The organism is Sphingomonas sp. Leaf20 (assembly GCF_001421535.1).
Lineage (GTDB): Bacteria > Pseudomonadota > Alphaproteobacteria > Sphingomonadales > Sphingomonadaceae > Sphingomonas.
In genome coordinates this window covers 1-56336 of sequence record NZ_LMKN01000010.1, presented here as the reverse complement: position 1 = coordinate 56336, position 56336 = coordinate 1, and the positions used below count along the sequence as shown (strand labels likewise).

Below are 56336 nucleotides of genomic sequence, written 5' to 3'. Positions count from 1 at the left end.
AGACGCCTCTTCAATCAAATCGAAACCATTTAATTTACCCGGCATTCGCACGTCGGTTATAAGCAAGTCTATTTCTTTATTGTTTACCAATATTGGTAAAGCATCGTCACCACTAGCCACGACTACTACACGGTACCCAAACTCTTCGAGGTACTCGTTAACTAACATTCTGATTACATTATCATCTTCTACCAGGAGAATGGTGGTGAACCTCGACAGCGATTTCATTGTCTCAAGACACTCCGCACAATCCAACGAGATTAGGGCCTCAGTGCCGTGGTAATGGTTACAAAAGCTCTGGTCCTTGAAGATAACGCTTTGGTGGGCTCGATGACAAGCGAAATGCTTACGGAATTGGGATATTATGTAATTGCTGTTGACACAGTCGAATTGGCTGCACGCGCGCTTGACGAATATTCCATTTCGGTTTTACTTTGTGATGTTGCTCTGCCGGGCAAATGACGGTCGTGGATCTAATTAAACACGGGGCAACGGCACTGCCATCAACTATTATAGTCATGTCTGGCGACCCCGAACCGGTTGGACTCCCCTCTCGCGTTCGGTATCTTGCTAAACCCTTCACGATGACGCAACTGGCCCGAGCTTGCTCCCCTTCTATTGCTAACGATGCCTGATTTTACGGTATGAAAGAGGCAAGCGCCACAAGACAGCGTCTTGCCCACTGCCGCAATATGCTAACGCCAAAGACGCTCCGTTGCCGGTCATGGCTGCGATAGGCCTGGCGCCTCTGGGTCAATCTGCGAGGCTTCGTCGGACGGTTCGAAGCGCAAAGTCCATCGGGGGTAGCCTCCCGGCGCGATCTCAATATCGGGCAGTCCTACCAAGTCGGAGCCGGTCTCAACCCATCCCGCACCGTGGCACCGATCGCATGCAGTGCGCTTGCAGCGAAAACTGACGAGATCAATCTCGGTATTCCACTGACCTCTGCCCTGGCAGACCGGACACATAGCATCCAGGCTGCCTTTACGCGGCTGGAGCGGAACGATGTCGAAGGCGTGGGGGCTTTCCGGACCGTCGCAATAGACGATGTTGCTGGCGTGAGGCATGCCCCTCACTCGCGGAGCGACCGTGATAATGCAATACACCCTCGGTACGCTTGGGTATGCCGCCCCGGTAACTGACCTAAGTTGCTCTTGATGCCCGTCTCGACGTTCCCTCCGTAGACGCAAAGTCGTTCCAGCTACGTGAGTCGAAGGCCGGGCATAGACTGAACCCCGGGCTTACCATCCCGTCGCCTCCAACGAATGCGCGCTGCGGACAAACTTGATACTGATCCACGGCAGCACGTCTTTTGTGAAAAGCAGCAACCTGTGATCTCCGTGCCCGTTTGGGAGATCAGAGGAGCATCACGATGGCACGATACTTCTTCAATACCGCTGACGACCGGCATGACCCTGATAGTGAGGGCACTGAATTGGTTGATGACGCGGCTGCAAGGAAGCATGCTATCGTTTTTGCAGGTCAGATAATGCATGGAGAACCAGCTGTCTTATGGGACGGTAGTGATTTTGTTGTCGACGTGACGAACGACCGGGGTCTGATGCTTTTCAGGCTGACAGCTTATGTTACCAATGCGCCAGCCGGCGGCGATACTAAGTAAGCATTTCGCGCTGCAATGGAGGGTCCGATGTCCGAGCATACTGGTGAGTTCAATACTATTGAATTGGCGATGAAACTAACGGTCGCGTGGTTGAGCAACCCCAACACGCGGGTGTCGGCTGCTGAGGTCACCGCGTTTCTAAACACAATGCGCGACTCAATCGCCGCACTGGCGGGTAGTGTGGAAGCGACGAGCATGGCTACCGACTAGCCTGCCGAAGATGTGCCTGCGGTATCAGTAAGAAAGTCTCTTTCCGATCCTGACCCCATCATCAGCATGATCGATGGGAAGAAGTACAAGACGTTGCGCCGCCATCTGTCGACGCATGGCATGACGCCAGCAGAATATCGGGTGCGCTATGGCCTTAAGCTTGACTACCCGATTGTCGCTGCAAATTATTCCGATAACCGCCGAGCGATTGCGCTAAAGATCGGGCTAGGCCGCCAGTCTGAAAAAGCGAAACCAGGCAAGGCCGAGGCGGCTAAACCTTCGCCGCGAAAGCGCAAGGCTGCGGACGCAGCGGAGTAGACACTGATTTTACGCCAGCTGTGCTTCAGTTGGCGAGACGCCTATTGGACCACCGTCGCTAAGGTAGCTGTCGGCAGGCCGTTTGCCGGGTTGACCGTCATCGACTTGTGAAGCTGAAAAAGGCGGATATGGGCGTGCCTTGACCGCTCGCACCGCGACTTGTTAATTCGCTGCAGCTCCTGTTGGCATCGCGCTTCGTGATATGCTCGAGCGCGCTCAGCTTCTTCAGTCATTGTACTGCCCCCTCCGTTTCACAGGATATTCTGGAGGCGGGGTTGCCAAAAAATGAAAGAACCGGACCGCCTCAAATACGAGGCGAATGTAGCGCTTTGGGTCGTTAGGCCCTTTTCGGCCCTTTGACTCGTCTTGTACTGGCAACGCCCTCAAATCAATGTGCGGGCTAAGTATCAGGTGGGGAGAGGTTCATGCGTATCGATGGAACGTCGGCTGGGGATAACCTTCAGGGCACCGACGGCGACGACGTGATCAACGGCTTCAGCGGGTTCGACCAGATCAACGGCAGGGGCGGAAACGACGTCATCGACGGCGGTGCTGATAGCGATAGTATCGAGGGCGGCGCGGGTGATGACGTCCTTGATGGGGGCGATGGAAACGACTTCATCACGGATTTCGCGAGCGGGTCGGACACGCTGCGCGGCGGCACCGGGGCGGACTCGATCAGTGTCGGCCATTATGGCTCAATTGGTGCGCTTGAAACATTGGTTGTCGAGGCAGGGACTGGCGACGATCGGGTCGAACTCAATTCCTCAGCGCGAGGTACTATGACCGTCGACTTGGGCGATGGCGCAGATAAGATATCTCTCGGGTTTATATCAAACGCGGCCGTGACGATCAGCACCGGCGCTGGTCGTGACACAGTGACGCTTCAGCAGTCAGCGTTTTTGAATTCGGCACCCGTGCTGACTGATTTTCAAGTCGGCGACCTTGGCGACGTGTTCGACATCGGTGATTATCTGGCGCGGAACGCATCAAATTTTGATGGATCAAATCCGTTTGGAGCCAGCGGACATCTGCGCCTACGCCAGTCGGATGCCGATGCATTGCTCGAATTTGATCGCGACGGCATTGTTGGAACAGGGTCGAGCTTCACGACGCTGATCCGATTCAGTAACGCCGATGCGAGGGCGTTCACAGCCGCCAATATAGGCGGGTACGCGCCCTCTGGCGATCCAGTTCAAGGCGCAGTAATCTCCGGCACCGAAAATTCGGAGAGCCTGACGGGAACCGTCGGTGCAGACACCATCACAGGGTTGGGTGGGTTCGATCAGATCGACGGGCGCAGTGGGAATGACATCATCGATGGAGGTGCGGGGTCAGACAATATCCAGGGCGGCTTCGGCGATGACGTAGTCGACGGCGGCGATGGGGACGACTTCATCAGCGACAATGGTGGCTCAGACACGCTTCGCGGCGGGACGGGAAACGACATTATCACCGTTTCCCACTCCCCCAGTGGCCCGACGACCGTAGCTGAGACGATACGAGTTGACGGTGGATCGGGCGATGACCGCGTCGGATACTATGTGTTCACAACCGGCACGGGTACTATTGATCTTGGCGAAGGTGCGGATCGGCTCATGTTGGGGAACGGTCCAGGCGCCGTACGAGCAACGCTAGGGGCTGGGCGCGACCAAGTAGAACTGTCGAGCTTCGCGGCCCAAAATGCGGTCCCGGTAATCACCGACTTTACCAGTGGGGTTGCCGGCGACAACATTGAGATTACGTCTAATTTCGCCTTTGGCTTCCAAGGCTGGGACGGGTCCAATCCGTTCGGTGCGAGCGGTTATCTTCGCTTGGTTCAAGCGGGACCGGACACTCTATTTCAGATTGACCGCGATGGCGCATTCGGCCGTAATGCCGGTTTCCAGACGCTTGCCCGCCTAGAGAATGTTAGCGCAGCATCGCTTACTGCGGACAATTTTAGCGGGTACGCACCGACCTTCATCGCCGCGGCTGACCTCGCGACTGCATTCGTGACGGCGCCCACGTTGGTTACTGAAGGTGTGGATTCCTCGTTCACGCTAGGACTAACACTCAAGAACGTGACGAATGTCGGTACCGCGGTGACGATGTCGTTCTTGAACGATCGATCGACCGCCGCCAACGGCGCAGACGTGAATGTAGGCAGCTTCTCTGGCACCTTCTCCGTTACCCAATCGGCCGCAGGCGACTACCTGATCAACCTTGGTAGAATTGCCGTGCTGGACGATGCCGCAGTCGAGAGCGAAGAAACCATAGCAATCCGGATTACCGCAAGCGGCCAGACGTTCGAGACCGGCACTGACAGCATCGTCGTTGAGATCAAACTACGTAGCGACGATCCTTCGGGCACGGCAGATGCGGATACGCTGATCGGGACACCAGGCGGCGATGTGCTGCGTGGACTCGCAGGTGCGGACTCGTTGTCTGGCCTGGCGGGACGCGACCTGTTGGAGGGCGGATTAGGCAATGACCTTTTGCTCGGCGGTACTGACGGAGACGTTTTCCTGTTTACTGGCAGTGGCTTAGGCAATGACCGTATTGGAGACTTTGGCCTAGACGATGTGCTCGTGACGACCCGAAAAATTATAGACAAGGATGGTGACGGGGTGATCTTGTTCGGGTCAGACCGCGACCTCGATTTCACGGGAGGCGGTCAAGTGGTGATTACGACAGATGCACGCGCGCGGCTAACGAGCCTGGAATATGACGGCGCCTTCGCTGTCGGCGACCTGACGTACTTTGTTTATAGTCGGATCGGGTCGGTGGCGGGGGTTTCGGACGCAGACCTGCTACTATGAAAGAACGATCCTACGCTTGTAGCATTGCCGAGCGTGCTCGGAATTTACCGCCTCTGCGGCGTCGTGCGCGGTGCGCGCGGCCATGCCACAAGCGGTAGACTATTCGAGGCGTACATCCCAGCAATTCGGCCATCTGATTTTCAGTCCGGCCGAGCCGATACAGCCGCATGATCTGCTCATTCCTATCGGGCTTGCGCAACGATCGGGGGCGTCCGGTTGATATTTGCTCGGGAGGTTAAGCAGGACCGTAAGCTGCCAGGCGGGAATCTTCGGTTATTGGAGCGCGCCGTGATCGAGAACGCGGTGCGAGATGGAAGCAACTGGGTTTTAGCAGCAATCGTTATAGCTCGTGCCAGTGAATATCTCGATCATTGTTGATCGGCATAGCGAGTTAATCGCCGGTGCAGCGCCTCCTTGCGCTTTGTCGCAACAATCAAGGTTACTACGGCGCTAACCCTCAATATCTGGAACGATAGGAAGTCGGCGCGACTTCTAAGCTCATCTTTAACCGCCATTATCGACTGGATCTAATGATGACCACGAACTTGGTATCCGCCGTCTTCGACAATCACGCCGAAGCAGAGCGCGCCGTGTCGGAGCTTCGCGCTGCCGGTGTCAATGACAGCGCCATTTCGATCGTAGCTCAGCACGACGGCAAAAACACGACCACAGATGGCAACGGCGACACCCAGGAGTTCGTCGGCAAGGTTGCTGCCGGCGCTGGTATCGGCACGCTGCTCGGTATCGCTGCCCTTGCCATTCCAGGCGTCGGTCCACTGGTCGCTGCTGGCGCGATCGCATCCGCGGCGATCCCCGCTGCAGCGGTAACCGGGGCAGCCCTTGGCGGCGCTGTTAGCGGGCTGGAGAAGGTGATGACCGACCACGGTGTAAGCCGCGTCGATGCCAGCTATTACGAAGGCCGGATCAACGAGGGTGGCGTTTTTGTCTCGGTCGACACCAATGCGGCAGGCATCACGTCTGAGGAGGCAGCGGATGTGCTGTATCGGTCGGGCGGACACACCTCGACGCGTACGAAGGTGGCGATGGCTTAACGCGCTGGATTGTTTGGGAGCGAGACATCGGCACCGTCCCGATCCGGGAATGGATCAGGCCGTTCGTCTTGTAGTCTCGGCTGGCATCAGCGACACCATGAAGCGAGCTCGCTTACCCAAGACGGCGAAGGCTCGGTATCCCGCCCGCGGCATATGCGGTGTCACACGGAGCGGGCGGGGTGCTTCACCATGATTTAACCACGCCGCGGTACTGCCTGGCTCGAGGCTTTCGCTTCAAGTGTAGAGTACCTCAGCGCCCCGCCTGTTTCAGTCACACGGACACGCGGGGCGCTTATCGATTGCCCGGCTCTATCGAACGCCGAACCTGCCCTGTAGTTCTCGTCATCATCGTTTCGCTTGCGACCGGCCAAGACGTTCTCAAGCTCAGACAGCTAATGCGGTGCGTCGATGTGCCGCGCTGCTAGGGTCAGGACTCATTGGTCAGAGCCAGAAGATGACGGTGGCCGCGAGCGCGACGGCAGAGAAGAAGACGGTTGGGCAGCGGTCGTAGCGAGTGGCGACGCGGCGCCAATCCTTCAGACAGCCGAACATGATCTCGATGCGGCTGCGGCGCCGGTAGCGGCGCTTGTCGTATTTGACCGGCTCGTTGCGCGATCTGCGGCCCGGGATGCATGGCTGGATGCCCTTGGCTTCCAGGGCGTCCCTGAACCAATCGGCGTCATAACCACGGTCGCCAAGCAGCCACTGTGCTTTCGGCAGATCGTCGAGCAAGGCTGCCGCGCCGGTGTAGTCGCTGACCTGCCCGGCGGTCATGAAGAAGCTCAAGGGCCGCCCATCCGCATCGCTGACGGCGTGCAGACTGGTGTTCATGCCGCCTTTCGTGCGGCCGATCAGGCGGCCGAGATCCCCTTTTTTTTCCCGCAGACTCGATGCCGTGCGGTGTGCCTTCAGGTAGGTCGCGTCGATCATGACCGTTTTCGGTACGGCTTCCGCTGCCGCGAGCCCCTCCATCATGCGCAAGAAGACACCCCTCTCGCCCCACCGCTTCCAGCGATTGTAGTGCGTCTTGTGCGGCCCATAGTCCTTCGGCGCATCACACCAGCGTAGCCCGTTGCGATTGACGAAAACGATGCCGCTGAGCACCCGCCGATCATCGACCCGAGGCTTGCCATGGCTCTTGGGAAAGAACGGTTGCAGACGCGCCATCTGCTCATCCGTCAGCCAGTACAGGTCGCTCATCCACGCTCTCCTCACGGAGCCTGAATCAGATCGCGCCTCTCACATCAATGGGTCCTGACCCTAACGAAGGACGACCCATAAGTCGCTGTTCAGAGGCCTCCCCGGCTTTCCCAACTTCAGACGCTCGTTAATCTTAGCCAGACGGTCTCGATCGGCCACCAAAGCCGGCCTCGGAGAGCAAAAAGTGAGACAAAACCGTCGTCCGGGTAATCTGGCGTGAAAGTCGGGTTTTGGATATCCGGCCATCTTCAGACGTCGTGCGCCGCCTTGAGGGGATGCCCCCTCTTCCATCCGTTAGGCAGCCTGGCTCGTTCTATTCTCGAGCAGCCCGGCGATACGGCAACTCGCAACTGGTCGGCTGAATAGAAACCCCTGGATATTACCGCAGCCCTCGCCGCGCAGCAGGTCGAGCTGCCCGATATCTTCGACGCCCTCGGCGGTCGTTTCCATGTGCAGCGCGGTCGCCAAGTCTACGATCGCGCGGACGATCGCCGCGGCGCTCGGATCGCTGGCGATGCTAGTGATGAACGAGCGGTCGATCTTGATCTTGTCGAACGGGAAGCTGCGGAGGTAGCTGAGCGACGAATAGCCGGTGCCGAAATCGTCGAGCGCAACCCGGATGCCCATCGCGCGCAGCTTGTGCAGCAACGCGATCACCGGCCCCTCGCCGTCAAGGAAGACTGATTCTGTGATCTCGATCTCGAGCCGGTCGGGTGCCAGCCCACTACGCGAGAGCGCCTGGAGAATGATCGCCTGGAACCCGGTGTTGCGAAACTGCAGCGGCGACACGTTTACCGCGACGCGGACATGCTCGGGCCAGTGTATCGCCTGACGGCAGGCCTCCTGCATCACCCATTCGCCGATCGCGATGATCAGCCCGGTATCCTCGGCGATCGGAATAAATTCGGCCGGGGGAATGATGCCGCGCTCCGGGTGATGCCAGCGCACCAGCGCTTCAAACCCGCCGATCCGGTCGGCCTTCAGGTCGAACACAGGCTGGTAGTTGAGGACGAAATGGCCCGCCTGAATCGCTTCACGAAGGTCGAGTTCGACCTGCCGACGCCAGCGCGCCGCGGCGTCGAGCGCAGGTTCGAAGAACCGGAAGACGCCGCGACCGTCTTCTTTCGCGAGATACAGTGCGAGATCGGCATTCTTGAGGAGTTCGTCGGCATCCTCGCCGTCGACCGGGCCGATCGCGATGCCGATGCTGACCGCCGTCGCGATCCGGTGGCCATCGGCCTCGACCGGCTGGCGCATCACGTCGAGGATGCTCTGTGCGAGGACGCGCGGGCGATCGGCATCGAACTGGCCCGACAGGATCACCGCATATTCGTCACCGCCGAGTCGCGAAACCAGCCCGTCGGGCGCGACCTCGCTCAACATCGCGCCGATCGCTTTCAGCAACGCATCGCCGACCGGATGGCCGAGCGTGTCGTTCACGCCCTTGAAGCGATCAAGATCAAGACACAGCACCGCGATCGCCCCGCCGGTCCGCCCGACTTGAAGGATCGCCTGGTCAAGCGACTGACGAAAATACGTCCGGTTGGGCAGGCCGGTGAGGACGTCGTGGAACGCGAGATGCGTGATCCGGTTCTCGCGTTCGACGATACCGACCGACATCCGATTGAAGCTGGCGGCGAGCCTGCCGATCTCGTCGCGGCCCTTCACGACGATATGGGCGCGCCCCCCCTCCTCCAGCGCTCGCGCGGCAGCGTCCAGCGCGGCGATTGGTCCGGCGATCCCCCTCGCCAGCCGCCTGCTGCCGAGCACGACGAGGATCAGCCCGGCCAATCCGGCGAGCGCGATGCCCGCCTGCAACGGCAGGTACGGGGTCAGTGCGGCGTTGAGCGGATAGCGGATTAGAATTGCCGCCTGCGGTCGACGCGTTAGTCCGGCAAGCGGCTTTGCGATCGCGAAAGCGCGTCCGATTGACAGGTTGAGCGTCGCAAGAGTCCGGGTTGATTGCGATGCGTCGACCAGATCGTCGACCGCGGAGTCGGATCCGATCGACCTGTCCGCCGCGTGCCAGCGCCCTGCGCCATCGCTTCGCATGATCGTTGCGATCAGCGGGATCGCGGACAAGCGTTCGAGAGCGCGCATCTCGGTGCCGTCGAGCCGCACTGCGAAGACCACCCAGCCGATCTGCGTCGGTGCCATGACCGGTGAGAGGATCAATCGGTACACCCGCCCCGCCACCACTACAACCGCGTCACGCCGGCCGTCCGGCACCGCGAACGGGAACCGGGCAGCCGTCGAGGCAAGTGCGCCTGAGGGGCCGGTAACCTGACCGTCCTGATCAACCACGAACGCGGCGGTGACCTCGGCCCGTTGGCTGATATTGGCGAGCGCGGACGCGATCGTCGGCCGGTCGCCGCTGGCGACCGCGGCCCGGAATCCAAAATCTCGCGACAACAGGTTCGCGGACGCAATCAACGATTGCGACCTGAGCGACCAGATCCGATCGTAGACGCTGCCGCTGGCAATGAGTTCCTGGCGCACGGAGTCGCGCGCGTGCGTCCAGATCATGGCCTGCGCGACGAACGCGAGTATCACCAGCGTCACCGCGAACAGGCTCGCATATAGCACCGACAGCTTGGTCCGGAGATGGCGGAACCGCGGCGGGCGTAAAGGCATCACCGGTGCAGCACGAAGGTCGTGGCAAAGCCGGTCGCGGCAACATCGATCGGCTGGGACGCAGTGCTGCCGGGCGCCCGGATCGAGGGGTGCCAGACGCGGACCGTCGCTGTGCCTGGGGGCACGCCGGCAATGCTGACATGCCCAGCCTGGTCGGTCAGTCCGGCAAACGGGGTGGCGGTCACGAACACGAACCCGCTCATCGAATCATGAATGTTGCAGCCTAGCGGGACCACGCCCGGACGGTCGAACAGGACGGTGCGCGACTCCTCCTGCCCGTAGAGTTTCAGGTCGAACTTCCTGGCCTTCGAAAACGAATAGACGTGGTGACGCACCCGATCGCGATTGGGGAAGCCGACCGTCGCGCCGACGGGGACGATCAGCACATGCGGTTGAAACGCGATGTCCCGCTGCTCGATCATGTACGGCCCCCGCACCGTCACCCCAGGCGCCTTGGGCGTCTCGATCGTCACCACCGCGCCCGGCAGCGGCTTGCCGTCGAAACCACGGACATCGATCACCACCGGGCCGGCATGCGCAGCGACAGGCAGCGCAGACGCCGCGAACATCAGACTCAGGCGGAGGACAGATACGTGCATGCATCGGCCTCTAACAGTCGGAGAATTGCAAACCGGTAAACGTCATCGGCCTGTCATGCCTTTTCGAGCGGGCGACGCGTCGATGGCCTGGCGAGGGAGACCGACTATTAACCAATAGTCTCCAAGAAAGGCCGGATGATTCGTATTCCGCTTTCGACTGTTGCCGGATGTATTGCGAAGGTCGCGGTGGCGACCGCCGTCATGACGACGACCCCCGGCGCGGCACGCGAGGGTCGCGCCGGCGGCAAGCTGATGCTGACCAACGGCGTCACCACGATCGAAGGCAGTTCGGGTGGCGGCATCTCCACCTGGGCTCTGATCGCCGGCAACGAAACCGTCGACGGGATCGGCGGGTCCGCGCATGTCTCGGTCATCCTACTGCCGGACTACCGCTGGCAAAGCCACGGCGCAGCCATCGGCGTCCACGACCGGTGGGAACTGAGCTACGCCCGACAGAATCTCGACACACGCGACGTCGGTGCAACGCTCGGTATCGGCCGCGGCTACACGCTCAGCCAGGACGTGTTCGGTGCCAAGCTGCGCGTCGCCGGCGATGCCGTCTATGGCAGCCCCTACCTGCCCCAGATCGCGATCGGCATGCAGTACAAGCGCAGTTCCGATCCGCAGATCGTCGCCGCGGTTGGCGGACGCCACACCAGCGGATCCGATCTCTACGTCGCTGCCACCAAGCTCCTGCTGCGGCAGAGCATCCTGCTCAGCACCACGATCCGCTACACCAACGCCAACCAGAACGGCCTGCTCGGGTTCGGTGGCGATCGCGGTACGAATCGCCGCGTCCAGGTCGAGAGCACGCTCGGCTATCAAATCTCGCGCCAGCTCGTCGTCGGCGGCGAATACCGGTCGAAACCCGACAATCTCGGGTTCGCCACGGAAAATGACTGGAAGACCGTCTATGGCGCTTATGCGATCAATAAGAACCTGACTGCGACCGCGGCCCTTGTCGATCTCGGATCGATCGCGACGGCCGAGCGCCAACGCGGCGGCTTCCTGTCGCTCCAGACGGCCTTCTAGGGAGCGTTTTCGATGATCTTGCTTGCCCTGCTCGTCCTCCTCCAGACCACACCCACGCCACCGGGCGAGGACCCGGTCGCGCCCTATGCGATGAGCGACGCCAATGTCGGCGGTGGTCCGTTCAAGGGCGTTGCCATGCTTGAGGCGTTTCACGGGGTGGCTGGCATCGACCGGATCGTCGACGATCTGGTGAAGGCGAGCCAGGCCGATCCGCGGATCGGAGACATCTTCAAGGGGCAGGACATGATCCGCCTTCGCCGCACGCTGAAGGAGCAGTTCTGCGCCCTGTTGAACGGCGGCTGTAGCTATACCGGTCGCGACATGGCGACCGCGCACAAGAATCTCGGGATCCAGGCGAAGGACATGAATGCGCTGGTTGAAAACCTCCAGGCCGCCATGCGTCACGAGGGTGTGACGTTTCCAGCCCAAAACGCCTTCCTCGCCAAGCTTGCGGTAATGAAGTCGAACGTCGTCACCCGTTAGAAAATGACCCACAACTGGCCATTCATAGCTAGATTGCCGCTCCCCAACTTCAGACGCTTGTTCATACGGTTGGCACGGTGCCGAAGTCGGTCATGAACTCTCTGCCAGTGATGAAGCTAGCGCGCGCGGTTCGGTTGCGCGATGACGCAGCATGATCGTCGATCAACGCCAAGCTGATGCGAGTCTCAGGGGCGTCGTGCGCTCCTATGCCGAGCGGCAAGCGCAGCTTGGCGTGCATGCCGTGACATCACCCTTACCGGCGAGACCTGATCAATTCATCGAGTTTTATTTGCAGGACCGCTACCGGGTTTCGCACGATGACCGCGCAGCATCATTCGCGCCCGAGGTCGTGATCGTCGGCCCCCAGAGCTACCGGCGCACACGCCTCATCCTGTCCGGCAGCATCCATGTATTCACGATCCGATTTGAACCTGCTGGATTCCATGCTCTGTTCGGCACGCCGATGACCGCGTTGGTCAACGAGGGCATCGCGATCAGCGACGTCATCGGCCCGGCCGGGACGGATCTGCGGGATGCAGTCATGATGGCTTTCAACTTCGATGAGCGGGTCGGCGCCGCAGAGCGCTGGTTGAGGAGCAAACTTGATCGCTTATCCCCCGTCGACCCGGTGGCGTTTTCCGCTGCTGCGTTGCAACGTGCGGGGGGAAGGTTGAGCGTGCGCTCGCTTGCCCGGGGGGCTGAACTCAGTGACCGACAGTTCACGCGTCGGTTTGAGCGACAGGTCGGCCTCACCCCCAAACTGTTTGCGCGAACGGTACGACTAAATGCGGTACTCGACGCGAAGGTCCGCTCGCCGTGTGCTACCTGGACGGAGTTGGTCCACGACGCCGGTTATGCGGATCAGGCACACTTTGTACGCGATTGCCGTGCCCTCGCCGGAAGTCCTCCCACCAGCTTCTTTGCAGAATGGGCACGAGGGCGCTGACGCTTTTGTTCAATCGCGGCCGTGTCGCTAGCGCTAAACCGCCCGCACCTATGGAGGACGCGACATGGACCGGCGGCAAACGATATTGGGGCTACTTGCGGCAGGGCCGTTAATGAGCAGTGGGACAGGGGCGGCGATGCTGAACACGACGGCTGACAAGGTGCAGCGACTGGCGGAACGATACGCCGATGCGTGGAACGCCTCCGACATGGACGCGATGGCCAAGCTGTACGCTGGTGATGTGCACTGGGTGAACATCGTGGGCATGCATTGGCAGGGCAAGGCGCAGGTCGACCGAGCTTACCGTGCTTACTTCGACATCATGTTCAAGGGTGTCCCTCTGACACTCGAAGCAGTTGAATCCGTTGTCGCCCTGCCCGGAGGAGCTTTGGTTGCCGTGCTTCGATGGGCAGTTGGTGCATTCAGAACGCCCTTTGGCGAGCAGATGCCGCCAAGCCGCGATCGCATGTCACTCGTTCTGATCCCACGAGCCGATGAACTCGTGATCGCGCATGGTTCTAACGTTCAGATCAACGAGCAAGCGCGAAACTCTGACCCTATTCGCCAAAGGCAGCGATAGCTGACGCAGGATCGGAAACGCAGAGGTCCTGCTAATAGATGAGCTCGGGAGCTCTGCCCGACCTCCTTCGTCGGTTTCGGCGGCCAAGACCCACTTGCGGTCATTCGCGGCCTCTTTCTGGCTCCCCAATCTCTGCCATCCATTCAGGATTGCGGCAGAGAAGGTGCTGAGCCTTGGCCCTGCCCGCTGCCTCGCCAGCTTTCAAAAGGATGATGAGGCGGCAAAGCTTTTACCGACCCATTAACTGGCTGTCGGCTGCATAAGCTCTATCGTGATATGATCGGGGCCTGAAACGTAGGCCACCAACGTTCCCTTCCGTGGACCACCCGGGACCGGCAGCGGATTGCCTTTCGCCTTCCATCCTGCTGCTTCGACGCGGGCAATGGCGACGTGAATATCCTTTACGGTCAGAGCCAGGTGGGCCGCTCCGATCGATCCCGCGCCGCTGGGCACCGTCCCGTTCTGGAGCCCGTTTGAATATTCCAACAGTTCGACCACGTNTTACGGTCAGAGCCAGGTGGGCCGCTCCGATCGATCCCGCGCCGCTGGGCACCGTCCCGTTCTGGAGCCCGTTTGAATATTCCAACAGTTCGACCACGTGACCGTCTTGTGCCTTGACGATCGCCGTTTTCACACTCGGATCATCGACACCTGTCACCTGATGCAGGAAGTCGCCCCCCATCTCCGATTGCCGCTCAAGTGTGAAACCGAGCGCTCCCGTCCAGAACCGAACGGCTTCGTCCAAAGACGACACAGCGAAGCCTGTGTGGTCCACGGCAATTACGTTTGCGGCGTCCGTCATTACTGCCCTCTCACTGGTATGCCGGCCGTGCTTACCACGCGACCGTTCACCATAGTAAACCGCTTTCCCAAAACCCTTCCCCGCATAAACTTTCCCAATATGGGCTGGTGGACACGGAGAAACGGAAAGTCTTCGAGCCTCTTAAAGCAGCGGGTTCCCGGATGTGAAAGACCTTGGGAGCAGACGAGCTTGGTCATGCCGCGATCAGGCAACCAGCGGCCGCGGAGACCCAATTACAGGCGTTCGGACCGGCCGTCCCGTTTCCCAGCTTCAGACACTCGTTCATGCCCTTAGGTCTTTGAAAGTTGACGGCGACGTCGCTCACCAAAGCGCCTCGTGGTCATCCAGACCATCAACTGCTCTCAATCTTGTCAAAGCACATTTGCAATCACATGCGCATTGCCGCCACGAAGGCCTGAAAGGCGGCAGTCGGTTGACGTCGGCTCGGATAATAGAGGTGATTCGGGGGCAAGGTGGGTGCCCAGTCGGCCAGCACTTCGACCAGAGTACCGGCGGCCAGTTGCAGCGCGGCATGTGGCAGCGGCAGGCAAGTCACCCCCAGCCCTGCCACTGCAGCGTCGCGCATCACGTCGATATCGTTGGTGATGAAGTCGCTGCGGACTGACCGTTCCACCTTTCGGCCATCCCGCTCGAATTCCCAGCGGTGTACGACGCCAGAGGACGTGTATCGGTAACACAGACAACGATGAGCGGCGATACCGTCGGGATCGACGGGAGCGGGATGATCGGCGAGGTAGGCCGGCGCGGCGACGAAGACGAGCGGCACCGGCGCGCTGATACGGACCGATATCATGTCGGCCTGCAGGGTCTGGGCATGCCGGACCCCGCAATCAAATCGGTCCGCGACGATGTCGACGAACCCGTCGTCGACCACCAGTTCGACGGCGAGGTCGGGATAGGCGCGCGCAAAGTCGGCCAGCCGCGGCAGAATGGCGTAGATCGCCGCGACCCGGTGCGCGCTGACCCGGATCCGCCCCGCCGGCCGTTCGCGGGCATTGTCGAGATCGGCCAGCGCGCCCGCGACCGAGGCGATCGCCGGCCTCAACCGCACCAGCAGTTCCTCGCCTGCGGGCGTCGGCGCCAGCGACCGGGTGGTACGGTCGAGCAGCCGGACGCCCAGTTTCGTCTCAAGCGACCGCATCGCATGGCTCAAGGCGGAGGCGGACAATCCAAGACGCGTTGCCGCTCGTGCGAAGCTGCCAGCCTCGACGATAGTTTCGAACACCGCGAGACCGGACCAGAGATCACGATCCATTCCTGAACATCCTTCAGCAACCCATGCGCCGCAGACGATCTAATCCTCGGGCGGTCCGGCGTCCATCTGGAGGTGACACAACGCAGGATACCACCATGACCCTCGACACCTATCTCCCGCTTGGCCGCTCCGGCCTTCTCGTCAGCCCGCTGGCGCTCGGCACGATGACCTTCGGTACGCCGCGATGGGGTCTGGACGAGAGCGGCAGCCGTGCGGTGTTCGATCGCTACACTGATCTCGGTGGAAATTTCATCGACACCGCAGACGTTTATGCAGGCGGGCGATCGGAAGAGATGGTCGGCAGTTTCGTCGCCGCACAATCGTCGCGCGATCGGCTGGTGATCGCGACGAAATCGGGGTTTGCGACCGGTCATGGCTATCATGCAGGCGGCAATGGCGCGCGCCACATTCTAGCGTCCGTCGAAGGATCGCTCCGCCGCCTCCGGACGGACTTCATCGACCTGTACTGGGTGCATGTCTGGGACGGCGTCACCCCCGCCGAGGAACTGCTGCGGACGATGACCGCGCTCGTTGCAGCGGGCAAGATCCGCTATTGGGGCATATCCAATACCCCGGCCTGGTACGTCGCCGAACTCGCGACGCTGGCGCGAGTCCAGGGGGATCCGGCGCCGATCGGTCTGCAATATTTCTATTCGCTGGTCGAACGCGGGGTCGAAGCCGAGCATCTGCCGCTCGCGCGATCGGCGGGCATGGGTTTCGTGCCCTGGAGCCCCCTCGCCTATGGCATGCTCACCGGCAAATATGACCGCGCGACCGTCGAGGCGGGTCCGAAGCGCGCGGGCGGCGTCCCCAACCAGGCCGGGCAGGACGACACGGCGCGGCCCGTCGACGACAAGCGTCTCGATGGCGACAATCCGTTCGGCGACACGTTGTTCACCGAGCGCAACTGGCAGATCGTCGACGAACTGAAGCGCATCGCAGCAGAGATTAACGAGACGCCGGCGCGCGTCGCGCTGTCCTGGGTGGTCGGGCAGCCCGGGGTCGCATCAACGCTGCTGGGCGTGAGCCGGGCGGAGCAGGTAACCGACAATGTCGCCGCACTCAGCCTCACCCTGCCACCCGAGCACCGTGCGGCTCTCGATGCGGCGAGCGGTGGCAACCTGCCGTTTCTTTACGGCCTGTTCGCCCCTGCCGTGCGCAATCAAGTCGTCTTCGGCGGCGGAGACGTTCGAAGCTGAAACTTCATCCTCGAGCCGGCAGCCAGAGACTAAAGTCTGCGCCTGGGCCGGCTCCAATCGACGAGCCTGGCGTTTGGGGCCCTTCGGTCAGCTGCAAGTTCAGTCGCTGCACGCCGGCACGGACGGATATCATGCGGATCGGAATCATCGATGCGGGGATGGCAGGCCTGTCCTACGCCCAAGCGCTCCGTCATCAGGACCACAATGCCATTGTGTTCGATAAAAGCCGCGGGCCCGGTGGCCGTATGTCTACCCGTTGCATCGACACGCCGCTGGGTGATGTTGCGTTCGATCAAGGCGCGCAAGGGCTGGACGGCGCGCGCGCCTGACGAGGATTTCGCGGGGGCCGCCGAAGAATGGAACAAGTGGTTCGACGCCGATCCTTCAGCACGGCAAGGCGCCAAGATGCCAGTGCGGATCGCTGGAATGAAAGTGCCGATTGCGATGATCGCTGAAGCCTAACATGACTCGCCGAACTGCTACGCTGCGCTCAGCATTCGCACATTAGACCCAGTTCCGGACATTTAGCACCGATCTGGAGCCTGCTTAAACCAGTCGTCCGTTCATTTCCCCCGCAGGATCGGTCGATCGTCTAGGCACGACTAGGGTTACTCCTGCCCTCGAGTACGCCATGCCGCAATTAATGATAATGACTTTCATTAGTGTTTATTTGATCTCACGAGACCGCAAGACATCTCTGGGGGGATACGAATGACTGCCTTACTCGCCGTTCTCATGGCCACGGCCAATCTTGACGCTTCGCCCGTTACGCTGCCAGATCCCGGGGCCGAGGCCGCGCTTCAGGCCCGCCAAGCCGCGGATGAGATTGTCGTAACTGGCGCACGTACTGAAGGCAGCAGCGACTATACGATCCCCGGGCAAACGACCGCAACGCGGCTCAACCTTACGCTCCGAGAGACGCCGCAGTCGGTCAGCGTTGTCACGCGCGCGCAGATCGAGGATTTCCAGCTTAATGACGTCAATACGTTGCTTGGCACGGTTCCCGGCGTGAACGTGCAAGCTGGCGAGACCGACCGAGTGTATTTCTCCGCACGCGGCTTCGACATCCAGACGTTCCAGGTTGACGGCATCGGCGTTCCGTTCGCGTTCGGCATCCAGACCGGTTCGATCGATACCGCCTTCTACGATCACATCGAGGTCGTCCGCGGTGCCCCCGGCCTGCTCTCGTCGACCGGCAACCCGTCCGCCGTCGTGAACTTCATCCGCAAGCGTCCTACCAAGGATCTGCAGGTGCGCGCGAGCGGGCAATATGGCTCGTTCGACCAGTATCGCGGCGAGGCCGATGTCAGTGTGCCGATCACCAAGGACGGCAGCATCCGGGCGCTTGCAGTCGGGGCGTACCAGGACGGCGACAGCTATCTCGACCGCTATGGTCTTCGTCGCTGGGTCGGCTACGGTATCGTCGAGGCGGACCTTGGTACCAGCACGACGGTCAGCGCGGGCTATGGTCATCAGGACCATAAAAGCCGCGGCGCGATGTGGGGTGCGATCCCGCTCACCTACAGCGACGGGACGCCGTTGAACTTCGCGCGCTCGTCGAACGTCGCGCCCGACTGGTCGAGCTGGAACGTGATTGACCGCCAGATCTTCGGCGACATCACGCACCGGTTCGGCAATGGCTGGGTTGCGCGTGCGAGCGCGATCCGCCGTGCAACCGACGAGAACAACACGCTGTTCTATGTCTACGGCAACCCGCTGCGAAACGACGCCGACGGCATCGGCATAGATCCGGCAACCGGGCTCCAGGTCGGGATCCAGAGCTATCCGGGCAAGTTCCCCGCAACCACGCGCAACCTCACGATGGAGGCGTACATCGCCGGCCCAGTGACGTTCCTGGGGCGTGAGCACGAGATCAACATTGGCGTGAACCGCAGCGCGCAAGACTATGTCCAGCAGTCGAGCTACGACAACAGCACGATCGGGACCTACCTGCCCTATCCCGACCTGTTCGCGGGAAATTTCTCGCTGCCCAATTTTCCCACGACGTTTTCGAGCGACCCTGCGTCGAGCCAGAATACCCACACACGGCGCGAGACTGCCTATGGTCTCATCCGGTTCAATCCCGGCGACGCGGTGAAGGTGATGTTCGGTGGCAACGTGACGCATGCCAAGAGCACGGGCTTTTCCTACGGCGGCAACACCGATTTTGACGCGACGCGGTTCCTGCCGTTCGCCGGCGCTACGGTCGACGTGACGAGCAACCTCAGCCTCTACGGCAGCTACGCGACGATCTTCAATCCGCAGAACCAGCTGCTCGACATCAACAACCGCATCATCGATCCGATCGCGGGCGAGAACCTCGAACTCGGGATCAAGGGCGACTGGTTCGCCGGTCGGCTGAACGCGACGGTCGCGGTATTCAAGACGCGGCAGGACAATACCGCCGAAGCGGCGGGCATCGTGACCGAGAACAACGTCACCCGCACCTATTATGTCGGGATCGATGCGCGGTCGGAAGGCGTGGAGATCGATGTCGGCGGGCAGCTCGCGCCGGGCCTTCAGATGACGGGCGGATATACGGTAATGCGGATCGAGGACCCGGAGGGCAATCCGGTGCGGCGTTATGTCGCGCGCAACACCGGGCGGCTCAATCTCAGCTATACGCTCCCGATGCTGCCCGCCCTCAAGCTGGGCGCCAGCGCGCAGTATCAGAGCCGGATCATCTCGCCGACCGGGCTGGGCCGGCAGGGAAATTATGCGCTACTCGACCTGCTGGCAGCGTACGGCATCACGCCGAACATTTCGGCTGCAGTAAACCTACGCAACGTCACCAACACCAAATACCTGACTGCAACCAATTTCGACGGCGGTTATTATGGCGCACCGCGTTCGGTGCTGGGTACCATCAGCGTGCGATATTGAGGAGCAGGCGTGGGGTGGACGTGCCACGTGGGCCTAGGCTTGAACATCTCACGCATGCAGCGCTACGCAATCAGTGATTCAACCGAGATGAGCACGTGACTGCATCCATCGGCCCAGAGCGCGACTTCAGCGTGTTGCCCTCGTTCATTACTATGCGCCTCGCGGTTGACCCAGAAACGGTCGCTCAGCAGTCTCAGTGCCCCGATCGAAAGCGGCCTCTTGTTCAGCTTGCCGATCAGTCCAGATGGCGAAAAGCTGCACGGCCTTGTGGATGTGACTCCAAGCCCCGGACTGGGTGATCAGCGCGCCGCCTATGCGACGGGAACGGGGCTCGCATCCTTGACCTGGCGGATGACGACCAGCGTCTTGAAGCTGCGCACGCGATCGTCCGCAGCGAACAATTCGCGTACCAGTTCATCGTAGCTCTCCATGTCGCGCGCCAGCATGCGGACGACAAAGTCGTGATCGCCAGTGACGTTCCAGGCCTCGATCACTCCGGGAACGTCCTTCAGCATCCGCACCATCTCGTCGACCGTGCGCGCGTTCTCGCGTTCCATCGTGACCAGCACGAGCATCGACAGCGGCCAACCAAGGGTGCGAGGGTGGACGACCGCCACCTCTCGGTTGATCGCCCCGGTGTCACGCAGGCGCCGTATGCGTCGATAGCAGGCCGGCGCGGACAGCCCGATCTCGTCGGCGAGGACGGGAATAGGTGTCTGCGCGTCGACCTGCAGGCGTTCCAGCAGCTTCCGGTCGAACGCGTCGAGGGCGATAGCCTTGCTCATCGTGAGCCGTGTAGCCGATAAACTTTATCGGTTCAGCGCGAAATCGAACCACGCTGATCGCGCTCGGTGGGTACATTCCTGGCAGTAGCCCCAACGAGAACAGACATGACCCTTGTACTACGCACACCGCATACGTCCTCGACTACCGACTATCCGGCGCTTGGCGCTCTCGTCCTGTCGCTCGTGTCCGTCACCTGTGGCGCGTCGTTCGCCAAGCGCCTGTTCCCGATCGTCGGTGCCGACGGCGCGACCGCGATCCGCCTGATCGTTGGTGCGCTGGTCCTGTCGATCATCCTGCGGCCTTGGCGCCTGCGCCTCGACGCCGGCTGGCGGCCGCTGGTCGGCTACGGCGTCGTGCTCGGGGCGATGAACCTCAGCTTTTACAACGCGCTCACATACATTCCGCTCGGTGTCGCCATCGCGATTGAGTTCACCGGCCCACTCGCGGTCGCCGTTTTCACCTCGCGACGTTGGATCGACTTCGTCTGGATCGGCTTGGCCGTGACCGGCCTGACACTGCTGCTGCCCCTGTGGAGCGGTTCGGCTTCGCTGGACTGGCGCGGGATCATGCTGGCGCTATTCGCCGGTGCGTGCTGGGCTCTGTACATTCTGATCGGCAAGCGCGCGAGCGAGGCGCACGGCCCGGCCGCGGCCGCTGGTGGCATGATCGTCGCAGCTCTGGTCGCGGCACCGGTCGGTATCGCGGAAGCCGGTACCGCTTTGCTTCGTCCGGAGGTGCTCGCCCTGGGGCTTGTCGTCGGCATCCTGTCGAGCGCCATCCCCTATGGCATGGAGATGATCGCGCTCCGGCGGCTGCCGTCGAATACGTTCGGCACGCTGATGAGCGCCGAACCAGCGGTTGGTGCGCTGATGGGCCTGGCGCTGCTCGGCGAGGTGCTGAGCACCGGACAGTGGCTGGCGATCGGGCTGATCGTATGCTCCTCAATCGGCGCGGCGATGACCGCTCGTCGCGGCACCGTTCCGCTCCAAATCTGACCAGCGTTGCTGGCGGGCATCGGCTGACGCGACAGGACGACCGCTAACGTCGCAACCGAAGGCGGTGCCCGACGTTCATCGGACAACGGAGATCACCGATGCTCGTCCTCGTATTTGCCCTCGCCGCCTCCAGCCCGCTCGATCGCTGCCTAAACGCAGGTGAGGCGGCAAAGGGCGTAACATCCGCGATGTCGGCCTGTTTCGTCGCAGACTACAAACGGGCAGATGCTCAACTGAACGCGACGTATACCAGGACGATGAGGCGTCTACCTGCTGCCCGTCGGGTTACCCTCAGAACGTCGCAACCAGCGTGGATCCGGGAGCGTGATGTGGCCTGTCCGCTTGACGATCGCGACGGTGCCGGCACGATTGAGACGTTGAACCATCCTGCCTGTTTGACGAAGCAGACCACCCGCCGGATCGGTTGGCTAATGCACTATCGCTGACATCGTCGACGCTCGCCCGATGGCTAGCTCCGACGACCCACGAGCCGACATTCGTAGGCTCTTGTCGGCTACCCAATATCGGCCAATCATTCATCAGATCGATGCGCCGCACCTGCAGGCCAATCCGTTACACAGGCGGCTGGAAGCGCTCACCGATGGGCTAGGGATTTCCGGATCGCGCATCGCACGAGCGGGAACGAAGTTGAGCGCGAGGAAGGCGATCCCGGCGCCGGCCATGATCGCGCCTGCCCATAGGATCGGCCCGAAGATCCATCCTCGGGCAAGAAGCGCGGGCGCGACGCTTACAACCAGCGAAAGCCAGCCGCCGGTCCGCAACATTTTACACCGCGCCGCCTGCGGACATGCCCCGAACCGACGGCGATGATGCGCCTCGGTCGCCAGGCCAAGCAGGAAGAACGCGGCGGTGGCGAGCAGGAGTGACAGGATGCTCATTCGGCGGGCTCCGGAACCCTGGAGGCGGTGGCGGTTCTAGCCCTGCGAACGCGCTTTGCAACGGGGCGATGGTGCGCGACGCGGCGGGCAAGTAGCAGAAACGCTATTCCAAAGACCGAGATCGCCGCATCGATGCTGGCGATCATCATGTCGCCTATCGCCAGCGACGCGAACAGCCCGCGATCGGTCGCGACGACGTCGTACACCGGCAACGCGACGAGCAGCACGCCGGTCAACGCGAACAGCGCCGGCCACACACGCGCCGGCCTGACGACGAACGCCGTCACCGCGACGATTGCCCAGGCGATGAGCAATACGTTGATCTCCCAGTCCGCACGCTCGCCAAGTGTTACCGGCAGCAGGCGGTTGGCCCAGAAGAAGCACGCGATCCCGAGCGGGAAGCCGCCGATCACCGCGACGTTGAGCCGCTCGACGAGGCGGAACCCGAAATGCGGCCGGGTCGGGTCGGGCAGGCGCTCGCGACGCTTGACCGTCCACAGCACGAGACCGCTCGCGACCATCAGCGTGCCGGCGATCCCGCACAGGAAATACAGCCAGCGGCCGCCGTTGCCTGCGAACCGTCCGGCGTGGAGCCCGACCATCGCGCCCGCGGTCTCGGCGGCGGCGCCGGGTGGCGGCGAACGCCAGACGAGACGCCCGGTCACGCCGTCATAGGTCAGTCGCGGCGTCCGCGACGACAGCATCGAATGGGCGCTCTGGCTGATCGTGATCCGTGCGGCGGCGTCGCCGGGATCGCTGACCTCGATGAAACTGGCGGGCGCACCGAGCCGGCGTTCGGCGTCGGTGGCGATCCGTCGCAGGTCGATCAACGGCGCGGGACGGCCGGTCCGCTCGACCACATTGGCGGTCGGGAACAGCGCGGCGAACACGGTATTCTGATCGGTATAATTGGCGACGACCGCCCATGGCATCAGCAGCGTCATCAACGTGACCAGCCCGGTATAGGTGATCATCAGGTGGAACGGCAGCGCCAGCACCGCGGTCGCGTTATGCCCGTCGAGCCAGGAGCGCTGGCCCTTGGCACGGCGCAACGTGAAGAAATCCTTGAAGATCTTCTTGTGCGTGACGATCCCGCTGACGATCGCGACCAGCATCATCATCGTCGCGAACCCGACCAGCCACCGCGCCCAGATCACCGGCATGTAATGGAGATCGAAGTGGAAGCGGTAAAAGAAATCCCCGCCCCGCGTCTCGCGCGCCTGCGCGACCTGTCCGTCGGCGCCGATCAGCGCCTGCGTGTCGCCGCGCCCTCGCCTGCCCCGCCTGCCATGCTCTTCGCCGGGCTTCGGCTGCGGCACCCAGAAGACCTGCGCACCGGGCGATCGTTCCGTCGCTACCGGGATGATCCAGCTCTTCGCATCGGGCGCTTTGCGAGCAAGGAACGCTTGCGACCCTGCCAGCACGCGCATCGGCTGTTCGACGCGCGCGATCTCGGGCCGCATCCAGCGGTTGAGCCCCTCGCGCCAGAACGCGATCGTGCCTGCGACGAACACGAGGAACAGGATCCAGCCGAGCAGCAGCCCGGACCACGTATGCAGGAACGCCTGCGACTGTCGAAAGCCCTTTCTCATAGCCGCCCCGTCGCGTCGATCGAGACCCATGCGATCGCCGCGGCGATCCCGGCGGCGATGGCCAGCGTCCAGATCGCCCGCCAGCCGCTACGCGCCGCGAACGCCCACATCGCCGCGAGCGCGCACACGGCGAGCGCGATCAGCGAGGCGGTGACGCTCGCCTCGGCACGATCACCGGGCAGCAGCCGCGCGATCGCCATCGCCCAGAGGCTCGCGGTCGCATAGCCGAGTGGCACCGCGGCAACGACGCGCAGCGCGATGTCGCCACGTCGCGCCCAGCGTACACGGGCATGCGCGTCGCTCGCCGTCATTCGAATGTATACCGAAGCGTCGCGAACGCGGTGCGCGGGCTGCCATAGTAATTGCCGCGACCGGTGGCGGCGATGCGCGCGTAATAGCTCTTGTCGAGTACGTTCGCGACGTTGACCGAGACGCCCACCCGGTCGTTGAACTTGTAGCCCGCACGCAGGTCGAGCACCGCATAGCTGGGCTGGCGTACGATGGTGGACCGGGTCCGCAGCGTGCCGTCGGCGTTGAATACCGCTGCGTTGCCGCCGAAGGTCGAGCTGAACCACGTCACGCTACCGCCGAGGCTTGCGCCGGCCAGCGGCCCGTCGACCGGCGCGTAATTGGTGAACGCCTTGATCATATGCTTAGGCACGATCGGCACCAGTGGCAGCCCCTCGAACGCGGTGGTCTGGTCCTCCAGATACTTGGTCTTGGTGTAGGTGTAGCCGCCATTGATCCGCCAGCCGGGCAGGATCTCGCCGGTCGCCTCGGCCTCGATACCGCGCGAGCGGACCTTGCCGGTCTGCAGCACGACGGTCTGGATGTCGGGATCGTTGAACAACCGGTTGGTCTGCGTGATCTGATACGCCGCCGCCGACAGCAGCAGGCGATCGTTCATCAGCGAGAGCTTCGTCCCCGCCTCATATTGCGCACCGACCAGCGGCTCGATCTGCTGCCCGTCGGGACGTGCCCGGCCGACCGGTGCCGCCTGCGGCGTGAAGCTGTCAGCATAGCTCGCATAGAGATTGAGCTGCGACGTTACGTCCCAGACAATACCCGCATAGGGCGTGAAGCGGTTGTCGATCCCGTAGCGGGTCGACGGCGGCAAGACACCGCTTGGTGTCAGCAACGTGGTCGTCGTGGTATCCCACCACGTCACGCGGCCGCCACCGATCAGCGTCAGGCCGGCAAGCAGGCTCAGCCGCATCTGCCCGTAGATGCCGTATTGCTCGACGTCGGTCGAAGAACCGCCATAGACCTGCAGCGCGCAATTGGCGGGCGCGGGCGTGATCGCGGTGCTGGAATTGGGACAGGTCGCCCCCGTCCCCTGCACCGGATAATAGGGCGACGCGCCATACGGGTTCAGCGGCGGCTCGAACGGCGAGACCGGATTATACACGTCGATCCGCGCATAATTGGACAGCCGGGTGAAATAGGACGTGCCCGAACTCGCCTGGTAATCGGTGCCGAGGATCAGCGTCTGGTCGCGCCCGAACAGCGGGAAGCTGCCGATGCCGTTGAAGTCGAACGAGCGCGTCTGCTGCTTGCTGTCGCCGCGATAAGCGATGTGGCTGGTCGAGCCGTTGGTCGCGGTGACCGGCTGGTTGCCGATATAGCTGTAGATGTCGACGCGATCGACGTCGGTGAACAGCCCGGTCGCGCGCAACGTCCAGCGGTCGCTGATCTTGTGCGCCAGTTCGGCGAACCCGGTCCAGGTCTCGGCGTTGAACCGGTTCCAGTCGGCGCCGAGATAGGTCGACCGCTTCACGTCCAGCAACTTGCCGTCGCTGCCGTCCGCGCCGCCGATGATGCCGGGCAGTCCCGACTGCACCGCCGGACGGAAGCGGTCGTAATAGCCGCCGACCGTCAGCGTGGTGCGCTCGCCGATCTCGAGCGAACCGACCGCGAACCCGCCGATGCGGTTGCGGTGGGCGGTGACGAAGAACTGGTCCTGGTCCTGCGCCATCGCGCCGACGCGCAACCCCGCCTTCGATCCGATCGGCGTCGAGACGTCGAGTTCGAAGCGTAGATTGTCGTAGCTGCCGGCGCCGGCGCTCGCCTGCATCCTGAACGCGTCGAGCGGCCGCTTGCGCACCATGTTGATGCTGCCCGCCGGATTGCCCGATCCGCTGAACAGACCTGCCGGGCCGCGCAACACTTCCAGCCGATCGTAGAAGAATAGGTCCGGCACGGCGGACGGGAAGTTGAACGCAAAGCTCGGGACGCCGTCCATCAGGTAATTGGTGATCGCGAACCCGCGCGAGAAGAACGACGGGTCCTCGCTGCCGACGCCATTGACGGTGATGCCATTGGTCGCGGTCAGAGCGTCTTCCAGCGTGAACAGGTTCTGCGCCTCGATCTGATCGCGATCGATCACGGTAATGGTGTTCGGCGTGTCCTTGAGCGGCGTCAGGGTCTTTCCGACCGCACGACCATAGCTTTTGCCGATGACCATGATCTCGTCGGACTTCTCCGCATCGTCCGATCCGGTGGACGTTTCTACGGTCCTTGGCTCCTCAGCCGGAGCTGGCAAAGGTGCCCCGACAGACGCTGCGCTCGCCAGCAATATACTCGAAAAACTCATACTGAACCCCCGTTATCGGAAGGCCTCTATGTCATGTGCTGTTGCGAGTCACTAGCAATATAACAGCTTTGTCATGATCGTTGAGACGGGCGCGCGCAGGCGCACGTTTAACCTATTGGGATTCGCAAAAAATATTATGTCGTACGAGGCTTATGGTTCGCCGGCCGCGCCTGTTAATTTTCAGCGCGCGATGGAAAGCAATTCGACCCATAATCAGACGTCCCCGCCCCCTTCCCAGCTCCCCAACTTCGGCCGCTCGTTCATCTCCGCGTTACGACGGCTTTTGGCGCCTGACCCTGCGAACTTGAATGTCCCGACCGGGCGTTAGTTTAAGAAGCAGGCTGTCCAAGTCCGAGTTTTGTGCCCGATGAGCTGCGGACGTCTTTTGCGGAGGGCTCACGCATGGGATTAGCGGCGACGCTACGTCGAGCCGTAGGTGCCAATCCGGATTCCTCATTCCACAGAACCAGGATTGTAGCGATCGGTGCGGCGGTGAGGATCAGCAGGAAAAGGCCCATCAGCCATTCGTTGGGCTGTAGCGGCTGCGAGAAGCTACCGCCGGGCTGCATCGACGGGCTAGGTCGCATCGGGCGCCTGCCGGCTTTCCTGGGGTGAAACGGGCGGTCCTCGGTCGCTCGGTGGGCAGACGGCCTGATCTGCGACCGATCATAGGCGGCACGTGCTTCCTTCTTTCCCAAAACGGAATACGCCTCGTTGATCTCTTTCGCACGAGCAGAGACATCCACACCATGGTTGGCATCGGGGTGATATTGACGGAGCAGCGCTTTCCACGCGGCGTGGATAGTGTCGCGACTTGCCGTCGAGGGAACACCTAGAACTGAATAATAGTCGGGTGGGAGAGCCATTTAACCGTTACTTGCGGCTAAAACGCGAGAAAGGAAAGTCCGCCTGGCGCGTGATCTTAACCGGGCCTTCTCGGTGAGGCAAAGGGCGGCTTTAGGCGCTAACAGTCAGATGGCTACCATTCCCATCCACAACTCCGTGCTTTTGACGACACCACGCCGCCCCGCCCCGCCCCCGGCGCTGACCCAGAAACGGTCATTAAGCCCTCACCCCGCCAGTCCCCATACCGGTCATTGGTTCATGTCTGTCGAGCGTGCAGCTACGCGAATTCGGACACCACAAGGAGCTAGCTGGGAAGCGGCCCGGCCGCGCGGTAGCTTTCGACCAGGGCATCGAATACGGCGATGTCGGATCTGCTGCGGGCAATGATCTGTGCGCCGGCAACTGCCGCGTAGATTGCGCGCGCTCTTGCCTCGACGCTTTCCGGCGATCCAATCGCTGCGGCGGCAAGCTGTTTACTGAGCCACGCCACGTTGACGTCGGCGAAAGCCTGTACCTGTTTGAGAACCGGCTCAGGCAGCTCGTCACGCTCGGCCGCCATGAAGCTGCTGAGGCACATCCGATTGTTACGCTCCAGAGACGCCCGGAAGATGCTCGGGTATCGTCGTAACGCGTCCCTCGCGTCCTTCGCGTCGGTGGATATCGCCTCGAGATCGCGGGCGATATCCACTTGGTAGCGACGGGCCACCGCCTCACCGAGCAACGCCTTGTTGGCGAAATAATAGTTGATGCTGGCCGCCTTGATGCCGACCGTTGCGGCAAGGTCGCGGAAGTTGATGCCGCCGTAGCCGCGCGTCATCGCCGCCTCGCGTGCGGCCAGCAGGATCGCCTCCCGCGTATTCTCCTTCGTCGTTGCCGCCATCGTCACGCCTCCACCTGTCATATGCCAGACAGGGATTGACGAGGCAAGTTTTACGCCGCAGATACATACCTGTCATCTGACAGGCAGGTGATATGATCGATGAAAGCGAGACCTCCCATGGCCGATACGCTGGCGCTCTTCACCTCCCCTTCTGCTTTCCCTAATCCACAGCGGCTGCGCATTTTCATGCACGAGAAGGGCATCGCCGACCGGTTTGCCGAAACTGTGTACGACATGTCGCCTGTGGGTGAACAGCGCGGGTGGCGACACCTGAAGATGAACCCGTGGGGCGAAACGCCGACGCTGGTGCTGGCGGACGGGTCGTTCCTGAGCGAGACGTCGGCTATCGCGCGCTACCTCGACGACAGCTTCGAAGGCCGCAAGGTCATGGGCGAGACGCCGATCGAGCGCGGCCTCGACCAGATGTGGGACAACCGGGTCTGGGTCCACATCCTCTATCCGATCGTCACCGCCTTCCACGTCCTGCACCAGGGCCTCGGGCCCAAGTTGGAACTGACGCACAACGCCGCATGGGGTGAGCATTCGCGCAAAGTGGCGCTTGCGCATGCAGCACTGGTCGACCGGCATTTTGCCGACGGGCGGACGTGGCTGCTCGGCGGAGACAAACCGACCTTCTCGGACATCACGCTAGCCACCGCGATCGCGTTTTCCAAATACCCGGTGAACGCCACCCCGCTGGACGAGCGTTTTGAGCATATCGACGCGTTCTGGCGGCGGTGGCAGACCCGGCCGGCCTTCATGGCTGCCTACGCCGACGGGCAGAGCGGTGTTTCGGAACTGGATGACCGCTCGTAGCGTCCTCATCACCCGTATCTATTGAATAACGCCTTGAGCAGGAGAACAAGCATGCTGTTTCATACTATGGTCGGATCAAACGACATCGAACGATCGAAGCGATTCTACGATACGGTGCTTGGCACACTCGGTGTAGGTGAACCGATGCGGAATATCGCCGATAGCGGCCACACCCGGCTCATCTACAATAATGGCAACGGAACGAACTTCATCGTTAGCCAGCCAATCAACGATGAACCTGCGACCGTCGCGAACGGCAGTACCGTCGCCTTTTCATGCAACTCACCTGAGCAAGTAAAGCAGCTTCACGATGCCGCAGTTGCCAATGGGGGCACCTCGATCGAGGCCCCGCCTGGCCCACGCGAGACTGCGTCGATGGGGACGATCGAGCTCGCCTATTTTCGCGACCCCGATGGCAATAAGCTTTGTGGGATCCATTTCCCCAAGTGATATTGGCGCCGCATGTCAACTTTAAGGTGCCGCCCGTCGTAGCGTGGACGGGCGGCAGGCTCGTCACGAAGGACGGGCGGTAGACGGTACCGCTTTGAAGACCCATAGCCGGTCATTCGCGGTTCGTTTTCGGCTTCCCAACTTCAGACATTTGTTCATCGAAATATTTGTGGTCGGCTTCCGGGCTGCCGACGCGGGAGCGAACTTATAAGACGCGATCGCTCGCCATCGACCGCGTGCCAAGCCTCAGTTTAGGATGGCGCCGCTGTTCGCCCGCGTGAAGGCTTCGTCCGGATCAGGCGTCGCGCCTCTGTCCTGAGGGCGATCGCCGTATCCCGGTCGCTTGGCGAGATCGTTCCCATCGACCCGAAATATCGACCTTGTAGACCGGTTCGCTCCAGTCGTTCGCACGACCTCGTCAAACGCGATCGATACTGCGTCATCGCCATAGCCGAGGATGCCGGTCACCCTCTCCGTGATCGCGTCAGCAAGCCGGCTTCTGATCGTCCGACTTGCCCGGCCATAGCTTGACGATGACGTGCGGTACCACTCAGCCCTTCGCCAACGGCGCGAGATATTGCTCGTCGCTCACCTTTTCCATCCAGGTTACGGGTGTGCCATTCACAGATTCCTGGATGGCGATGTGAGTCATGGCGTCATGCGCGGTCGCGCCATGCCAGTGCTTGTGTTCAGGGGGGCACCAGAGCTGGTCGCCCGCATGGAATTCGAGCTTCGGTCCGCCCTCGACCTGCGTCCAGCCGACACCTTCGGTGACGATGAGCGTCTGCCCGGCCGGGTGGGTATGCCAGGCGGTGCGTGCGCCCGGCTCGAAATGGACCACGGCACCGCCGACGCGCGACGGCTCGGGCCGCTGGAATTGTCCGGTGATCGTGACCTTGCCGGTGAAATACGCGTCGGGGCCGGGGACCGTCTTCAGGTCTGCCTTGCGGGATATATCCATCTTGCTCTTTCCTTGCTGTGCGTGTGCGACGCCGTTGGACGCCAGGAGAATTGCCGAAATTGTCAGAACTCTGATCATCATCGTCCTCGATAAACAGTGCGCAACGCTGCGGTGGCCCTCTGCTGTGAAGCCAAAAATCATAATTGCTGCGCAGTCGGGCGGAAGATGATCTCGTTGACGTCGACATCATCGGGCTGACTGATCGCAAACGCCACCATCCTGGCAAAGCTGTCGGCTGAGATACCGACCTTGCCGACATAATCGCTGTTTGCGGAGCGGACGCCCTCGTCCGAGATCTGCTCGAGCAACTCGGTCTTCACCGCGCCGGGGCACAGGATAGTGGTCCGGATGTTGTAGTCCTTCACTTCCTGACGGAAGCCTTCGCAGATGGCGCGGACCGCGAACTTCGTGCCGGAATAGACCGCCGATGCTGGGAAGACGACGTGGCCGGCAACGGAAGAGGTCGTGATCACCTGGCCCGATTTCTGCGCCTTCATATGCGGCAGCGCGGCCGCGATTCCGTACAGCACGCCCTTGATGTTGACGTCGACCATGCGGTCCCATTCATCCACCTTGAGGCTTTCCAAAGCCGACAGGGGCATAATCCCGGCATTGTTGATGAGGACGTCGATCCCGCCAAAGCGCTGTACGGCGGTGTCGACGAGGTTGGCGACCGCTGCACGGTCGGTAACGTCGGTCTGCACAGCCAGAGCCTGTCCGCCCGCCGCCACGATCTCTGCGACGAGCGTTTCGAGGCGACCTGTACGGCGCGCGCCGAGCACGACCGTCGCGCCGCACGCCGCCAGATGCCGTGCCGCCGCCTCGCCGAGGCCGCTCGAGGCGCCGGTAATCACGACGACCTTATCTTTGATACGGTCAGTCATTTCACTGCCCTCCATTTCAGCAATTGATCGGGGCGGCGATACGCCGACCTCGGTGTGCTTACGTTGCAGACGGAATATGGGACACGCGGCAGGCTAAATTACCCGCTATCTGGTTGATGCTTCGATGAACAGATTTCATCAATCCGAACCATCAGCATCCAACGCGACTCCGCGATCGATTGGTCGACAAATCCGGGAGATTGTCTGGATGACACGCTGGTCATTCGCGTTAAATACGGCGAATACCGTTTCAAAGCACACCCGTCCAAACTGCAACGGACCCAGTAATGCCTTTGATCGATCGACGAATGCTGTTGGCGGGACTCGCCGTTGGCGCTGCCACTTCGAGGACTGCGTGGGCAGCCAATCCCGTTCTGCCGGGCTGGTCCGCCGATCCGGAGATCCGCATTTTCGGCGATCGATACTGGATCTATCCGACCTATTCCGCCGACGGGCCCGTCCCCGCCCCGCCCAGCCGGTTCACCCGTTGGCAAACCCATGAACGCGCCTCGCCGACGATATGGAGCCCGTTTCTGCGACAGACGTTTCTCGACGCGTTCTCCTCGCCAGACCTGGTATCCTGGACCCGCCATCCGCGCGTCCTCGACGTCAAGGACGTCGACTGGGCGGCCTATGCGGTGTGGGCCCCTTCGGCGATCGAGCAGGATGGCCGCTATTTCCTGTTCTTCGGCGCGAACGACATCAAGACCGACCGACAGCGCGGCGGAATCGGCGTGGCGGTCAGCGACCGCCCGGAAGGCCCGTTCCGCGACGCGATCGGCAAACCCCTGATCGGCAGCATCGTCAACGGCGCGCAGCCGATCGACCAGATGGTGTTCCGCGACGACGATGGAACCTGCTACCTGTATTATGGCGGCTGGAAACACTGCAACGTTGTGAAGCTGTCGCGAGACCTCACCAGCCTCACCCCGTTCGCGGACGGCGAGACGTACAAGGCGATCACCCCCTCCGCCGACTATGTCGAGGGACCGTTCATGCTGAAGCGGCGCGGAATCTATTACCTGATGTGGTCGGAAGGCGAGTGGACGGGACCGCTGTACAGCGTCGCCTACGCTACGGCTTCCAACCCTCTCGGACCGTTCACACCGCGCGGCAAGATTCTCGAGCAGGACGCGCGCGTCGCTCGCGGCGCGGGGCATCATTCCGCTGTCTGCATCCCTGGAACGGATGATTGGTATATCGTCTATCACCGACGTCCCCTGGGTGAGACGAACGGCAATCATCGTCAGGTCGCGATCGAGCGGATGCATTTCCGTAAAGACGGCAGCATAGCGCCGGTCGTTCTGACCCAGGGCGGCGTGACGGCCCGACGCCTGCCGGTGGCGACTAAAGCGAGGCCAGGCTCTTAGGAGGCGCCATCAGCCGGATTTGCTACCGCTTTTCGTGGTCGAAGTTCGAAGACGAGCAGCGTCGACGTCGCCGTCGCGCAGAGCTGCCCCTTCTCGTTGACCAGGGTCGCCTCCGAAAATGCGGCGCGACCGCCCATCGACACAAGGCGTCCGACCGCCCGGATCTTCCCGCTGGAATCGTTCAGCGGGCGTAGAAACGACACCTTCAACTCCAGCGTCGTATAGCCGAAGCCCGGTTTCAACCCGGTGTGCGCAGCGATGCCGCAGGCACTGTCGAGGATTGCCGAGATATACCCGCCGTGCACCGTTCCCATCGGATTGTAGGACGTGCCGTCCGGCGTGGCTTCGAAGACGGCATGCCCGTATTCGACCTCGACCAGCGAGATGCCGAGCTTTTCCCCGAGCGGAGGCTGCCGCCCGGTCGCCAGCATCGCGCGAACCTGGGCAAGCCCGTCAGGAGTGATCGGAAGGTCAGTCGTCATGGGTCGATCTCACATAGCGGTTCTTGGTAAAGCAGAGGCAACGACTGGATCTCAACGATTTCCAGGCGCTCGGAACGAGGCAGCGGCGCCACGACTGGCCGCTGCGCGCGCTGCCAGTACCTGATCAACCGCCAAGACCGACCGTCTGTCCACCATCCACGACCATCGCATGACCGACCATGAACGCAGCCGAGTCGGAGCAAATGTAGAGCACCGCGGCGGCGATCTCCTCGGGCTTGCCCATGCGGCCGATCGGCTCCTGCGCGATCATCTTCTTCTGGCCTTCCTCGGTACCGCCAGACACCCGGTCGGTGATCATCGGCGTTTCGATGATGCCGGGGCAGATGACGTTCACGCGGACATTGTCGCCGATATATTCGAGCGCAGCCGACTTGCTCATTCCGATCACGCCGTGCTTGACGGCAACGTACCCGGCCTGCCCTGCAATTCCGACGACGCCTGCGCCCGACGAGGTGTTGACGATCGCGCCGCCGCCCCGCTTCTGCATCAGCGGAATCTGGTATTTCATGCAGAGGAACACGCCGCGCAGATCGATCGCGGTCATGCGGTCGAAATCCTCCTCGCTGAGGTCCGCCAGCGGGATCTGCTGCTGCTCGATACCGGCGTTGTTGAACGCGATGTCGATGCCGCCAAAGGCCTCGACCGTCTTGTCGAGCGCGGTACGAACGTCCTCGCTCTTCGAGACGTCGCAGGTGATCCCGACCGCGCTGCCCCCCGCTGCCTCGATCGCCGCGACGACCTCGGCAACGCCGTCTCCGTTCAGATCAACGACGGCGACATGTGCACCAGCCTCGGCGAAGGCGATGGCAGTGGTGCGCCCGATTCCATTGGCGGCGCCGGTGACGAAGGCGATCTTGCCTGCGTAATTCTGGTTCTGGTCGGCCATCTCGATTTCCTTCGCGCTGAAGCGGCTCGATCGCCGCGGATATGGTTCAGAACGAAGTCGGTCGATGCCGCTTCCATGAAATCCCCTCACCGATCCGGTGCAGTAGCCTCATTGGGCCGACAGGCCGCTGCGGTCGTTCCTCGTGACTAGATTTAAAGACAAGCCCGGGATTCCCGTACATGAAGCCGCATATCATCTGTCACATGGCCAGCAGCATCGACGGCAGGATCCTGCCTGAACGCTGGACGCCAAGCGGCGCGCATTCGCATGATATTTACGAGGACCTGCATGACAGGCTCGGAGGCGGGTCATGGCTCGTCGGCCGTGTCACCGGCCAAGAGTTCGCCAAGCGCGACGCGTATCCGGACCAGCCGGAGGCGAGCTTTCTCCGTACCGCCTGGCTCCCGAACCACGCGGCGGAAGCGTATGGCATCGTGTTGGACGCTCATGGCAAGATCGCGTGGGGGCGTAGCGATGTAAGCGGCGATCCTATCGTGGTCGTGCTAACCAAGGCGGTATCGGACGCGCATCTCGCGGGACTGCGCGAGGACGGCGTCGGCTATGTCTTTGCCGGCGAGACCGACCTCGACCCGCACGAGGTCGTAGAAATTCTGAATACCGAACTGGGGATCGACCGCCTGCTCCTCGAAGGCGGCGGTCACCTCAACGGCGGCTTTCTCCGTGCCGGCCTCATCGACGAGATCAGCCTGATGCTCGTGCCTGCGATCGACGGGGCATCGGGCGCTCCGGCCGTTTTCGAAGGCTCCGGCACGGCGGCTTCGGAACGGTTGCCGATCGATACTCTGGCGTTGATGAGTCATGACGTCATGGACGGCGGGACCGTCTGGCTTCGGTACCGGGTCACTCCAGCCTGACGGTTCGCGGTTTTACGGGCGTGTGCATGAGCAGCGCTCACCAAGGCATCAACGTCTGGCTGAATTGTCGGTCGGATCGTCCTTCCCTAAATTAGCATTCTTCGCAGCCAACCGTTCGTCCCCGAACCGGCACGGCACGAGCGCCCGGATCCGTCGCGATCCCCCTCCACGACGGGTCCGGGCGCATTTGGCACAATCAGGAGAGCCATCATGGCAAGTCCCATCGCCGCGGTTGCGGACACGGATGCCGCGCGCATCGACGATCGGCCCGCCCGCTGGGGCGCGGTATATGCAATGGCACTGTGCAGCTTCGTGCTGATCGCGTCCGAGTTCATGCCGGTCAGCCTGCTGAGCCCGATCGCACACACGCTGAATCTGACCGAGGGCAAGGCCGGACAGGCGATTTCCATATCCGGGCTGTTCGCGGTCATCACTAGCCTGTCGCTGTCCTCCGTACTGGGGAAAACGGACCGTCGGATCGTGCTGCTCGTCCTGACCAGCATGCTGGTGGTCTCCGGTGCCATCGTCGCGTTTGCGCCGACCTATCTGGTCTTCATGGCCGGCCGCGCGCTGCTCGGTATCGCCATCGGCGGGTTCTGGTCGATGTCGGCTGCGATCGCCATGCGACTGGTGCCGAGCCACGCGGTCCCCAAAGCGCTCGCGGTCATCAGTGGCGGCAATGCACTGGCCACCGTGCTCGCGGCGCCGCTGGGCAGTTTCGTCGGCAGCCTGATCGGGTGGCGCGGCGCATTCTTCTGCGTGGTACCGGTCGCCGTCGCGGCCGTGATCTGGCAGGCGCTGACGCTGCCACCGCTTCCGGTTGCAGAACGACAGAGCGCCCGCGGCATGTTCGCCCTGCTGCGCCGGCCGCCCGTGGTATTCGGCCTGCTGACCGTCGCGATGCTGTTCGTCGGGCAGTTCGCGCTGTTCACCTATCTCCGCCCGTTCCTCGAGCAGGTGACGCATGTCTCGCCGGCCATGCTGTCGATCATGCTGCTCATTCTCGGCGTATCCGGATTCATCGGCACCGTCCTGATCGGGCGGGTGCTGAACGGGGGCCTGTTCCTCACCCTTGCCGTGCTGCCAGCGTTGATGGCGGCAACGGCGGCGGCACTGACGGTGCTTGGTACGTCCGTCGTGGCGGTCGGAATATTGCTTGCGGTTTGGGGTTTCGCAGGCACGTCCGCGCCGGTGGCGTGGTGGACATGGCTGGCGCGCACGGTGCCCGACGAGGCCGAGGCTGGCGGCGGGCTGATGGTGGCGATCGTGCAGCTCGCGATTACGCTGGGCGCGACGATGGGCGGCATTGTCTTCGATGCAGCGGGTCCGCGCGCCGAGTTTCTCGCCAGCGCCGGCCTTCTTGCGATTGCAGCACTCGCCGCGGTCGCGATCGGCCGAGCCGATCGTCGCCCCGCCGCCCCTGCCCAAGCCGTAGCGGCATGAAGCAGGCGCTGGCGATCCTGCGCTTCCTGCGCGACTGTGACGAACGGGGAGAGCGGGCCGCGCTGGTGACGCTGACCGACGTCACCGGCAGCGCGGCCCGCGCGCCGGGCGAGCATATGGCGGTGGCCGAAAGCGGACGGTCGCTGGGCTCGTTTTCCGGTGGGTGCGTGGAAGCCGCCGTGATCGCAGAGGCGCAGGAGGCCCTTGCCGAAGGGCGCGCACGTCACGTGCGCTATGGCGACGGTTCGCGCTACATCGACATTCGGCTGCCCTGCGGCGGGGGCATCGACCTGCTGTTCACGCCGACACCGGATCGTCGGCAGATCGATCGCGCCATCGCCATTCTGGAACGGCGCGAGCCGGTCGTGCTCCACCTCTCGCTCGACGGGACTATCATTGCCGCTTGGTCTCGCGACGGTGATCGCACGCGGTGGCTCGATACGATTTTCAGCGTACGTCACGATCCGGTCCTTCGGCTGGTCGTCATGGGACATGGCGCAGAGCCCGCCGCGATGCTCGACATCGCCCACGCCTATGGCGCCGACGCCACGCTGTTGAGCCCCCAGGCCTCGCTCGTCGAGGACACACGGCGGCAGGGACGATCCGCGGATCTTCTCCGGTTCGTCGGCCGCGTGGACGGATTGGCGATCGATCCCTGGACCGCGGTCGTGACGCTGTTCCACGATCACGACTGGGAGACGCCACTCCTGCTCCAGGTCCTGGAGCAACGCCCGTTCTTCATCGGCGCGATGGGCAGCATGAAAACGCATATCGAGCGTCAGCGGCGCCTTCTGGAAGCATGGGCGGAGCGCGATGATATCGCGCGGGTTGTCGGCCCCGTCGGTCTGATCAAGGCGACACGCGATCCCCAGACGCTAGCGCTCTCGATCATGGCGCAATTGGTCCAGGCCTATGAAGCGACAACGGCGCTCGAAAAGCCTCGCCCGGAGAGTTGGGCCATGAGCCATCCTCATGGTTTCATTGAACATCATGCACGCTCCAAACGGCACGGCGACGCGTTACAGTCCGAGACAATCGTTGATGTAGATCAGACAGTTACCGCGGACGCGCGGTACGGCAGCAAGAGAGATGAAGCCCATGCCCAGCATATCTGAAGTAGAGCTTTCGCGCCGTGGGCTCCTCGCGGGCAGCGCGGCGACAGCCGTGATCGCCGCATCGCCGGCCGGCGCCGTCGCGACGACGCCGCCCCAGGCTAGCGCCACGCCGACCATGCCGGTGCGGTTCAAGGTCAATGGTGAGAAGCGCGAGCTCAGCCTCGATCCGCGGACGACCCTGCTCGACGCGCTGCGCGAACACCTGCACCTGACGGGCACCAAGAAGGGCTGCGATCATGGCCAGTGCGGCGCCTGCACCGTGATGGTCGATGGGGTCCGCATCAATTCCTGCCTGAGCCTCGCGGTGATGCACGAAGGCGACGAGATCACGACGATCGAGGGCCTCGGCACGCCGGACAAGCTGCACCCGATGCAGGCGGCCTTCATCAAGCATGACGGCTATCAATGCGGCTATTGCACGCCGGGTCAGATCTGCTCGGCCGTCGCGGTCCTCGACGAGATCAAGCGTGGCGTGCCCAGCCATGCGCAGGGCGACCTGATGACCAAGCCGACCGCGACGAACGTCGAGATGCGCGAGCGCATGAGCGGCAACATCTGCCGCTGCGGTGCCTATTCCAACATCGCCGAGGCCATGGCCGAAGTCGCGGGAGCAAAAGCATGAGAGCTTTCACCTATGAGCGCGCGAAGGATGCGAGCGCCGCGGCGCGCGCGGTCGCCGGCAACCCGGCGGCCAAGTTCATCGCCGGCGGGACCAACCTGCTCGACCTGATGAAGATCGAGGTCGAGACGCCGACGCATCTCGTCGACGTGCAGGATCTCGGTTTCGACAAGATCGAGGCGACGCGTGAAGGCGGGCTGCGCATCGGCGCACTGGTGACCAACACTAACCTCGCCGCCGACGAGCGGGTTATGCGCGATTACGGCGTGCTGACGCGCGCGATCGTCGCGGGGGCATCGGGCCAGTTGCGTAACAAGGCGTCGACCGCCGGCAATCTGCTCCAGCGCACGCGCTGCCCGTATTTCTACGACACCAACATGGCGTGCAACAAGCGCAAGCCGGGTTCGGGCTGCGCCGCGATCGGCGGATACTCGCGCCAGTTGGGCGTCATCGGCGTCAGCGACAGCTGCATCGCGACGTTCCCGGGTGACATGGCCGTGGCGATGCGCGTGCTGGATGCGGTGGTCGAGACGGTCGATGCGACCGGCCAGCGCCGGTCGATCGCGATCGCCGACTTCCACCGGCTATGGGGTGACACGCCCCAGCAGGATACCGTGCTGAAGCAGGGCGAACTGATCACCGCGGTGACGTTGCCCAAGCCGCTAGGTGGCAAGCATTTCTACGAGAAGGTGCGCGATCGTGCGTCCTACGCCTACGCGCTGGTGTCAGTGGCGGCGGTGATCCAGCCAGACGGTACCGGGCGCGTCGCGTTCGGCGGCGTGGCCCCCCGCCCCTGGCGTGTCGAGGCAGCGGACGCGCTGCTGCCACGCGGTGCCGCCGCGGTGACCGCGCGTGCGTTCCAGGGCGCGACGCCGACCAAGGACAACGCGTTCAAGCTCCCGCTTGCCACCCGCGCACTGGCCTCGGTCATCGCCGAAGCGAAGGCATAATCGCATGAAGTTCGATACACCCGCCGTCGCCAACCCGATCGACCGGATGAAGGTTGTCGGGCGCGCGCATACCCGCATCGACGGCCCGCTCAAGACGACCGGGCTGGCGCCCTATGCCTATGAGCATCATCGCGAGATCGAGAACGCCGCTTATGGCTATGCCGTAGGCACAGCCGTCGCCAAGGGCCGCATCAACGCGATCGACACGGTCGCGGCGAAGGCTGCACCGGGCGTAATCGCGATCGTCACCGCCGCGGATGTGGGCAAGCTTGGCAAGGGTAAGTTCAACACCGTCAAGCTACTCGCCGGGCCGGACGTCGATCATTATCACCAGGCAGTGGCGGTCGTCGTCGCCGAGACGTTCGAGCAGGCCCGCGCCGCGGCCGGCTTGGTCCGCGTCGATTATGCGCGCGGCAAGGGCAGGTTCGATCTGGATGCGGCGTTGAAGACGGCGCCGCTGACCGACGCGGACAAGCCCGGCAAGGGCGAAGACCGGGTCGGCACGTTCGAAACCGCCTTCGCATCCGCGCCGGTCAAGCTCGATGCGCACTATACCACGCCGGATCACAGCCATGCGATGATGGAGCCGTTCGCCTCGATCGCCGCCTGGAACGGCGACGCGCTGACGGTGTGGACGTCGAACCAGATGATCGACTGGGGTCGCACCGATCTCGCCACCACGCTGAACATGCCGAAGGAGAAGGTCACCTTCCTTTCGCCCTATGTCGGCGGCGGTTTTGGCGGGAAGCTGTTCCTGCGCAGCGATGCGGTCCTCGCGGCGCTTGGCGCGAAGGCGGCAGGGCGTCCGGTCAAGCTGGCGATGAGCCGGCCGTTCATGGCCAACAACACGACGCATCGGCCGGCGACGCGCCAGCGCATCCGCATCGGCGCAGCGAAGGACGGCACGATCACCGCGATCGCGCATGAGAGCGGCTCGGGCGACCAGCCGAACGGCAGTCCGGAAGCGGCAGTCCTGCAGACGAACCTGCTCTATGCTGGCGCGAACCGCCTGACGTCGATGCGCCTCGCGGTGCTCGACCTGCCCGAGGGCAACGCGATGCGCGCGCCGGGCGAAGCGCCGGGCCTGATGGCGCTTGAGATCGCGATGGACGAGATGGCGGAAAAGCTCCGCATGGATCCGATCGCCTTCCGCGTGAAGAACGACACGCAGGTCGATCCGAAGGATCCCAAGCGACGCTTCTCGCAGCGTGAGCTGGTCCGCTGCCTGACCGAGGGTGCACAGCAGTTCGGCTGGTCGCGTCGCAACGCGCAGCCCGGCCAGGTTCGCGACGGGCGCTGGCTGGTCGGGATGGGCGTGGCATCCGCGTTCCGTAATCACATGAACATGACGTCGGGTGCTCGCGTCCGGCTCGGCAATGACGGCATCGTCACCGTCGAGACCGACATGACCGACATCGGCACCGGCAGCTACACGATCATCGCGCAGACCGCGGCGGAGATGATGGGCGTCCCCCTCGACGCGGTCGTCGTCAAGCTCGGCAGCTCGGCATTCCCGGTCTCCGCCGGGTCGGGCGGCCAGTTCGGCGCCGCCAACGCGACGGCGGGGGTGTATGCGGCGTGCGTCAAGCTGCGCGAGGCCGTCGCCCAGCGTCTCGGCTATAATTCGGCCGATGCGGTGTTCGACGGCGGCAAGGTCACGAGCGGCAATCGCTCGGCCGACCTTCGCCAAGCCGCCTCCTCAGGCGAGTTGGTTGCCGAGGACAAGATCGAATATGGCGATCTCGACAAGAGCTGGCAGCTGTCAACCTTCGGCGCACACTTCGTCGAGGTCGGCGTCGATAGCTATACGGGCGCGACCCGCCTGCGTCGCATGCTGGCGGTCTGCGCATCCGGGCGGATCATCAATCCGACCTCGGCGCGTAGCCAGGTGATCGGCGCGATGACGATGGGTGTCGGCTCAGCGTTGATGGAGGAACTGGCGGTCGACAAGCGCTTCGGCTTCTTCGTCAACCACGACCTGGCCAGCTACGAGGTGCCGGTCCACGCCGACATCCCGCACCAGGACGTGATCTTCCTCGACGAGGCCGACGACAAGGCCAATCCGATGAAGGCTAAGGGCATCGGCGAGCTCGGCCTGTGCGGCGTCGGCGCGGCGGTAGCGAACGCCATGTACAACGCGACGGGCGTCCGCCTTCGCGATTATCCACTGACCCTCGACAAGCATTTCGATCGGCTGCCGGCGGTGGCGTGAGCCACGCCGCACTGGTCGAATGTGCTCTAGGGCGAATGGGAGACAAGATGATGATACCCGAAAAGACCGCCCTGTTGCTGATCGAGTACCAGAACGACTTCGTCAGCGAAGGCGGCGCCCAGCATGATGCGGTGAAGGCGGTGATGGCCGACACCGACATGCTGGCGCACAGCCGGGCCGTCGTCGAACGAGCGCGCGCGCAGGGCGTGACCGTGATGCACGCGCCAATCACCTTCGCGGAGGGTTATCCGGAGATCCCGTCCGATCCTTACGGTATCCTCGCCGGCATCAAGCAGGCTAACGCGTTCCGGAAAGACAGCTGGGGCGCGGCGATTGCCGATGCGATGGCACCGGTCGACGGCGACATCGTGATCGAGGGCAAGCGGGGCCTCGATTGCTTCGCGAGCACCAATATCGACTTCATCCTGCGTCAGCGTGGCATCACCGATCTGGCGATCGCCGGGTTCCTGACAAATTGCTGCGTCGAATCGACCATGCGCTCGGCGTACGAACGCGGCTTCCGCGTCGTCACGCTGACCGACTGCACGGCGACGCTGAGCCCCGAAGAGCAGCACGCTGCGGTCACGAAGAACTTCCCGATGTTCTCCAAGCCGATGACGCACGACCAGTTCCTGGCCGATCTGGAGACGAGTGCATGAAGTTCGACACGCCTGCGGGCACGACTCCAATCGACCGCCTGACCGTGGTCGGACGCGCACACACGCGCGTCGAAGGTCCCCTGAAGACGACCGGCACGGCACGCTACGCCGCCGAGCATCACGATTTCGCGCCAGATGCGGCCCATGGCTACATCCTGGGTGCAGCGATCGGCAAGGGACGCATCGACCGCATCGATACCGCGGCGGCACATGCCGCGCCCGGCGTCCGTGCGATCGTCACCTATGAAAATTCGGGCCCGATCGGCAAGGGCGAGTTCTACACCCAGCGCATTCTGGCCGGCCCGATGGTCGATCATTATCATCAGGCGGTCGCGGTCGTCGTCGCCGACACCTTCGAACAGGCGCGCGCGGCGGCGTCGCTGATCCGCGTCACGTATGCGCGCGGGAAGGGGCGCTTCGATCTGGCCGCGCAAAAATCATCGGCCCCGATCGCGCCGGAGGAACCGTTCGGTGGTTCGACGAACGCGTCGGTCGGCAACTTCGCAAGCGCGTTTGCCAGCGCGCCGGTCAAGGTCGACGAATCTTATACGGTCCCCGATCAGGCGCATGCGATGATGGAACCCCATGCGAGTATTGCGCGGTGGGATGGTGACAAGCTCACCTGCTGGACGTCGATTCAGGCGATGAACTGGGGCTGTCGCGACCTGGGCCTCATCATCGGCACGCCAAAAGAAAATATCCGCCTGCATTCCCCCTTCATCGGCGGCGGCTTTGGCGGCAAGGGCACGACGCAGAGCGATCTGGCACTCGCGGCGATCGCCGCGCGGGTATCGGGCCGTCCGGTCAAGGTCGTGCTGCAACGCCCGCTGATGTTCAACAATACCATTCACCGCCCCAAGACGATCCAGCGCGTTCGACTGGGCGCCGGCAAGGACGGCCGTCTCGTTGCCATCGGTCACGATAGCTGGTCGGGCAACCTGGCGGGTGGCCGCACCGAGCCCACCAACCTGCCGACGCAGTTGATGTATGCCGGCGAGAACCGCCAGTTGCGGCGCTATCTCAGCCCTCTCGATCTCGCCGAGGGCAACGCCATGCGCGCGCCGGGCGAGGCCCCGGGGATGATGGCGCTGGAAGTCGCGATGGACGAGCTTGCGGAAAAGCTCGAAATGGATCCGGTCGCTCTGCGGATCGCTAACGACACGCAGGTCGACCCTTCGAAGCCCGAGCGCAAATTCTCCACCCGGCCGTTCGTGCAGTGCCTGAAAGAGGGCGCGGACCGGTTCGGCTGGAATGCGCGGGTCGCCAAACCCGGCAGCCGTCGCGAAGGCAAGTGGCTGATCGGCATGGGCGTCGCCAGCGCGATCCGTGGAGCACCGATCATGAAGGCCGGCGCCCGCGTGCGACTGGGCAAGGACGGACACGTCACGGTCGAGACCGACATGACCGACATCGGCCAGGGCAGCTACACGATTGTCGCGCAGACCGCCGCCGAGATGATGGGCGTTCCGCTCGAACGGGTGACCGCCAAGCTCGGCGATTCCACCTTCCCCGAAACACCCGGCTCGGGCGGCCAGGCGGGTGCCGCGTCGGCTACGGCTGGCGTATATGCCGCGTGCGCGAAGCTGCGCGAATTGGTGGCGCAGCGGATGGGCTTCAACACGACCGACGTGACGTTCGCGGACGGGCGCGTCAGTTCGGCGGGCCGTTCGGTCCCGCTGGCCGATGCCGCCAGGGACGGCGAGATCGTCGCCGAGGATGTCATGGAATTTGGCGACCTGAACAAGGAGTATGCGCAGCAGACCGTCGGCGCGCATTTTGCCGAGGTTGGAGTGGATGCCTATACCGGCGCGGTCCGCGTCCGACGGATGCTGGCGGTCTGCGCCGCCGGGCGTATCCTCAACCCGATCACGGCGCGCAGCCAGGTGATCGGGGGGATGACGATGGGGATCGGCGCCGCACTGATGGAGGAAATGGCCGTCGACACCCGCTTCGGCTTCTTCGTCAATCACGACCTTGCCGGCTACGAGGTGCCCGTCCACGCCGACGTCCCGCATCTCGACGCGCATTTCATCGACGAGGTCGATGCGACGATGTCGCCGTTGAAGGCAAAGGGGGTCGGCGAGCTGGGTTTGGTCGGCGTCGCGCCGGCGATCGCCAACGCGGTGTACAACGCGACCGGCGTTCGGGTGCGCGAATATCCGGTGACGCTCGACAAGCACTTCGCAGGCCTGCCGGAAATCGCGTGACGCGACAGATCTGCAGCTGCGTTGCGAGGGGCGCGGCTGCGGTCGTCCACGCCGGTACGCTATAGCGTGCACGCAGCCGCCATCGCGTCAATGTTCGGTTCGAGCACCCAGCGTGAAGCCGTTGGCTGAAGCGGCGTAGGCAATGGCGAAGGCGACGCCCAGCAAGGCCAGCATCGCGGGGAAAAACGCAACGACACCTGCGCTGCGATAGATCAGCGCGCCGACCGCGCCGCCGCACGCGATGCTCACGTTCCAGACCGTCGTCAGCATGGCGCCGACGATATCGACGCCCTCGCCCGCCGCGTCGGAGGCCGCCGTCTGGATCGAGGTCGCAGCCCCGCCGAACGTCAGGCCCCACAGGACGACGCCGACAAGGATGACGCTGTTGCTGTGCGGCAGAAAGCCGAGCACCGCAGTCGCAGCGGCGAACACCGCGAGGCTGGCGAGGACGTGGAGGCGCAGGTGGCGGTCCACAGCGGCACCCGCGATCCAGATCCCTGCGAGCGCGGCGCATCCGAACACCAGCAGGAGCAAGCTCACCCGGCTACCGTCGCCGGCCCATTCCGCGTACGGCGCGACATAGGTGTAGAGGATGTAATGCGCCGTCACCCAAGCGAACGCGGTGGCAAGGATCGGCGCCACGCCCGGCATCCGCAGCACGGCCAGGTTCGACAGCTTGCGCTCGGGCGGCTGGCCGGCGCTGTCCGGCATCTTCCACGCGACCGCCCCGGCCAGGCATAGCGCGAGCGCGGCTAGCACCAGGAACGCGATCCGCCAGCCGATCGCCCCGCCCGCGAACGTGCCCAGCGGCACGCCGACCGACAGCGCCAGCGGGGTGCCGATCATCGCCAGTGCGAGCGCGCGGCCCTTCAACCGATCCACTACCAACCGGCGCGCATAGCCTCCGAGGATGCCCCAGCCGAGCCCGGCGGAAACGCCCGCCGCAAACCGCGCGACGAGCGTTACCGCATAGCTGTGGGAGAGCGCGGTCACGACATCGAACACCAGCAGGCCGAAGATTGCCGCGAGCAGGAGTGGGTTGCGCGCATAGCTCTGCGTGAGACTGACGAGCGGAATGGCCGCCATCACCGATCCGACGGCATAGACCGTCACCATCTGGCCGGCGAGCGCGCGCGAAATGTTCAGATCATCGGCGACCTGGGGCAACAGACCTGCGGGGAGCGTCTCGGTCACGATCGCGGTGAACCCGGTCAGCGCGAGCAGGATGAGCGCGCCAACGGGGAGCGTATCGCGCTCGGCGCGCGCCTGTGGTTCGATATCCAAGACTTCACCTTTGTGCGATCGCCGGACGAGCGACGTGCCCGATCGATGGGAGAAGACTGTCCTACGATCCGCCCGCGCAATCGCGGCATGGCGGCTGCTCAACGCCCGGATGAGCAGGCGTCATGACGGCCGTTACGTGGCGCGGACACCGTCGCACGCTGAGCGCCGCTCATCATGGCATCAACGCAAGACCGTGTTGTTCGGGTCGGGGGCGGCGGTTAGATCAAGATAGACACACGTGCCGGCCGAGGATCGCCGCGCTTGAAGCCGCCCTTGCCGATACGCTGGCGACCAAACCGCGACGCCACGGCTTGCTGCTTCAGCTTGGCGATGATCCGGCGGTCGCGTGCCATGCGGGCGTAAGGGGAAGGTGACGATGCGCGCTATCGAGGCAGGACGCCCCCTTCTCTGTCTGTTGGCTCTGCTGACGGCATGCGGCCAACCAGCAGCGACCGCGAAGGCAAGCAACGCCTTGATATCCTATGCAAACAGCGCGCGAGAGACACGAACAATGACGACTATCGAAATCGATGCCGGGACGCGTCAGTGGACTGCGCAGATTGCGGACTCCCCCTCGGCACGCGATTTCCTCGCGCAGCTGCCGCTCGACCTGACGCTGACCGATTATGCAGCGACGGAAAAGGTCGCCACTTTGCCCCGACCGCTGACCCGCGACGGCGCCCCGGCCGCGGTCACGCCGCGCGCCGGAGAGATCGGCTATTACGCGCCGTGGGGGAACATCGCGCTTTACCACAAGGACGGCCCGCACTCTCCCGGCCTCGTGATCCTCGGTCGGATCGACGGCCCTTACGCCGATCTCGCGAGCCCCGGTGCCGTGAAGGTTACAATTCGACAGCGCGTCGCTCCTCCGACCGAACGCTGATCCTTCGAGGGAGGACGCCCCTGCCGATCCCGCAGTCGCCCGTCGATCGCTTGCGAGGCTAAACCATAGAGCCCAGGATACACTATGCCGACCAGCCGATCCGATCTCGCCGACCTGACTTACTTCCTGGCAATCTCCCGACATCGAAGTTTCAGGCTCGCCGGGCTCGAACTCGGGGTCAGCGCATCGGCGCTCAGCCATGCCTTGAAGGGGCTCGAGGCACGGCTCGGCGTCCGCCTCCTCCACCGCACGAACCGGAGCGTCACCCTGACTGCCGCTGGCGAGGAGTTGCGAGACAAGGTGGCTGAGCCGTTCGGCACGATCGATCAGGCTGTCGAGAGCCTCAACCGCTATCGCGACGCGCCAACCGGGCGGGTTCGTCTGAACGTCGCCGCCGAAGCGGCGCCCTTATTGCTCGCGCCGGTCATGCCGATCTTCATCGAGCGGTATCCCGATATCGAGATCGACATCGCCGCGCGGGACCAGATGACCGACGTCATCGAAGATGGCTTCGACGCCGGGATCCGTTACGCCGGAACGGTGCCCGAGGACATGGTGGCGCAACGTCTTTCGGGCGAGCTTCGCTGGATAGTCGTCGCATCCCCCGCCTATCTCGAGAAGTTCGGCGTTCCGCAGCACCCGTCGGATTTGGAACACCACCATTGTCTCGGCGTCCGCCTCGGAAATGCGCATATCTACCGCTGGGAATTCGAAGGCCCCGAGGGCGAATTCTCGGTCCCCGTCGCGAGCAAGGTCCTCGTCAACGGGGGGCGCGCGATGCTGGCCATGGCGCTCGCGGGGACCGGACTTATGTACGGCATGGAGGCAACCTTCGCCCCCTATATCGCGCGCGGAGAACTACGCCCGGTGCTAGAGGACTGGTCAACGATGGGCCCGGCATACCACATCTATTATTCCAGCCGTCGCCAAGTGCCGACTGGCCTGAAACTTTTGATCGAACTCATTCGCGAGTTGCGTCCGCTAGGCCTTTAGACACGTGAATTGGAAATGCGCATGCAACGTCGGCGCTCATCGCGAACTGCTCGTACCATCGGTTGTCGTAGACATGCGCCATACGCTCCTTGGCATCGAAGACCCAGAAGCGGACGCTCACGTCCCTTCCCCAGCTTCCCAACTTCGGACGCTGGTTAATCTTTGCGAATGACCGATTTGGAGGCCGGCTATCCACTGCCGAATGTCGTGATGGGGAAGGGAGTCCTTCGATCCGATAGTTAGGGTAGCACCTATGCGCTCACCCGCATCGTCGCTACCCCCGTACCCACGAGCAGGGAAATTCGAGGAGCGTGTGATGCGTCATCATACTTTATTGGCGGCGATTGCAGTTGCCATGTTGAGTTCTACCTCAGGCTCGGCGAGCCCGGCGCAAGCTGTGGTTTCAGGCATCTATGAACTGGACACTTCGCGGAGTGACAACGCTTTCAAAGTGATCGACAGCGCTACCGCCACCATTTCCGACGACAAGCGCCCTCGTGTTCGGATGAGGCTCCGCAAGTCCATTGCGGTAAATAGGATTAGAATTTCCACTGCAGGAGGTCGAGTCGGCCTCGCCTATGATGCCAAAACACCTATCGTAGTTTGGATAGGCGGAGATCCGATCACGTGGAAGCTCATCCCGGAGCTTGTTTACGATGTATCGGTAAAAGCTGATGGTGAAACCGTCGCTCTGACATTCCGCGGCGACGACAGCGAGCGAACCTCAAAATACCATAGTGTCGGCCAGGATTTGGTGGAGAATACCACTATCATCAGTCCACTGCTTTCTACGCCGATCGTCTATAAGCAGGTCTTTAAAAAGACCAGCTGACTGGATCTACGAACAGACCTCGTGACGAGAAGCCGTTGAACGGTCTTCGTCGCATAGATGCGGATGCGGGTCGAGATGGTCTGCCTAGCCTCTACTTCTCGGCGCGCCACGACTATGATCGAACGGCAGCAAATGGGTGATCACCCCCTGCCCTACGGCTTCCTGCCAGACCCAGTCCCGGTCAGTCACAGGTCAATCGCCCCTTCATGAAACCGGACGTCCGTTCATCGGCGATAAGTGGGCATCCAGAACCCGAGTTACCCAGTTTGAAATACGCGCGCTCCAGCCGCGCAGGCGAAAGGTACTTTTATGGCAGCGAATTCATGCAACTCGAGGTCACGCCGCAGGTTCAGCGGTGATGACCATGTTCGACAATCAGATTGCTATCGTCACCGGCGGTGAATCCGGCATTGGCGCGGCCTGCGCCAAGTTGTTGGGCGACGCCGGGGCCCGCGTTGTGATCACCTATTTGAAGGATGCCGCCGCGGCGCAGGCGGTCTGCACCTCGATCGGTGGGTCCAACCGCGCGATCGCGGTGCAAGTTGATGTCAGTGATGAAGCCGCGGTCGAACGACTGTTCGCGGAGGCCGAAAAAACGTTCGGCACGGTCAGCCTTCTGGTCAATTCGGCCGGCTTGAACATGAGTGGCGTTATGCTCGTCAACATGGAACTTACGCAGTTCGACCGGGTCATCCGTTCCGATCTCTATGGCCCGTTCCTCACCTGCCGACGAATGGTGCGCGCGCTCGAGGCAAAGAACGCCAAGGGGCGGATCGTCAACATATCGTCGATTCACGAACGCGCGCCGCGACCGGGCGGCGTCGATTACGACTCGGCTAAGGGCGGCCTGTCGCAGTTGACGGCCACGCTTGCACTAGAGCTGGCGCCGAAGGGCATTGCGGTGAATGGCGTCGCGCCTGGGATGATCCTTACGCCGATGAATCAATCCGCACTGGATCATCCGGACGAGCTGGCGGCGAAAGAGGCGGCAATCCCTTGGAAGCGCGCCGGTCGGCCCGATGAGGTCGCGGCGCTGGTCGCTTTCCTGCTGTCGCCGGCCGCGGACTATATCACCGGCACCACGGTAACGATCGACGGCGGGCTGTCATTGACTGTGGCGCAAGGCGCATGACGATCGCCTATGCGGTCGAGCAGCTCGACACGGTGACCAACTCCGCTACGTCTGTGATCGACGGCATGGACATGATGAGCCCGTTCGTCTGGAGGGAAGGCAATCTCTACCGGATCATGGTTCGCGGCGTGCCGCATCCGCTCGGGCCCAGCGATCCGACCGGTATCATTGCGCGCGGAGAGAGCCGCGACGGGCTGGCCTTCACTATGGATCCGGGGCTCGCAATCACACCCGGGCCGGGTGCTGAGGACATGGGCGGATGCGAGGATCCGACCGTGCTCGTGGCCGGCGACGAATATCTCGTCTATTATACCGGCGTGGACGCTGCGCGCGCGCAGGGATGCATGATTTTAGCTGCGGGGCCCGACCTGACCGCGCTGGTCAAGGAAGATTTGGTGCTGAAGGCACCACCCGGCGAAGGCAATATCAAGGAAGCGACGCTCGCACAGACTGCGGCCGGAGATTGGCGCCTGTTTTACGAATATGCGGCCAAGGGCGCGTCGCGGATCGGCGTGGCGGGCGGGCCGACCCCGAAGGGTCCTTGGACTGTCCTCCCCGACCCTTTCGGCATCCGCGAGGACAGCTGGGACAACTGGCATCTGTCGACCGGGCCTATCTGGCAGGCGACGGGGCAAGATCCGGTGATGTTTTACAACGGCGCGACGCACGACGCGCGCTGGCGGATCGGCTGGATCAGCTTCAGTACGGATTTCGCGCGGGTGACGGGGCGTGGGCTCGAGCCGCTGCTCGTGCCGCCACCGGCGCTGACCCGCGAGGCCACCGACATCGCGTTTGCCGCGTCGAGCGTGGCGGAGGGCGACCGTATCGCGCTGTACTACTCGCTGGAAGACCGGATGCTACGTCGAGCGTTAATCAGACGATATGGCGGTTAAAAAATTGAAAGCCGTAAGTGGAGATTGCGAGTCTGCTTCGTCTGCAATGACCCAGAAGCAGACGTCCCCGCCCCCTTCCCAGCTTCCCAACTTCGGCCGCTTGTTCATCTCCGCGTTACGACGACTTTTCGCGCCTGACTCTGCGAACTCGAATGTCGCGACTGGGCAATAGTTTAAGAAGCAGGCTGTCGAAGTCCGAGTTTTGTGCCCGATGAGCTGCGGACGGCTTTTGCAGGTGGCTCGGGCACGGGATGAGCGGTGACGCTACGTCGAACCGTAGGTGCCAATCCGGATTCCTCATTCCACAGAACCAGGATTGTAGCGATCGGTGCGGCGGTAAGGATCAGCAGGAAAAGGCCCATCAGCCATTCGTTCGGCTGTAGCGGCTGCGAGAAGCTATCGCTGGGCTGCATCGACGGGCTAAGTCGCATCGGGCGTCTGCCGGCTTTCCTGGGGTGAAACGGGCGGTCCGTAGTCGATCGGTGGGCAGACGGCCTGATCTGCGACCGATCATAGGCGGCGCGTGCTTCCTTCTTCCCCAAAACGGAATACGCCTCGTTGATCTCTTTCGCACGAGCAGAAACGTCCGCTCCATGATTGGCATCGGGGTGATATTGACGGAGCAGCGCTTTCCACGCGGCGTGGATAGTGTCGCGACTTGCCGTCGAGGGCACCCCTAGAACAGAATAATAGTCGGGTGAGAGAGCCATCTAGCCGTTCCTTGCGGCTAAAACGCGAAAAAGAAAAGTCCGCCTGGTCCGTGATCTAACCCAGGCCTTCTCGGTGATCCAAAGGGCGGCTTTGGGCGCCAACAGTCAGGCGGCTGCCATTCCCATCCGCAACTTCGTGCTTTCGACGACACTACGCCACCCCTAGGCGTTGACCCACAAGACGACATTCAGCAGTCGTTATGCGCTTCCCAACTTCAGACATTCGTTCATCCCCGCGCGACCTGATATTGGCGAACGATCGTCCGTCAGGGATGTCGTGAATGGGGAGGAAAGCGGACAGGCTGCTTTCGGGAAGGCGGGCGGCGATAGCAGACATTGGGCAACTGTCGGCTTTCCCAAAGAGGATCGAATTTTGGAAATGGCCGGGTTGGGAAGTCGAAGCAAAACGGCAAAAACCGCCGGAGCCTAATATGACGGGTATCGTTTATGCCTTGCCGCGGTCGTCCTCCGGCCGTGGCCGGTCCGTTCTTGCTACCCTGTGGGGACGGGCTGTTGTTCACCCGTCAGTGGCAAAACGGATAGGGGCTATAACGCCAAGCCGAAAGCACTGTGCTTAGTGCTTTGTGAGAGGCCAGCCCCTTAGTTCCTTTCTTCGGCTTTATTACGCTGCTCGTTGTCGTTGTCGGCGCTGTCGACCAACGGTGCGACGGCTTCGAACACGACGCCGCCAGGAAGGTATAAGATACGAGCCGTTCCACCGGTTTCGTGTGCCAAAACACGCTGAATGAGCTGTGTGCCAAAGCTGGTTTGCGTTGGCGGTTCAACCAATGGGCCTCCTGACTCAACCCAAGTGAGGTGGAGATCATGCGGCTGCCAGCCGTCCATTACCTTCCAGCTCAGATCAATCACGCCATCGGCGGTCGATAGCGCGCCGTATTTTGCCGCGTTGGTTGCAAGCTCGTGGAGGGCAAGCGCGAATGCGACAACAAGGCGGGGCGGGAGCTGAAGGTCCTCCCCGGAAAGCTTAAACCGTTGACCGTCTTCCACCCCGAAGGGGGAAAGCGTGCGCTCAACCAGCGCATGCAGGGATGTGCTCTCGAACCGGCCACTGATTAGCAAGTCATTCGCAGCCGACATCGCGTGTATGCGTGCTTCCAGCGTCGTTCCGGCCTCCTGCACAGAGGTTGCCCGGCGCATCGTTTGCGAGACGATCGCCTGCAGGGACGCGAGCGTATTCTTTACTCTGTGGCTTAGCTCGTTGGCCAGAAGGGTCCGATGCTCCTCAGCGCGCCTTCGTGCGGTCACATCTTGGGTCGTCCCGACGATTGCCAAGGGTGTGCCATCGGCGCGGTAGCTCGCCTGTCCCCGGATTTGTACCCAGCGCTCCTCGCCTGCCGGCGTCCGCAAGCGGTACTCGAGGTCCAGCAGCGATCGGTCTCGCACAGCGCGCTCTATGCCGTCGACCTGCATCTGCCGGTCTTCGGGATGGATCGACTCTCGCAGTTTATCGAGGGTCAGAGGATCGTTCGGTGCACGACCGCATATCCTCTTGCATTCGGCAGATGCTGTCAGCCTATACGTATCGAGATTGATGCTCCAGGACCCCAGGCGGCCGGCATCGAGCGCAAATTGGAGCCGCTGCTCGCTCTCCTGGAGTTCGGCAATGCGCCGTTCCACCTCTGCTTCGAGGGCATCGCGATCGCGCTGAAGGCTAACGAGGCGTTCGCGCTCGAGAGTGACGTCGTACTGCGAGGCGAAGAAATAAAGCAGCACCCCATCGTCGTTGAACACGGGTGAAACCAGCAACCGGTTCCAGAAATGCGTTCCGTCCTTCTTGTAGTTCAGCAGGTCGAGTTCGATCGACTCCCGCGCACGTATCGCGTCTCGGACGCGGCCTACATCGGCCATGTCCGTGTTCGGTCCCTGCAGAAACCGGCAGTTGCGCCCCATGATCTCGCTGCGGGCATAGCCAGTCAGCTTCCCGAAGGCATCGTTCACAAACACGATAGGATTATCAGGCAACCGCGGGTCGGTAATGATCATCGGCATGCGCGTTGCACGCACCGCCGAGGCGAAAGGGTCAGACCCGCTATCGCCGCGCGTCAGTTCGCGGACGATCCGCGCTTCTTCCTGGATATCTCGCACACGTCACTCCGTTCGCGCGCTCAACGGGCCTTATGTCGTTGGACGCTGCGTGTTTTTAGCTCTTTAATGTCAGTAGGCTAAGATAGCTATTGCGACAAAACTACTGGGTTAACAGCCTGCGAACGACGCCGGTATGGCCCGCAAATACGGTTAGGCCGCGGTTGTATTCCGAGAAAAACGAGCAGAAATCCTCGCGGGCCGCAACTCGGCCCATGGCGGGCGGGTTAGAACTCCATGACCCTTTTAACCGTACCTTACGCCCTCGTTGTCGATGATGATCCGCTCATCATGATGGATACGACTGCTATCCTCGAAGACGCCGGATTCCGCTTTTACGAGGCCATGGATGGCGACGAGGCGAAGCGGGTCTTAGCCAACAATTGGGAAAGCATAGTACTGCTGTTCTCTGACGTCGACATGCCCGGCGACACCAACGGCTTTGCGTTAGCACGGCATGTCGCCGAACGCTGGCCGGCGATCGAAATCATGATCGCGTCCGGTCATGTTCTACCAAAAGCGGGCGAGATGCCTGAAAAGGCCACATTCATCTCCAAGCCGTTCAACAAGCAAATGGTGCACCAGCATTTGCGGAATATGCTCCCGGACAACAAATTGCCGGAGCCGCTTAAAAAGGCGGTTTGATCAACGACACAGCTTATTGGTTAGAGGCGAAATGGTCGAGATGGGGAGGAATGATATCAATGTCGAACGATCGGGATCACGTCGATTGCGGACGCTAGCAACGCACCAACGACCGTGAGGCCGAGGTTGTCCGCGAGTTGTAGTAACACTTCCAATTCGTCCTTCAAATCTTGGGCCGTCAGCGGCTTATCGGAGCTCATAGAAACAGTATATTTGTCTTAACCCGGCGACGTCGATAGTATGGATGCGCGACGCTCGCTGCGATTTCTACTACTGCTCGTAAGCTAGCTTAACGGATGGCGGCTATCGGGAGATCTGACCGCACGCCCAAACGCCCGGATTTGGGCGTTAGCGGCCATTCGACGCGGTCGGGCCCGGAACGTCCGGAATTGGTGGAAAGCGGACCTTCCGTTTTGCAGGCCGGACCCCAGGAAACCGGCCGAACGGGTGTCCCAGATGCATCAATGTTTTGCATCGCCGAAGCCCGCGGTTTCCTGCCGCTCGTCGGCTGATGCGCAATCCGTGACTTCTGCATCGCGTCGCGGTTGAGGGTTAAATCGTTACGTAGGGTATTCGTCACCAGTCTAGGTGCATACTCAGCGGATCGGCAACGGGGAGACGCGGTGATGATGGCAACGATAATCACGTTCGGAATGGCCCTGATCGCATCCTTGCAGGCACAGGATACGTCAAAGGCGAATTCATCGTTTCAACAGGCAGCGCCTGCCGTCCCCGATAGCAAAACGCCTGTTTTTCCATATCCTGTGTACGTGGTGCCCGTCCAACAGAGGGACGATCGCACGCCTAAGCAGCGTTGCTGGGATAATGAATCCGCTAGGATCGGGGAAACCCTCAGCGACCTCGATCGGCGTGCGATCGATCTGAAATGCAGCCAGCGCTAGCGATTAAACTTGATGCAAAACTTTTGATTTTCGCATCACGAACGGCGGCTTTGGGGATCGGCGGGACAAGCCTCGAATGACCGACTTTGGGCGACTGCGGAACGGCTGCAATTCTAATACCACGGCCCAAGCCGAATGCACCTATCAATCCAGAGTAAATGCCCCCTCTGGAAAGCCATGCCACCCCGTGCCCGTTCTCTCCTTGGCCATGATGGCCACGGAGAGAAAGCTATGGGTACGTCAGAGTTCGATCCAATCGCAGGCGAACGCCGCCCCTGGAACGGCGGACGCAAGGTGGGTGCCAAGCGTGCACTCAAGCCGCGACAGGTCTGGGCCATTCGCTTCTTCCTCGATCAGCACCGGCGACTACGGGATCGAGCGTTGTTTGACCTGGCGATCGACAGCAAGCTGCGTGGTTGCGATGTGGTCAAGATGAGGATCGGCGATATCGTCCTTGGTGGCCATGTCCGAACCCGTGCGATCGTCGTGCAGGCGAAAACAGGCAGGCCGGTGCAGTTCGAGCTAATGGCGGACGCCCGCGCAAGCTTGCTGGCATGGCTAGAGAGGCGAGGTGGTTCGCTCGCCGACTATGTCTTTCCTAGCCGCACCGATCATGCCCGCCCGCTCAGTACGCGCCAGTACGCCCGGCTGGTTGCCGAATGGGTGAATGGCATAGGGCTGCGCCGTGAAGAGTATGGGACCCACTCGCTTCGGCGGACCAAGGCTTCCATCATCTACAAGGCGTCAGGCAATCTTCGCGCGGTGCAAATCCTGCTCGGCCACGCCAAGATCGAGAATACCGTCCGCTATCTTGGCGTTGATGTGGAAGACGCTTTGACCTTGTCAGAGGGCATCGAGGTGTAACTTACGCCGGCTTCTCGCCTCTGTGAGAAGCCGGACCGGGCGGACGAGCGTCAAAAGCAGCCCTTCCGCTGCCGCCCAATTGCGGACATCGGCTTAGGTATGGCAACATCGGTAAATGCTCCAGCTACTCGCCATTSTTTTGCAGGCCTTGCCGTCCCCACCCGTGCCAGCACCGCCGGCCGACAGCCTTGCGGCAGCCATCCAGCTGTGGGCGGACCATCCACCGGARGAATTTACGAAGCAGCAGGCGATTGATAGCGCCGTGGCGGAAGCAACGAGGCAAGCCCTCCTCATGGTTGGCATGCAGCCGAGCCCGAAGTTGTCGGTGNATAGACAAACGCTGATATTCAAGGAGGGCTGGATGACTGCGATCAGTGCGGCACGCAAGTTTGCGGGTTGAGGAATTTACGAAGCAGCAGGCGATTGATAGCGCCGTGGCGGAAGCAACGAGGCAAGCCCTCCTCATGGTTGGCATGCAGCCGAGCCCGAAGTTGTCGGTGACCAAGATCTATCTGGGTGCATACGACAGATTAAAGCCGCTGATCGCCCGCCAGGTGCCCGTGAACCGAAGCCAGCTGGACACTGCGGTTGCGGCATGTGCGGTGGACGGGATAGCGCGACGGCTATCAACTTCTGAGATAGCGGAGGTTCGGAAATCTCTCTCGACCGCAGCTGGGCAGAAATTCTGGGAGGCGGCAGGGATCACAGATCGGCCGCTGGAAGGCTGCTATCAAGCTGCCCTCAATCTCAAGCCGGTAGCTGCCGACTATCTCGCCGCCGGCTTGCGTCCGCCAACGCCGCCCAAGCCGCTGAAGCAGGACATGTCGATCGTCTACTGACAGATCGGGAACGACCGCTAACCACCATTCTGGACGTTCCAAAGCCGGTCGCATCGAATGACCGCTGACGCCCAATTGC

Annotated in this window: 57 protein-coding genes (1 of these 57 running past the window's edge); 34 read left to right on the top strand and 23 right to left on the bottom strand. The window is 62.5% G+C overall.

The window, feature by feature from the left end:
• On the bottom strand, positions 1–228 hold the 5' portion of the coding sequence (locus tag ASE72_RS19820) for a response regulator (RefSeq protein WP_082446251.1). Its footprint begins 159 nt before the window's first position; only the first 228 of its 387 coding nucleotides appear in the window; it begins with the start codon at positions 226–228; its stop codon lies off the left edge, out of view.
• Positions 229–1372: 1144 nt separating this feature from the next.
• Here ASE72_RS19820 and ASE72_RS20355 point away from each other — a divergent pair.
• From ASE72_RS20355 to ASE72_RS17255, 4 genes are all read left to right on the top strand, one after another.
• A complete protein-coding gene (locus tag ASE72_RS20355) occupies positions 1373–1621 on the top strand; it encodes a DUF6894 family protein (protein WP_156350607.1) in 249 nt (82 codons plus the stop codon).
• Positions 1622–1648: 27 nt separating this feature from the next.
• On the top strand, positions 1649–1831 hold the full coding sequence (locus ASE72_RS21130) for a hypothetical protein (protein WP_327196493.1): 183 nt from the start codon (positions 1649–1651) through the stop codon (positions 1829–1831).
• 66 nt (positions 1832–1897) lie between these two features.
• Positions 1898–2149 (top strand): MucR family transcriptional regulator, encoded by a 252-nt coding sequence (locus ASE72_RS21125; RefSeq protein WP_443024786.1) that lies wholly within the window; start codon positions 1898–1900, stop codon positions 2147–2149.
• A gap of 425 nt (positions 2150–2574) precedes the next feature.
• Positions 2575–4950, top strand: a complete 2376-nt coding sequence (locus ASE72_RS17255) for a calcium-binding protein (protein WP_056024539.1) — start codon at positions 2575–2577, stop codon at positions 4948–4950.
• A gap of 10 nt (positions 4951–4960) precedes the next feature.
• Here ASE72_RS17255 and ASE72_RS21230 read toward each other — a convergent pair whose 3' ends face one another.
• On the bottom strand, positions 4961–5173 hold the full coding sequence (locus tag ASE72_RS21230; protein WP_156350640.1) for a helix-turn-helix domain-containing protein: 213 nt from the start codon (positions 5171–5173) through the stop codon (positions 4961–4963).
• A gap of 310 nt (positions 5174–5483) precedes the next feature.
• Between ASE72_RS21230 and ASE72_RS17250 the strand changes: the two genes are divergently transcribed.
• Positions 5484–6002 (top strand): general stress protein, encoded by a 519-nt coding sequence (locus tag ASE72_RS17250; protein WP_156350605.1) that lies wholly within the window; start codon positions 5484–5486, stop codon positions 6000–6002.
• A 441-nt stretch (positions 6003–6443) separates the two neighbouring features.
• Here ASE72_RS17250 and ASE72_RS19810 read toward each other — a convergent pair whose 3' ends face one another.
• From ASE72_RS19810 to ASE72_RS17235, 3 genes are all read right to left on the bottom strand, one after another.
• Complete coding sequence (locus ASE72_RS19810) at positions 6444–7202, bottom strand: IS5 family transposase (protein WP_082446249.1); 759 nt, start codon at positions 7200–7202, stop codon at positions 6444–6446.
• Between the two features lie 294 nt (positions 7203–7496).
• Positions 7497–9836, bottom strand: a complete 2340-nt coding sequence (locus tag ASE72_RS17240) for a putative bifunctional diguanylate cyclase/phosphodiesterase (protein WP_056024533.1) — start codon at positions 9834–9836, stop codon at positions 7497–7499.
• A complete protein-coding gene (locus ASE72_RS17235; RefSeq protein ID WP_056024529.1) occupies positions 9836–10435 on the bottom strand; it encodes a hypothetical protein in 600 nt (199 codons plus the stop codon). The genes ASE72_RS17240 and ASE72_RS17235 overlap by 1 nt, the downstream gene beginning before the upstream one ends.
• 135 nt (positions 10436–10570) lie before the next feature.
• Between ASE72_RS17235 and ASE72_RS17230 the strand changes: the two genes are divergently transcribed.
• From ASE72_RS17230 to ASE72_RS17215, 4 genes are all read left to right on the top strand, one after another.
• A complete protein-coding gene (locus tag ASE72_RS17230) occupies positions 10571–11467 on the top strand; it encodes a DUF3034 family protein (protein WP_056024526.1) in 897 nt (298 codons plus the stop codon).
• Between the two features lie 12 nt (positions 11468–11479).
• Entirely contained in the window at positions 11480–11950 is a 471-nt protein-coding gene (locus ASE72_RS17225; protein WP_056024523.1) for a group I truncated hemoglobin, read from the top strand.
• Positions 11951–12101: 151 nt separating this feature from the next.
• On the top strand, positions 12102–12896 hold the full coding sequence (locus ASE72_RS17220) for an AraC family transcriptional regulator (protein WP_056024520.1): 795 nt from the start codon (positions 12102–12104) through the stop codon (positions 12894–12896).
• Positions 12897–13032: 136 nt separating this feature from the next.
• Positions 13033–13476 (top strand): SgcJ/EcaC family oxidoreductase, encoded by a 444-nt coding sequence (locus ASE72_RS17215; protein ID WP_162235496.1) that lies wholly within the window; start codon positions 13033–13035, stop codon positions 13474–13476.
• 240 nt (positions 13477–13716) lie between these two features.
• Here the strand turns inward: ASE72_RS17215 and ASE72_RS21120 are convergent, their stop codons facing one another.
• The 3 genes from ASE72_RS21120 to ASE72_RS17205 form a co-directional block, all read right to left on the bottom strand.
• Positions 13717–13929 carry a VOC family protein gene (locus tag ASE72_RS21120; RefSeq protein WP_327196495.1) on the bottom strand — a complete coding sequence of 71 codons (213 nt, stop codon included), beginning with the start codon at positions 13927–13929 and terminating at the stop codon, positions 13717–13719.
• A 48-nt stretch (positions 13930–13977) separates the two neighbouring features.
• Positions 13978–14278 (bottom strand): VOC family protein (locus ASE72_RS20340; RefSeq protein WP_156350638.1); only part of this gene is annotated, 301 nt, incomplete at its 3' end.
• Between the two features lie 388 nt (positions 14279–14666).
• Positions 14667–15554, bottom strand: a complete 888-nt coding sequence (locus ASE72_RS17205) for a LysR family transcriptional regulator (RefSeq protein WP_056024513.1) — start codon at positions 15552–15554, stop codon at positions 14667–14669.
• 95 nt (positions 15555–15649) lie between these two features.
• Here ASE72_RS17205 and ASE72_RS17200 point away from each other — a divergent pair, with 95 nt between their 5' ends.
• The 4 genes from ASE72_RS17200 to ASE72_RS17190 all read left to right on the top strand — a co-directional run bounded on the left by ASE72_RS17200 (position 15650) and on the right by ASE72_RS17190 (position 19636).
• Entirely contained in the window at positions 15650–16753 is a 1104-nt protein-coding gene (locus tag ASE72_RS17200) for an aldo/keto reductase (protein WP_056024510.1), read from the top strand.
• 131 nt (positions 16754–16884) lie between these two features.
• A complete protein-coding gene (locus tag ASE72_RS19805; RefSeq protein WP_082446246.1) occupies positions 16885–17082 on the top strand; it encodes an NAD(P)-binding protein in 198 nt (65 codons plus the stop codon).
• Positions 17033–17215: a hypothetical protein gene (locus tag ASE72_RS17195; RefSeq protein WP_056024507.1), complete on the top strand. Its 183-nt coding sequence runs from the start codon at positions 17033–17035 to the stop codon at positions 17213–17215. Before ASE72_RS19805 ends, ASE72_RS17195 begins: the two co-directional genes overlap by 50 nt.
• Positions 17216–17464: 249 nt before the next feature.
• A complete protein-coding gene (locus tag ASE72_RS17190; protein WP_082446245.1) occupies positions 17465–19636 on the top strand; it encodes a TonB-dependent siderophore receptor in 2172 nt (723 codons plus the stop codon).
• Between the two features lie 311 nt (positions 19637–19947).
• On the opposite strand, the gene ASE72_RS17185 is transcribed toward ASE72_RS17190, so the two are convergent.
• Positions 19948–20421, bottom strand: a complete 474-nt coding sequence (locus ASE72_RS17185) for an Lrp/AsnC family transcriptional regulator (RefSeq protein ID WP_056024501.1) — start codon at positions 20419–20421, stop codon at positions 19948–19950.
• Positions 20422–20526: 105 nt separating this feature from the next.
• On the opposite strand from ASE72_RS17185, the gene ASE72_RS17180 reads away from it, so the two are divergent.
• Together ASE72_RS17180 and ASE72_RS21225 are read left to right on the top strand one after the other, a co-directional pair.
• Complete coding sequence (locus ASE72_RS17180) at positions 20527–21417, top strand: EamA family transporter (RefSeq protein WP_056024498.1); 891 nt, start codon at positions 20527–20529, stop codon at positions 21415–21417.
• Between the two features lie 98 nt (positions 21418–21515).
• Positions 21516–21863: a lysozyme inhibitor LprI family protein gene (locus ASE72_RS21225; RefSeq protein WP_082446244.1), complete on the top strand. Its 348-nt coding sequence runs from the start codon at positions 21516–21518 to the stop codon at positions 21861–21863.
• Between the two features lie 93 nt (positions 21864–21956).
• Here the strand turns inward: ASE72_RS21225 and ASE72_RS17175 are convergent, their stop codons facing one another.
• The 6 genes from ASE72_RS17175 to ASE72_RS17155 all read right to left on the bottom strand — a co-directional run bounded on the left by ASE72_RS17175 (position 21957) and on the right by ASE72_RS17155 (position 28227).
• Complete coding sequence (locus tag ASE72_RS17175; protein ID WP_056024496.1) at positions 21957–22316, bottom strand: DUF3325 domain-containing protein; 360 nt, start codon at positions 22314–22316, stop codon at positions 21957–21959.
• Positions 22313–23908: a PepSY-associated TM helix domain-containing protein gene (locus tag ASE72_RS17170; RefSeq protein WP_056024493.1), complete on the bottom strand. Its 1596-nt coding sequence runs from the start codon at positions 23906–23908 to the stop codon at positions 22313–22315. Before ASE72_RS17170 ends, ASE72_RS17175 begins: the two co-directional genes overlap by 4 nt.
• On the bottom strand, positions 23905–24219 hold the full coding sequence (locus tag ASE72_RS17165; RefSeq protein WP_056024489.1) for a hypothetical protein: 315 nt from the start codon (positions 24217–24219) through the stop codon (positions 23905–23907). Before ASE72_RS17165 ends, ASE72_RS17170 begins: the two co-directional genes overlap by 4 nt.
• Entirely contained in the window at positions 24216–26372 is a 2157-nt protein-coding gene (locus tag ASE72_RS17160; protein ID WP_235532430.1) for a TonB-dependent siderophore receptor, read from the bottom strand. The genes ASE72_RS17165 and ASE72_RS17160 overlap by 4 nt, the downstream gene beginning before the upstream one ends.
• A 458-nt stretch (positions 26373–26830) precedes the next feature.
• The gene (locus ASE72_RS21220) at positions 26831–27367 is read right to left on the bottom strand and encodes a J domain-containing protein (protein WP_082446243.1); all 537 of its coding nucleotides are present in this window, start codon (positions 27365–27367) and stop codon (positions 26831–26833) included.
• A gap of 284 nt (positions 27368–27651) precedes the next feature.
• Complete coding sequence (locus ASE72_RS17155) at positions 27652–28227, bottom strand: TetR/AcrR family transcriptional regulator (RefSeq protein WP_056024484.1); 576 nt, start codon at positions 28225–28227, stop codon at positions 27652–27654.
• Between the two features lie 117 nt (positions 28228–28344).
• On the opposite strand from ASE72_RS17155, the gene ASE72_RS17150 reads away from it, so the two are divergent.
• Together ASE72_RS17150 and ASE72_RS17145 are read left to right on the top strand one after the other, a co-directional pair.
• Complete coding sequence (locus tag ASE72_RS17150) at positions 28345–29043, top strand: glutathione S-transferase family protein (RefSeq protein WP_056024480.1); 699 nt, start codon at positions 28345–28347, stop codon at positions 29041–29043.
• 51 nt (positions 29044–29094) lie between these two features.
• Positions 29095–29493 carry a VOC family protein gene (locus ASE72_RS17145; protein WP_056024477.1) on the top strand — a complete coding sequence of 133 codons (399 nt, stop codon included), beginning with the start codon at positions 29095–29097 and terminating at the stop codon, positions 29491–29493.
• A gap of 550 nt (positions 29494–30043) precedes the next feature.
• On the opposite strand, the gene ASE72_RS17140 is transcribed toward ASE72_RS17145, so the two are convergent.
• A complete protein-coding gene (locus ASE72_RS17140) occupies positions 30044–30454 on the bottom strand; it encodes a (R)-mandelonitrile lyase (protein WP_056024474.1) in 411 nt (136 codons plus the stop codon).
• Between the two features lie 137 nt (positions 30455–30591).
• On the bottom strand, positions 30592–31338 hold the full coding sequence (locus ASE72_RS17135) for an SDR family oxidoreductase (RefSeq protein WP_056024824.1): 747 nt from the start codon (positions 31336–31338) through the stop codon (positions 30592–30594).
• A gap of 287 nt (positions 31339–31625) precedes the next feature.
• Between ASE72_RS17135 and ASE72_RS17130 the strand changes: the two genes are divergently transcribed.
• The gene (locus ASE72_RS17130; RefSeq protein WP_235532429.1) at positions 31626–32708 is read left to right on the top strand and encodes a glycoside hydrolase family 43 protein; all 1083 of its coding nucleotides are present in this window, start codon (positions 31626–31628) and stop codon (positions 32706–32708) included.
• Here the strand turns inward: ASE72_RS17130 and ASE72_RS17125 are convergent.
• Both ASE72_RS17125 and ASE72_RS17120 read right to left on the bottom strand, forming a co-directional pair.
• Positions 32705–33190 (bottom strand): PaaI family thioesterase, encoded by a 486-nt coding sequence (locus ASE72_RS17125; protein ID WP_056024468.1) that lies wholly within the window; start codon positions 33188–33190, stop codon positions 32705–32707. The two genes, ASE72_RS17130 and ASE72_RS17125, sit on opposite strands and share 4 nt — an antisense overlap.
• A 124-nt stretch (positions 33191–33314) precedes the next feature.
• Positions 33315–34097 (bottom strand): glucose 1-dehydrogenase, encoded by a 783-nt coding sequence (locus ASE72_RS17120; RefSeq protein ID WP_056024464.1) that lies wholly within the window; start codon positions 34095–34097, stop codon positions 33315–33317.
• 179 nt (positions 34098–34276) lie between these two features.
• On the opposite strand from ASE72_RS17120, the gene ASE72_RS17115 reads away from it, so the two are divergent.
• The 8 genes from ASE72_RS17115 (at position 34277) to paoC (ASE72_RS17080) (ending at position 44177) form a co-directional block, all read left to right on the top strand.
• On the top strand, positions 34277–34972 hold the full coding sequence (locus ASE72_RS17115; RefSeq protein WP_056024461.1) for a RibD family protein: 696 nt from the start codon (positions 34277–34279) through the stop codon (positions 34970–34972).
• A 210-nt stretch (positions 34973–35182) separates the two neighbouring features.
• Complete coding sequence (locus ASE72_RS17110) at positions 35183–36415, top strand: MFS transporter (RefSeq protein ID WP_056024459.1); 1233 nt, start codon at positions 35183–35185, stop codon at positions 36413–36415.
• Complete coding sequence (locus ASE72_RS17105) at positions 36412–37530, top strand: XdhC family protein (protein WP_056024456.1); 1119 nt, start codon at positions 36412–36414, stop codon at positions 37528–37530. The genes ASE72_RS17110 and ASE72_RS17105 overlap by 4 nt, the downstream gene beginning before the upstream one ends.
• Complete coding sequence (gene paoA / locus ASE72_RS17100; protein ID WP_056405795.1) at positions 37514–38152, top strand: aldehyde dehydrogenase iron-sulfur subunit PaoA; 639 nt, start codon at positions 37514–37516, stop codon at positions 38150–38152. Before ASE72_RS17105 ends, paoA begins: the two co-directional genes overlap by 17 nt.
• A complete protein-coding gene (locus ASE72_RS17095) occupies positions 38149–39099 on the top strand; it encodes an FAD binding domain-containing protein (protein WP_056024453.1) in 951 nt (316 codons plus the stop codon). Before paoA ends, ASE72_RS17095 begins: the two co-directional genes overlap by 4 nt.
• 4 nt (positions 39100–39103) lie before the next feature.
• On the top strand, positions 39104–41311 hold the full coding sequence (paoC, locus tag ASE72_RS17090; protein ID WP_056024449.1) for an aldehyde oxidoreductase molybdenum-binding subunit PaoC: 2208 nt from the start codon (positions 39104–39106) through the stop codon (positions 41309–41311).
• A gap of 50 nt (positions 41312–41361) precedes the next feature.
• Entirely contained in the window at positions 41362–41970 is a 609-nt protein-coding gene (locus ASE72_RS17085) for a cysteine hydrolase family protein (RefSeq protein WP_056024818.1), read from the top strand.
• The gene (gene paoC / locus ASE72_RS17080) at positions 41967–44177 is read left to right on the top strand and encodes an aldehyde oxidoreductase molybdenum-binding subunit PaoC (protein ID WP_056024446.1); all 2211 of its coding nucleotides are present in this window, start codon (positions 41967–41969) and stop codon (positions 44175–44177) included. The genes ASE72_RS17085 and paoC (ASE72_RS17080) overlap by 4 nt, the downstream gene beginning before the upstream one ends.
• A gap of 87 nt (positions 44178–44264) precedes the next feature.
• Here paoC (ASE72_RS17080) and ASE72_RS17075 read toward each other — a convergent pair whose 3' ends face one another.
• Positions 44265–45461, bottom strand: a complete 1197-nt coding sequence (locus tag ASE72_RS17075; protein ID WP_200916367.1) for an MFS transporter — start codon at positions 45459–45461, stop codon at positions 44265–44267.
• A 218-nt stretch (positions 45462–45679) separates the two neighbouring features.
• The gene (locus tag ASE72_RS21075; RefSeq protein ID WP_261362621.1) at positions 45680–45814 is read right to left on the bottom strand and encodes a hypothetical protein; all 135 of its coding nucleotides are present in this window, start codon (positions 45812–45814) and stop codon (positions 45680–45682) included.
• A gap of 158 nt (positions 45815–45972) precedes the next feature.
• Between ASE72_RS21075 and ASE72_RS17070 the strand changes: the two genes are divergently transcribed.
• The 5 genes from ASE72_RS17070 to ASE72_RS17050 all read left to right on the top strand — a co-directional run bounded on the left by ASE72_RS17070 (position 45973) and on the right by ASE72_RS17050 (position 50194).
• Positions 45973–46344, top strand: coding sequence for a cyclophilin-like fold protein (locus ASE72_RS17070; protein WP_056024445.1), 372 nt, complete (start codon positions 45973–45975; stop codon positions 46342–46344).
• A gap of 84 nt (positions 46345–46428) precedes the next feature.
• Complete coding sequence (locus ASE72_RS17065) at positions 46429–47337, top strand: LysR family transcriptional regulator (RefSeq protein ID WP_056024441.1); 909 nt, start codon at positions 46429–46431, stop codon at positions 47335–47337.
• 316 nt (positions 47338–47653) lie between these two features.
• Positions 47654–48169, top strand: coding sequence for a hypothetical protein (locus ASE72_RS17060; protein WP_156350603.1), 516 nt, complete (start codon positions 47654–47656; stop codon positions 48167–48169).
• A gap of 364 nt (positions 48170–48533) precedes the next feature.
• Positions 48534–49301, top strand: coding sequence for a glucose 1-dehydrogenase (locus tag ASE72_RS17055; protein ID WP_056024811.1), 768 nt, complete (start codon positions 48534–48536; stop codon positions 49299–49301).
• A complete protein-coding gene (locus tag ASE72_RS17050; protein ID WP_056024435.1) occupies positions 49298–50194 on the top strand; it encodes a glycosidase in 897 nt (298 codons plus the stop codon). The genes ASE72_RS17055 and ASE72_RS17050 overlap by 4 nt, the downstream gene beginning before the upstream one ends.
• A 173-nt stretch (positions 50195–50367) precedes the next feature.
• On the opposite strand, the gene ASE72_RS19785 is transcribed toward ASE72_RS17050, so the two are convergent.
• Positions 50368–50904 (bottom strand): J domain-containing protein, encoded by a 537-nt coding sequence (locus ASE72_RS19785; protein ID WP_082446242.1) that lies wholly within the window; start codon positions 50902–50904, stop codon positions 50368–50370.
• Between the two features lie 600 nt (positions 50905–51504).
• A complete protein-coding gene (locus ASE72_RS17045) occupies positions 51505–53010 on the bottom strand; it encodes a PAS domain-containing protein (protein ID WP_056024432.1) in 1506 nt (501 codons plus the stop codon).
• Positions 53011–53244: 234 nt separating this feature from the next.
• Between ASE72_RS17045 and ASE72_RS17040 the strand changes: the two genes are divergently transcribed.
• The 3 genes from ASE72_RS17040 to ASE72_RS17025 all read left to right on the top strand — a co-directional run bounded on the left by ASE72_RS17040 (position 53245) and on the right by ASE72_RS17025 (position 56257).
• Positions 53245–53652, top strand: coding sequence for a response regulator (locus tag ASE72_RS17040; protein ID WP_056024428.1), 408 nt, complete (start codon positions 53245–53247; stop codon positions 53650–53652).
• Between the two features lie 1133 nt (positions 53653–54785).
• Positions 54786–55418, top strand: a complete 633-nt coding sequence (locus ASE72_RS17035) for a tyrosine-type recombinase/integrase (RefSeq protein ID WP_031393996.1) — start codon at positions 54786–54788, stop codon at positions 55416–55418.
• Positions 55419–55915: 497 nt separating this feature from the next.
• Positions 55916–56257 (top strand): hypothetical protein, encoded by a 342-nt coding sequence (locus ASE72_RS17025; RefSeq protein ID WP_156350601.1) that lies wholly within the window; start codon positions 55916–55918, stop codon positions 56255–56257.
• Positions 56258–56336: the final 79 nt, after the last annotated feature.

Coding starts and splice junctions, on each gene's coding strand:
- ASE72_RS20355 (WP_156350607.1), top strand. CDS start 1,373: ATGGCACGATACTTCTTCAATACCGCTGACGACCGGCATGACCCTGAT.
- ASE72_RS21130 (WP_327196493.1), top strand. CDS start 1,649: ATGTCCGAGCATACTGGTGAGTTCAATACTATTGAATTGGCGATGAAA.
- ASE72_RS21125 (WP_443024786.1), top strand. CDS start 1,898: ATGATCGATGGGAAGAAGTACAAGACGTTGCGCCGCCATCTGTCGACG.
- ASE72_RS17255 (WP_056024539.1), top strand. CDS start 2,575: ATGCGTATCGATGGAACGTCGGCTGGGGATAACCTTCAGGGCACCGAC.
- ASE72_RS17250 (WP_156350605.1), top strand. CDS start 5,484: ATGACCACGAACTTGGTATCCGCCGTCTTCGACAATCACGCCGAAGCA.
- ASE72_RS19810 (WP_082446249.1), bottom strand. CDS start 7,202: ATGAGCGACCTGTACTGGCTGACGGATGAGCAGATGGCGCGTCTGCAA.
- ASE72_RS17240 (WP_056024533.1), bottom strand. CDS start 9,836: ATGCCTTTACGCCCGCCGCGGTTCCGCCATCTCCGGACCAAGCTGTCG.
- ASE72_RS17235 (WP_056024529.1), bottom strand. CDS start 10,435: ATGCACGTATCTGTCCTCCGCCTGAGTCTGATGTTCGCGGCGTCTGCG.
- ASE72_RS17230 (WP_056024526.1), top strand. CDS start 10,571: ATGATTCGTATTCCGCTTTCGACTGTTGCCGGATGTATTGCGAAGGTC.
- ASE72_RS17225 (WP_056024523.1), top strand. CDS start 11,480: ATGATCTTGCTTGCCCTGCTCGTCCTCCTCCAGACCACACCCACGCCA.
- ASE72_RS17220 (WP_056024520.1), top strand. CDS start 12,102: ATGATCGTCGATCAACGCCAAGCTGATGCGAGTCTCAGGGGCGTCGTG.
- ASE72_RS17215 (WP_162235496.1), top strand. CDS start 13,033: ATGCTGAACACGACGGCTGACAAGGTGCAGCGACTGGCGGAACGATAC.
- ASE72_RS17205 (WP_056024513.1), bottom strand. CDS start 15,554: ATGGATCGTGATCTCTGGTCCGGTCTCGCGGTGTTCGAAACTATCGTC.
- ASE72_RS17200 (WP_056024510.1), top strand. CDS start 15,650: ATGACCCTCGACACCTATCTCCCGCTTGGCCGCTCCGGCCTTCTCGTC.
- ASE72_RS19805 (WP_082446246.1), top strand. CDS start 16,885: ATGCGGATCGGAATCATCGATGCGGGGATGGCAGGCCTGTCCTACGCC.
- ASE72_RS17195 (WP_056024507.1), top strand. CDS start 17,033: ATGTTGCGTTCGATCAAGGCGCGCAAGGGCTGGACGGCGCGCGCGCCT.
- ASE72_RS17190 (WP_082446245.1), top strand. CDS start 17,465: ATGACTGCCTTACTCGCCGTTCTCATGGCCACGGCCAATCTTGACGCT.
- ASE72_RS17185 (WP_056024501.1), bottom strand. CDS start 20,421: ATGAGCAAGGCTATCGCCCTCGACGCGTTCGACCGGAAGCTGCTGGAA.
- ASE72_RS17180 (WP_056024498.1), top strand. CDS start 20,527: ATGACCCTTGTACTACGCACACCGCATACGTCCTCGACTACCGACTAT.
- ASE72_RS21225 (WP_082446244.1), top strand. CDS start 21,516: ATGCTCGTCCTCGTATTTGCCCTCGCCGCCTCCAGCCCGCTCGATCGC.
- ASE72_RS17175 (WP_056024496.1), bottom strand. CDS start 22,316: ATGAGCATCCTGTCACTCCTGCTCGCCACCGCCGCGTTCTTCCTGCTT.
- ASE72_RS17170 (WP_056024493.1), bottom strand. CDS start 23,908: ATGAGAAAGGGCTTTCGACAGTCGCAGGCGTTCCTGCATACGTGGTCC.
- ASE72_RS17165 (WP_056024489.1), bottom strand. CDS start 24,219: ATGACGGCGAGCGACGCGCATGCCCGTGTACGCTGGGCGCGACGTGGC.
- ASE72_RS17160 (WP_235532430.1), bottom strand. CDS start 26,372: ATGGTCATCGGCAAAAGCTATGGTCGTGCGGTCGGAAAGACCCTGACG.
- ASE72_RS21220 (WP_082446243.1), bottom strand. CDS start 27,367: ATGGCTCTCCCACCCGACTATTATTCAGTTCTAGGTGTTCCCTCGACG.
- ASE72_RS17155 (WP_056024484.1), bottom strand. CDS start 28,227: ATGGCGGCAACGACGAAGGAGAATACGCGGGAGGCGATCCTGCTGGCC.
- ASE72_RS17150 (WP_056024480.1), top strand. CDS start 28,345: ATGGCCGATACGCTGGCGCTCTTCACCTCCCCTTCTGCTTTCCCTAAT.
- ASE72_RS17145 (WP_056024477.1), top strand. CDS start 29,095: ATGCTGTTTCATACTATGGTCGGATCAAACGACATCGAACGATCGAAG.
- ASE72_RS17140 (WP_056024474.1), bottom strand. CDS start 30,454: ATGGATATATCCCGCAAGGCAGACCTGAAGACGGTCCCCGGCCCCGAC.
- ASE72_RS17135 (WP_056024824.1), bottom strand. CDS start 31,338: ATGACTGACCGTATCAAAGATAAGGTCGTCGTGATTACCGGCGCCTCG.
- ASE72_RS17130 (WP_235532429.1), top strand. CDS start 31,626: ATGCCTTTGATCGATCGACGAATGCTGTTGGCGGGACTCGCCGTTGGC.
- ASE72_RS17125 (WP_056024468.1), bottom strand. CDS start 33,190: ATGACGACTGACCTTCCGATCACTCCTGACGGGCTTGCCCAGGTTCGC.
- ASE72_RS17120 (WP_056024464.1), bottom strand. CDS start 34,097: ATGGCCGACCAGAACCAGAATTACGCAGGCAAGATCGCCTTCGTCACC.
- ASE72_RS17115 (WP_056024461.1), top strand. CDS start 34,277: ATGAAGCCGCATATCATCTGTCACATGGCCAGCAGCATCGACGGCAGG.
- ASE72_RS17110 (WP_056024459.1), top strand. CDS start 35,183: ATGGCAAGTCCCATCGCCGCGGTTGCGGACACGGATGCCGCGCGCATC.
- ASE72_RS17105 (WP_056024456.1), top strand. CDS start 36,412: ATGAAGCAGGCGCTGGCGATCCTGCGCTTCCTGCGCGACTGTGACGAA.
- paoA (WP_056405795.1), top strand. CDS start 37,514: ATGCCCAGCATATCTGAAGTAGAGCTTTCGCGCCGTGGGCTCCTCGCG.
- ASE72_RS17095 (WP_056024453.1), top strand. CDS start 38,149: ATGAGAGCTTTCACCTATGAGCGCGCGAAGGATGCGAGCGCCGCGGCG.
- paoC (WP_056024449.1), top strand. CDS start 39,104: ATGAAGTTCGATACACCCGCCGTCGCCAACCCGATCGACCGGATGAAG.
- ASE72_RS17085 (WP_056024818.1), top strand. CDS start 41,362: ATGATACCCGAAAAGACCGCCCTGTTGCTGATCGAGTACCAGAACGAC.
- paoC (WP_056024446.1), top strand. CDS start 41,967: ATGAAGTTCGACACGCCTGCGGGCACGACTCCAATCGACCGCCTGACC.
- ASE72_RS21075 (WP_261362621.1), bottom strand. CDS start 45,814: ATGGCACGCGACCGCCGGATCATCGCCAAGCTGAAGCAGCAAGCCGTG.
- ASE72_RS17070 (WP_056024445.1), top strand. CDS start 45,973: ATGACGACTATCGAAATCGATGCCGGGACGCGTCAGTGGACTGCGCAG.
- ASE72_RS17065 (WP_056024441.1), top strand. CDS start 46,429: ATGCCGACCAGCCGATCCGATCTCGCCGACCTGACTTACTTCCTGGCA.
- ASE72_RS17060 (WP_156350603.1), top strand. CDS start 47,654: ATGCGTCATCATACTTTATTGGCGGCGATTGCAGTTGCCATGTTGAGT.
- ASE72_RS17055 (WP_056024811.1), top strand. CDS start 48,534: ATGTTCGACAATCAGATTGCTATCGTCACCGGCGGTGAATCCGGCATT.
- ASE72_RS17050 (WP_056024435.1), top strand. CDS start 49,298: ATGACGATCGCCTATGCGGTCGAGCAGCTCGACACGGTGACCAACTCC.
- ASE72_RS19785 (WP_082446242.1), bottom strand. CDS start 50,904: ATGGCTCTCTCACCCGACTATTATTCTGTTCTAGGGGTGCCCTCGACG.
- ASE72_RS17040 (WP_056024428.1), top strand. CDS start 53,245: ATGACCCTTTTAACCGTACCTTACGCCCTCGTTGTCGATGATGATCCG.
- ASE72_RS17035 (WP_031393996.1), top strand. CDS start 54,786: ATGGGTACGTCAGAGTTCGATCCAATCGCAGGCGAACGCCGCCCCTGG.